Consider the following 55,344-nt stretch of genomic DNA (forward strand, 5'->3'; position numbering starts at 1 on the left):
GCGCAGCCTGAGAAGGCAGCGATCTCCGTCTATGCGCGCAACCGCGACTATCACGATGTGATCAAGGGGCGCCTCAAGGAAGTCGCGACGCGCTTTGCCGCGCGTGCAGGCGAGGACGTGAAGGTCTTCGTCGATACCGCGCCCGTGATGGAAAAGCCGCTCGCGGCGTCAGCCGGCCTCGGCTGGCAGGGCAAACACACCAATCTCGTCAGCCGCGACTTCGGTTCCTGGCTCTTCCTCGGCAGCCTCTTCACCACGGCTGAGCTCGAAGTCGATGAAGCCGAGCGCGACCATTGCGGCTCGTGCCGGGCCTGTCTCGACGCCTGTCCGACCGACGCCTTCCCAGCGCCCTACCAGATCGATGCGCGGCGCTGCATTTCCTATCTGACGATCGAGCACAAGGGGCCGATCGACCGGGCAATACGCCCCGCCTTCGGCAATCGCATCTATGGCTGCGACGACTGTCTGGCGGCCTGTCCCTGGAACAAGTTTGCCGCAGCTGCACGCGAGATGAAGCTTGTCGCCCGCGAGGACCTGAAGGCCCCTGAAATCGCCTTGTTCCTGACGCTGGACGATCCGACCTTCCGCACCTATTTCAGCGGCTCACCGGTCAAGCGGATCGGGCGGGATCGCTTCGTGCGCAACGTGCTGATCGCGGCAGGGAATTCCGGACTGCCCGATCTGGCGCCGGCCTGCGCAGCTCTGCTGACGGACGTTTCCGCCGATGTGCGCGGCATGGCCATCTGGGCGCTGTCGCGGCTTTTGGCCGGAGAAGACTTCATGAGGCTCCGGGCGGAGCATCTGGCGACAGAAACGGACGAGCATGTCCGGCAGGAATGGATGACGGAGAGCTGACGCATGCGGATGATGATTTTCGGAGCGGGATATTCGGGCAAGGCGATCGGCAAGCTCCTCAGCGGTCAGGGCGTATCCGTCGCCGGCACCACGCGCAGCGTTGAAAAAGGCAAGGCGCTTGAAGAGACCGGCATCCGGCCCTTCGTCTTTGATGGCACGAGCCTGTCGGAGCCGCTGCGTGCCGAGCTCGCCGAGACCACGCATCTCGTCCAGTCGATCGCTCCCGGCAGCGAAGGCGATCCGTTGATCCGCCTCTGCGGACAGCCGGGCATCAAGGCCCTCATGCCGAAGCTTGAATGGATCGCCTATCTCTCGACCGTCGGGGTCTATGGCGATCACTACGGCGCCTGGGTGAACGAAGACACCGAATTGAAACCGGTCTCAGTGCGCTCGGTCGAGCGGGTGGAGGCCGAACAAGCCTGGCAGGTCGTGGCAGCACGTGACGACCTGCCGCTTGCGATCCTGCGCCTCTCCGGCATCTACGGCCCCGGGCGCAACACCTTCCTCAACCTCGCGAACGGCACCGCGCGCCGGCTGGTGAAGAAGGACCAGGTGTTCAACCGCATCCGCGTCGAGGATATCGCATTGGCGACCGCCTTCCTCGCCGGCCCGAAGACGGGCGGGATCTTCAACGTCACCGACGACATGCCTTCCCCGCCGCAGGACGTGGTGACGGAGGCGGCCCGGCTGATGGAGATGGACGCCCCCGCCGAACAGCCCTTCGAGACGGCGGAACTGACGCCGATGGCGCGCTCCTTCTACGGAGAAAACAAGCGCGTTTCGAACGCCAAGATCAAGGCGCTGGGTTTCAACTTCCAGTACCCGAATTACCATATGTCCCTGGCCGATCTACTTGGTACGGGCACATGGAACCAAAGGACCTGAAGATGCGTTTTCCGAGGTCAAACTTTGCTTGAAGCGGACGCATAAGCCTGCAAAATATCGGCATGCGCCCCGCCGGAACCACAATTCAGGCAGCAAATATGGCAGGGGCGCAAAATTTTTCTTCTTCGATTCCGTGATCGCCTGAATTCGGACGCAGCCTGGTTTTTCATTCTTGCAAAGCGCATGGATTCAAACGATTTTTCTCCATTCTTCATAAATCGTTAAGGTAAAGACTCCGAACCTTTCGATCACGAATGTTTCCTTGTGAAATGTTTCGTGATCAAATGAGGGCACGTTTTTGCCATTTTTGACCCTGCTTAGCCGTCGGCACGCAAAAAACCGCTCGTGTCAACGACTAGGGACGTAAAACTTGACGATCAACCGACGCTCTATTTTCGCCGCTGCAACTATTGCTGCACTCTGTGCTTTCGCACCCCAAAGTGCAAATGCGAAGTCTTCCTGCGGTGGTGCCTCCTGGTACGCGCTGACATCGAAGACCGCCTCCGGCGAACGTATGAACCCGGCCAAGCTAACGGCAGCCCATAAGAGCCTGCCCTTCGGCACCAAGGTGAAGGTCACCAATGCGCGCAGCGGCAAGAGCGTCGTCGTGCGCATCAATGATCGCGGCCCGTTCATCCGCGGTCGCGTGCTCGACCTCTCCAAGGCTGCGGCCCAGAACATCGGCATGGTCCGCTCCGGCCATGCCAAGGTCTGCTACGAGATCATCGGCTAAGTCGCCCGACATACGGGAGCGGCGATCGGTTCATGGCTATAGACGCTTGCTCTTGCCCGTGATCGCCGTTACCACGCTCTCTTCTTTCAGAGGAGAATGACCATGCGCCTGGGCGGCCGTCTTGCCGGTGCGATCGAAGTCTTGAACGATATCGAGACTCGTCGCCGTCCCGTTGCCGATGCCCTCAAGGATTGGGGTCTTTCGCATCGTTTCGCCGGTTCCGGTGACCGTGCGGCGATCGGCAATATCGTCTATGATGCGCTGCGCATGAAGCTTTCCCATGCCTGGCTGATGGATGACGACAGCGCCCATAGCCTCGGTTGGGCCGTTCTGTTGCGTCAGTGGGGCATGAGCCTTGAGGCGCTCCAGGCGGATCTCGAAGGCGACAATTTCGCCCCCGCCCCCCTCACCGATAGCCAGATCCAGGCCTTTGCCAGCCGCAACCTCTCGGACGCGCCCTTGCATGTGCAGGGTGACATCCCCGACTGGGTGCAGCCCTCGTTCGAACAGGCCTTCGGAGACGACTGGCTGGCTGAGGCACAGGCGCTTGCCACCCGCCCGACGCTCGATCTGCGTGTCAACACGCTGAAGGCCAACAGGGACAAGGTGCTGAAGGCGCTCGATCGCTCCGGCGCCCAGGCCTCGCCGATCGCCCGTTTCGGCATGCGTGTGCCGGCAGGCGAAGGCCCCTCGCGCCTGCCGAACGTCACGGCCGAAGTCAGCTTCCAGAAGGGCTGGTTCGAGGTGCAGGACGAGGGGTCTCAGATCGTCGCCGATCTCGTGACACCGCGCGAAGGCGATCAGGTGCTCGACTTCTGCGCCGGCGGTGGCGGCAAAACGCTCGCGATGGCGGCTGCCATGAACAACAAGGGCCAGGTGCACGCCTATGACGCCGACCGCAAGCGGTTGGCCCCGATCATCGAGCGTCTGAAACGCGCCGGCACCCATAATGTTCAGGTGCATGACAGCACAAAGGGGCTTTCAAGCCTCAAGGAACGCTGCGACCATGTGCTCGTCGATGCGCCCTGCACCGGCACCGGCACATGGCGCCGTCGCCCCGACACCAAGTGGCGCCTGACCGACCGGAACCTGCAGGAGCGTGTGGCGCAGCAGCAGGAGGCCCTGGCCGAGGCCTCGACCTTCGTCAAGCCGAACGGCTCCCTGCTCTATGTCACCTGTTCGGTGCTGCCGGAGGAAAATGACCGCCAGGTCCAGGCCTTCTGCAAGGCCAATCCGAGCTTCGAGATCGTCTCCGTGGTTGAAGACTGGACGCGTCTTTTCGGGGCGTCAGCCCCGAAGCCGCGCTCGGCGGATGGCAAGACCGTGACACTGAGCCCCGCGAGCATGGATACCGACGGGTTCTTCTTCTGTCGCATGCGTCGTCGGCCGACGTGATTTGACCATAGTCAATTCCAACAGTTGTTTCTTATAGTCGACTGTTTGACACCAGTTTCTTTTTGCGCGAAGACATGGCGTCCGTTCAATACGAGGCGCCCATCGGCGCCGAAGGGAGACACCATGATCCGGAAATCCGTCATCGGCGCATCGATCGCGCTGCTCGTCACATCGGCTGCCATCTTCGCTGGTCCGGCACTTGCCGCGCCGGCACCCAAGGACGTGCTGACCCACTACAGCGCGCTGGCTGAAGCCAAGTTCCAGGATGCGCTTTCGACCGCCAAGGCTCTCGATGCGGCCATCGACGCGCTGATCGCCAAGCCGAGCGACGAAACGCTGAAAGCCGCGCGCGCGGCCTGGATCGCCGCCCGCGTTCCCTATCAGCAGACGGAAGTCTATCGCTTCGGCAACCCGATCGTCGACGATTGGGAAGGCAAGGTGAATGCCTGGCCGCTGGATGAGGGCTTGATCGACTATGTCGACGCCGGCTACGGCACCGAGAGCGACGGCAATTCGCTTTACGTGGCGAACGTCATTGCGAACCCGAAGATCAAGATCAACGGCGAAGAGGTCGATGCCTCCAAGATCACGCCGGAGTTCCTCGCCGAGACGCTGCACGAAGCGGGCGAAGTCGAAGCCAATGTCGCGACCGGTTATCACGCCATCGAATTCCTGCTCTGGGGCCAGGACCTGAACGGTACCGGCCCGGGTGCTGGCAACCGCTCCTTTACCGACTATGACACCGCCAATTGCACCAATGGCAATTGCGACCGCCGCGCCGCCTACCTCAAGGCCGCTTCCACGCTGCTGGTCCAGGACCTCGAAGAGATGGTCGCTGCCTGGGCGCCCGAGGGCGAAGCGACGAAGGCCGTTCTCGCCGACGAGCAGAAGGGCATTTCCGCAATCCTCACCGGCATGGGTTCGCTCTCCTACGGCGAACTCGCCGGCGAGCGCATGAAGCTCGGCGTACTGCTGCATGATCCGGAAGAAGAGCATGACTGCTTCTCCGACAACACGCATGCCTCGCATCTGAACGACTCCATCGGCATCGCCTCTGCCTATACCGGCGAATACACCCGCGTCGACGGCACGAAGATGACCGGCCCGTCGCTGTCGGAACTCGTCGCCGCCAAGGATGCCGCACTCGATGCGGAAATGAAGGGCAAGCTCGACAAGACGCTCGCCGCCATGAACACCATGGCCGAGCGCGCTCAGACCAAGGAGGCCTATGACCAGATGATCGGCGAAGGCAATGCCGAGGGCAATGCCACCGTGCAGGCCGCCATCGACGGCCTTATCGACCAGACCCAGACCATCCAGCGCGTCATTGCGTCGCTGGATCTCGGCACGATCGAGCTTGAAGGCTCCGACAGCCTTGATAATCCTGGCGCGGTCTTCCAGTAAGCAGCAAAGGCGGGCCGCCCCTTCAAGGGAGCGGCCCGATCCCCATCATGAGAACTCGCAAGGCCATCCTCGCCGGCCTCGGCATGCTTTTGACGACGGGCCTCACAATCTCGCCCGTTGCCGCAGGAGAGGCTATCGGGCGAACCGATCTGACGCCGAAGGACAAGTCCCGCGTCATCACCGTGACCCGCCCGACGCAGGACTTCGGCAAGGCAGAGAGTTTCGAACTCATGCAAGGCGGGGCCGGCACGTCCCCACGCGGCGTGAGCGCGGACTCCTTTTCCGACTTTTCCGCCAATATCACCTTCGCCGAAGAGCAGGAATTCAAGCTCGGCAATGCGCTGTTCCGCAAGCTCTGGGTCTCCTCCCCCTCCTCCACCCAGGCGTCCGACGGTCTTGGCCCCCTGTTCAACGCGCGGGCCTGTCAGAGCTGTCACCTGAAGGACGGGCGCGGCCATCCGCCGGAAGGCGACCGCGACCATACCTCGATGTTTTTCAGGCTGGCGCGCGCTGCCGCGACAGGTGAAGAGCAGGCCAAGCTTGAGCGGCTCGACATCGCCTCGCTGCCCGATCCCGTCTATGGCGGCCAGCTTCAAGACCAGGCGATCCCCGGCATGGCCGCCGAAGGCCGCATGGTCATCACCTATGCCGAGGAGCCGGTGACGCTATCAGGCGGCGAGACGGTGATGCTGCGCAAACCCAGCTACTCCGTCAGCGATCTGAACTACGGCCCACTCGATCCAAGCACGACGCTTTCGCCGCGCATCGCCAATCCGATGATCGGGCTCGGCCTGATCGAAGCGATCCCCGAAGAAGATATCAGGGCACTTGCCGATCCCGACGACCTCGATGGTGACGGCATTTCCGGACGCGCCGCCCGTGCCCGCGACCACCGGACCGGCGAAATGAAGCTCGGCCGCTTCGGCTGGAAGGCGCAGAATGCTTCGGTGCGCGATCAGAGCGCCAGCGCCTTTGCCGGCGATATCGGGATTTCGACGCCGGATGATCCCAGGCATTTCGGCGATTGCACGGAGAAGCAGACCGCCTGCTTCGGGGCCGCCACCGGTGTCCAGCCGCGGCTCGGCGACACGGAAGCGCCGGATCCCGTGCTCGACCTCGTCACCTTCTACGCCAAGAACCTCGCCGTGCCGAAGCGCCGCGATGTCGATGACGCCGAAGTCTTGCGCGGCAAGGAGATCTTCTACGCCAGCGGCTGCATCGCCTGCCATCGGCCGAAATTTGTCACCAGCCGCAAGGCCGAGAACAAGGCGCAGGCCTTCCAGCTGATCTGGCCCTATTCCGATTTCCTGCTGCACGACATGGGCGAAGGGCTTGCCGATGGCCAGGCCGTGGGTGATGCCACGGGCCGGGAGTGGCGCACGCCGCCGCTCTGGGGTATCGGTCTGACGCAGGTGGTGAGCGGCCATAGCTTCTTCCTGCATGACGGCCGGGCGCGAAGCCTGACCGAGGCCATTCTCTGGCATGGCGGGGAGGCCGAGGCCGCCCGCGATGCCTTTGCCGCAACCAACCCCGAGGACCGCAAGGCCCTGATCACGTTTCTGGAGTCCCTCTGATGCGGTTAATTACGCGCCTTGCTCTTCTCTCCACGATGTTGCTGCCACTGCACGCCCTGGCGCAGGAATCGAGCCCGAGTGTCGGTGTGCTCGATGTCGCCAAGGTGCCGACCGTGATGGCCCGGGCCGTCGACGACTTTATCCGTCCCGGCTACCGCCATTTCACCGAAGAGGCAGCGACCATGGAAGAATCCATGGCCATGCTCTGCGAGGCGCCCTCGACCGACAGCCTGTTGAACGCGCAATCGGCCTTCGGCGATGTCGTTGAAGCCTGGTCCCGCATTGAGATCGTGCGTGTCGGGCCGGTCATTGAGGGCAACCGCTTCGAGCGCATCCTGTTTTTCCCCGATCGCAAGGGCACCGGGTTGAAGCAGGTGCAGGCTGCCCTTGCCAAGCCAGACCCGAGCGTCACTTCGGTCGAGACGTTAAAGGGCAAGAGCGTTGCCATGCAGGGGCTCGGCGCGCTGGAATTCGTGCTCTTCGGCACCGGCTCGGAAACGCTCACGACCACCGAAGGCCATTACCGCTGCCAGTATGGAACGGCGATCGCGGCAAACCTCAAGCGCCTCGGCTCGGAACTATCTGCCGCCTGGGATGCGCCGGATGGTGTCGCGGCGACCTGGAAGACGCCCGGACCCAACAACCCGCTCTACCGCGACGAGGCCGAGGCCGCCAAGGAACTGCTCGGCGTGCTCGTGCATGCGGCCGAGACGATCCGCGACCAGCGGATCGAACAGTTCTACAAGGGCGATCCGAGGAAGGCCCTGCCGCGCCAGGCGATCTACTGGCGTTCGGGCAATACCTTCCGCTCGATCACCGCCAATATCGAAGGCCTGCGCGACTTGCTGGACACATCGGGCATGGCCGAGCTTCTGGCCGAGGACAATCGTTCGGTCGTCTCCTCGACCGATTTCGTCGCCCGTTCGCTGTCACGGGTCTCAGCCGACATCAAGCCGGATGTGGCGAAGGTCTTCGAGGATCCGGCCCAGATCGCCAAGCTCGACTTCCTGCTGCTCAACAGCCGCGACCTGATCCTGAGACTCAACAACGATCTCGGCGGCGGCATCGGCCTTGCCGCCGGCTTCTCCTTCTCCGACGGCGACTGAGATGATCGCAACGCCGCTCATTGATCGCCGTGCCTTCCTGCGCTCCGCTGGCCTCGCTTTTGTCGCGGGGCTTGGCGCCCGGTCGGCCTTTGCGCTTGAGCGCACGGATGCAGTCTATGCCAGTGGCCTCAAACGTCCGGACGGTAGGTTCGCCATCGGGCTGGTCAGCGAGGCCGGCAGCCTGATCGACGAGATCGCGCTGCCGGGCCGCATCCACGGGCTCTGCCACAGCCCCGCAAACGGGCTGTCGGTTGCCTTTGCCCGGCGGCCCGGGACCTTTGCCGTCATCTTCGACGCCAAGAAATCCGTTGAGCCGCGCATCATCGCTGCTGCGGAAGGCCGCCACTATTTCGGCCACGGCGCTTTTTCGCCCGACGGCCGGCTCTTTTATTCGAGCGAAAACGACTTTGACGCCAATGCCGGCGTGATCGGGATCTACGACTGCATCTCCGGCTTCGAGCGGGTGGGCGAGGTTCCGGCCCATGGCATCGGCACGCATGACATCACCGTCACGGCGGACGGGCTTCTGGTCATCGCCAATGGCGGGATCGAGACGCATCCGGATTTCGGGCGCACCAAGCTCAACCTCGACCATATGGAGCCATCGCTGGTTCTGGCCGATGCCAAGACCGGGGCGCTGATCGAGAAGCACACACTGCTTCCGGAGCTGCAGCAGCTTTCCACGCGGCATCTCGACGTGGCCGCCGACGGTCGCATCTGGTTCGCTTGCCAGTATGAAGGCCCGCGCACCGATCGGCCGCCGCTGGTCGGATATTTCTCGAAGGGTGAGCCGGTTTCCTATGTGCAGCTACCGGACGAAACGACTGACCGGCTGGGCAATTATGTCGGCGCCATCGCCGTCAACCGATCGCAAGGTCTCGTCGGCATCGCCTCCCCGAAGAACGGCCTCTGGGCCGTGCTCGATGGCAAGCATGGTCGGCTGATTTCGGAGACGGTGCTGGCGGATGCGGCCGGCATTGCCCCCTCGCGAAAGAGCTTTGCCGTCTCCTCCTATCGCGGCGATTTCCTCGGCCCACAGAGCCCTGTCGCCTGGGACCAGCATATCATTCGCCTCTGAAGGCTGGCAGAACCAGATGTGGAACACTAGATCATCCTCATGTCCAAGATCCTGAGCTACATTCTCTTCATTGGTTTCGTCGTCGCTGCGGGCCTTCTCGCCGGCCTCACCAACATGCCCGGCGAGTGGTACCAGTCGCTCGAAAAGCCGTTCTTCAACCCACCCTCCTGGCTCTTCGGCCCGGTCTGGACCACGCTTTACGTGATGATCGGCGTGGCCGGCGCCCGGATCTGGCAGCGGGCGCCGAAATCGGCGGCCATGCAGCTCTGGTTCGCGCAGATGGCCTTCAACCTGATGTGGTCGCCCGCCTTCTTCGGTCTGCAGAATCCGGAACTGGCGTTGGTGGTCATTGCCGGCATGCTGGCAACGATCATCGCCTTCATGGTGAAGGCAAAGCCGATTGACCGTATCTCCACCCTGCTCTTCGCGCCCTATCTGGCCTGGGTCGCCTTCGCGAGCGTGCTCAATCTGAGCCTTGCCTGGCTGAACTGAATTTCCGTTTCGCTGGCTTGCCTGCCTGGAACGACCGTGCCAATTTCGCCGCCAAAGGGGACAGGGCATGGTGGACTACGATCAGGAAACGGTCGAAACGCGCATTCGGCAGAGTTTCGCGCGTCAGGGGGCAATGGAAACGCTTGGGGCGGAGCTTTCGCGCGTCAGCCCCGGCGTGGTCGAGATCGAACTTTCCTATGACCGCAAGCTCACCCAGCAGCACGGCTTCCTGCATGCCGGCGTGATCTCCGCCGCACTCGACACCGCCTGCAGCTATGCCGCCTATACGGTGACCACACCGGAAGTTTCGCTGCTCACCATCGAATTCAAGGTGAACCTGATGTCGCCGGGGCGCGGCGAGCGCTTCCTGTTTCGCGGCGAAATCACCAAGCCCGGCTCCAACATCATCGTTGCCGATGGTCGCGGCTATGCGCTGACCGACGGACCGGCCAAGCTGATTGCCTCGATGACCAGCACGATGATGGTCATTCGTGGCCGAGAGGGAATTTCCGGATGACCTATGAGATGAAGCCGATCGCCGGCAAGACCGTGCTCTTCGTCATGGCAGCCGATGCGGAATATGGTGTCTTCCTGCGCACCCGCATCTCGCCGCTGATGACCGGCGTCGGACCGGTGGAGGCAGCCGTCGTCCTGACGAAGGAGCTCGCCCGCCTGTCGAGCCATGACGACCTGCCGGATCTCGTGGTGTCGCTCGGCTCGGCCGGATCGGCCACACTCGAACAGGCGGAAATCTACCAGGTCTCGGCCGCCTCTTACCGCGACATGGATGCCTCTGCCTTCGGTTTCGAGAAGGGCAAGACGCCGTTTCTCGATCTTCCCGTCTCCGTCGAGCTACCACTGCGCATTCCGGGCATTCCAACGGCGACGCTCTCGACCGGCGCCAATGTCGTCTCCGGTGCTGCCTACCAGGCGATCGACGCCCAGATGGTCGACATGGAGACCTTCGCCATCCTGCGCGCCTGCCAGAGCTTCAACATTCCGCTGATCGGGTTGCGCGGCATTTCCGATGGCCGCCACGACGTCAACCATATCGACGACTGGACGCAGTATCTGCATGTCATCGACAAGAAACTGGCGCTTGCCGTCGATGGCCTGCAGACAGCGCTGGAAGACGGCGTCTTCTGGTTCTGAGCGGCTGCACAAAAATTCGAGGTTCTCTGGGCGATCTGCCATTGAAACGGGCCGCCTTTTTCTTTAAAGGCTCGCCATGACCCAGACAGCACATCCCGACAGTGTTCTCATCGTCGATTTCGGCAGCCAGGTAACGCAGCTGATCGCCCGCCGCGTTCGTGAATCCGGCGTCTATTGCGAAATCGTCCCCTTCCAGTCCGCCGAAGAAGGCTTCCATCGGTTGAAGCCGAAGGCGATCATCCTGTCGGGAAGCCCCGCTTCCACGCTCGATGAAGGCAGCCCGCGCGCCCCGCAAGTGTTGTTCGACAGCGGTCTTCCGATCTTCGGCATCTGCTATGGCCAGCAGACCATGTGCGCCCAGCTCGGCGGCAAGGTCGAAGGTGGCCATCACCGCGAATTCGGCCGTGCCTTCCTCGAGGTCGAACAGGATTGCGATCTGTTCAGCGGCCTCTGGTCGGTCGGCTCCCGCCACCAGGTCTGGATGTCCCATGGCGACCGCGTCACCGCGATCCCGCCGGGCTTCAAGGTGCTCGCCACCTCCGCCAACGCGCCGTTTGCCTTCATCGCCGACGAGGCGCGCAAGTATTACGCCGTGCAGTTCCACCCTGAGGTCGTGCACACGCCCGATGGCGCGAAGCTCATCCAGAACTTCGTGCAGAACATCGCCGGCGTGAAGGGCGACTGGACCATGCACGCCTATCGCCAGAAGGCGGTCGAGCAGATCCGCGCCCAGGTCGGCGACAAGCGCGTCATCTGCGCGCTGTCCGGTGGCGTCGATAGCTCGGTTGCAGCGCTGCTGATCCACGAGGCCGTTGGCGACCAGCTGACCTGTATCCTCGTCGACCACGGGTTGATGCGCAAGAACGAGGCAGCTGATGTCGTTGCCATGTTCAAGGAACACTACAACCTGCACCTCATCCATGTGGATGCCGTCGACAAGTTCGTCGGCGAGCTGGAAGGTGTTTCCGACCCGGAAACCAAGCGCAAGATCATCGGCCGCCTGTTCATCGAGACCTTCGAGGAAGAAGCCAAGAAGCTCGGCGGCGCCGATTTCCTCGGCCAGGGCACGCTCTATCCCGACGTCATCGAAAGCGTCTCCTTCACCGGCGGCCCATCGGTGACGATCAAGAGCCACCACAATGTCGGCGGCCTGCCCGAGCGCATGAAGATGCAGCTCGTCGAACCCTTGCGCGAACTCTTCAAGGACGAAGTGCGCGTGCTCGGCAAGGAGCTCGGCCTGCCCGATAGCTTCATCGGCCGCCACCCCTTCCCGGGTCCGGGCCTTGCCATCCGCTGCCCGGGCGGCGTGACGCGCGAAAAGCTCGACATCCTGCGCGAAGCCGATGCCATCTATCTCGACGAGATCCGCAAGGCCGGCCTCTACGATGCGATCTGGCAGGCCTTTGCCGTGCTGCTGCCGGTGCAGACCGTCGGCGTCATGGGCGATGGCCGCACCTATGAATTCGTCTGCGCGCTCCGCGCCGTCACCTCAGTCGACGGCATGACCGCCGACTTCTACCACTACGACATGGAATTCCTCGGACGGGCTGCCACCCGCATCATCAACGAGGTCCGCGGCATCAACCGCGTCGTCTACGACGTGACGTCGAAGCCGCCGGGCACGATCGAGTGGGAGTGATCGGATGACAACGGGGCTGCCTTTGGCGGCCCCGTTTTCGTTTGGGCTCGGGTGTGTCAGATGCGCTGCATCGTTTGCTTCAACAGCCGTGCCTCGAGCATTTCCGAACCGAGGCTCGCCAGCAGAGGCGAGGAGTTGAGCATGCGATCCAGAACCTCCTCACGCGCGACGCACTCGGCCAGCGCCGGATGCACCGTCTCGTCGAAAACCAGCAGATCGGCGGAATAGACGACAGAGCGCCTGCGCGTCGCGACGGCTTCGAGTTGCACACGGCCAGCCCAGCCGAAAGCATCGCCGGATGCGAGAAGCCGCAAAGGCCGTTCGGGCGCATTCGAGAGGAAGCGGTCCCGATCCACGCCATCCGGAATGCGTGAAGCGACGGCGTGATAGAGCAGGTAGGGGTCCGAGGTCAGGCTGCCATAGTGATCGGCGAGCATGAAGGCGACGGGTCCGAGGAAGAGGGCCGCCTGGCGGGCAACCAGCCTGGTGTCGTTTGGCGGGATGAGCGGCAACCGGTTCGGACCAAAATCGGCGGCAAGGATAGGCGCCAGCTCTGCATCAAGGTCGATCTCTTGCCGCAATACCTCTTCATGAATACCACCGTCCACGACGAAACCTGCAAGTTCCGGCGGGATGGTTTCACCCGGGCCGAAGCGCAGGAAGCGGCCGAAGCGGGCGATTTCTGCCAGAACCGGCGGGCCGTGCAACGGCCCCTTCTCCGGGGTGTCCCGCCCCTCGCCCGTCATGGGGATCCCCTGACGATCGAAGGCATACCAGAGGGCCGTCAGCACGCGTGAGCCGAGAGATGTGACATCAATCGGCTTGGTCGTGTGGCACCGCAGCGCGTATTGCATGACACGGGTTTCCGGAACTGGCCCCTTGATGACAGCGGAGGGCAGCGGATCGGTGGCCACACCCGGAATGCCGCGATCCAGCACATCCTCGATCACCTTGAATACCCGCATGGGCGGAATGTCGTCGGGAATGAGGAAGGGAATCGTCGCTCTCACCAGCTGACCGCGGCGCACGACTTCCACGGCATCCGTCGCCAGCATGCTGTTGGGCAAGATGACCGAGCTGCCATCCGCCGTGCGCAGGAAGATTGACCGCCATTTCATCGCCACGACCTCGCCCTCGACGGAGCCCTTGCGGATGAAATCCCCTACCCGCAGGGGGCGCTCAAGTTCCAGGGACAGGCCAGAAAACAGGTTGCCGAGCGTGTTCTGCAAGGCAAAGCCCAGCACCAGCGAAACGATTGCCGACGTCGCAAGCAGGTTGGTGATGTCGAATGCCATGCCATAATGCAGCCAGAACAGCATAGCGGCGACATAGATGACGATCGAACTCATCACCTTGACGAGATCGGTGGTCCGGCTGTTGCCGTCGGAATCATCGACAAGGCTGTTGACGAGAACCTCGGCAAAACGTGCAAGGCTCAGCGCCGTCAGGAAATAGGCCGTATCCCTTAGGATCGGCGCCCATTCGCCATGATCGGGTGCCAGCGTGACGAACAGCAGCCAGATGAGGGCCGTGGAGGCAACCAGGAGGGCGGAAAGGAGATAGCTCATGGCTCCCTCTTTTTCCCGGCGAGATCCGGAAAGAGCCGCAGCGCTTCGTTGAGACTGACCTTGAGCCGGGCGATGGACTGTTCGAGATCGTAGAACTGGCCATTCATCGGGACGCGCGGCTCGGCCGTCTGCCACTCAACGCCAAGGCTGGTCTCGATCGTCCGACGGGTGATGACCTCGAGAGGATGGGTGACATACCGGCGCAGCAGGAGCAGAAAGACCGCCAGCGACAGCACGAAGACGCAGGTGAGTGCGCCGATGGTCACCGCGAGGCTCTTGGCAGCCTGCCCGTTCGGGCCCGCAACAGGTACCTCGACCAACTGCATGCCGATCACATCGCCCATCTTCCAGCCGAAACCATTGTTGCCGTATTTCGCGACCATCGAGGCGGGCGCTGCTTCGGGAGTCGAGTGACATTGCAGGCAACCTTCGTTCGGCATGCGCAAGGGACGCGCAAGGAAGAAGCGTCGGTCGGCCCCGTCGCCCACCTCCCCCGACATTTCCTTGAGTTCCAGGTTCTCCTGAAACTCCTGCAGGAGCGTCACCTCCCAGTCGTTTGCCCGATCCGCGATGTTGGTCGGATTGAGCGATGCCTCGCGGTAGCGATAGTCAGGAAACCGCTCGCGCAAGATACCGAGTGTCGCCTGTGCCCCGTAAGACGGCACCATCTGTGGGTGGAACTCCTCATAACCAAGCGACCGTACCAGGGGGGCAATCTGGGTACTGGTGTAGTTGCGCATCGCCAGCCCCATCTCGAGCAGCACGCGCGACTTCTCATTCACTTCGCTGCGGGCCTGCCGGAATTCGAGGGTATAGGAGATGTAGCCCGCAACCAGCAGACCGAAGACGAAGCAGACGGCCAGGATCAGTCCAAGACGAAACTCTATTCGCATAGTGCCTCCGGGGGGTTGGCGGTGTCATGGATATGCGAAGACATGAAGATGATGCGCTGCAGCATAACCCTTGCAGGACAAGTGGCAATCTGTCGCATCGTCCAAAAATGGCTGGTTCTCTGGTTTGGCGCGCCGAGCAAAGCGCTGCTAGGAATCGGCCAAACGCTTTGCTATCTCTCGCCCGGACTCTTGAGGAACGAAAAGAATGACCACCATCTACGGCATCAAGAACTGCGACACGATGAAGAAGGCGCGTACCTGGCTCGAGACCCAAGGCGTGGCGCATGACTTCCACGACTACAAGGCCAGGGGAATCGACGCTCAGACCCTCGACAGCTGGATCGGCAAGGTCGGCTGGGAGGTGCTGCTCAACAAGGCAGGCACCACCTTCAAGAAGCTCGATGACGCGCAGAAGGAAGGGCTCAATGCCGCAAAGGCCAAGGCGCTGATGCTGGCGCAACCGTCGATGATCAAGCGGCCGGTGCTTGATGTGGATGGGGCGCTTGTGGTCGGCTTCAAGCCGGAGACCTATCAGCAGACCTTCAAGGTGTGACGCCATGGCCAAGACCACCCGCGCCACGCAGTTTCTCGACAAGGCCGGGGTGGCCTATACCACGGCGACCTACGACTACGACCCGAATGCCGAGCGCATCGGGCTGCAAGCGGCAGAGGCGATCGGCGAGCATCCCTCGCGGGTGTTGAAGACGCTGATGGCGGAACTCGACGGCAAGCCGGTCTGTGTCGTCGTGCCCTCCGACAGGGAAGTGTCGATGAAGAAGCTGGCGAGCGCCTTCGGCGGCAAGTCGGCAGCGATGATGAAGCCAGCCAATGCCGAAAAGCTCACCGGCTTCGTTGTCGGCGGGATCAGCCCGTTCGGCCAGAAGAAGCAGGTGCCGACAGCGATCGAGATCACAGCGATGGACGAGGCGCTCGTCTACATGAATGGCGGCCAGCGGGGCTTGCAGGTGCGGCTATCGCCCAGGGATGCGTTGTCGGCGCTTGGGGCCATCGCGGCACCGCTGGTAGCCTAGCGAATAGCGGGAGCCCATGTTACGGCTACAACCTTTCAATCGGCCAAGGTTTCAGACATGACTATACTCCTCAAGGCGATCCTGGCGCTTGTCGGCCTCGGCATCGTGTTTCTCGGCGTCAATATCGGTTTCGGCGGCATCCAGACGCTCGGCCTGCAGGGCGACGGGCCATTCATCGAGGTCACCGATGCCTCGCTGTTTTCCACCCGTGACAGCCATGTGCGCTTCATCGGCGGCGTCTGGCTCGGCGTCGGCATCCTGTTTGTCGCGGCAGCGTTCCGCCTCCACCATTTGCGGAATGCCGTTCTTGCCGCGATCGGGATGATCTTTGTCGGTGGTCTTGCGCGGCTTTCCGCATCGGAACTAGGGCCGCTCATGGGTGCAGACCTCCTACCGTCGCTGCTGGCCGAGCTTCTCCTCTTCCCGCTGCTTGCGCTCTGGATTGTCAAGGCCACGGCGCGGCCAGCCGCCTGAGCTTCGAGATCACCTCGGCCCTTCAAATTGCCGCATGCATGCCCTAAGTCGATGATGTCCCGACAACAGGAATACCCCATGACCCTCCCCGATCTCTCCGCCTCCATCGATCCTTCCAAGCTCGACAAACTCGCCGAGGTGGCGATCAAGGTCGGGTTGCAGTTGCAAAAGGGGCAGGACCTGGTGCTGACGGCACCGCTGGTCGCCGTGCCGCTGGTGCGGCTGATCACGGCCCATGCCTACAAGGCTGGCGCGTCGACGGTCACCACCTTCTATTCGGACGAGGAGACAACGCTCGCGCGTTATCGCCACGGTCATGACGAAAGCTTCGACCGCGCGCCCAACTGGCTCTATGACGGCATGGCCAAGGCTTATGAGAACGGGGCAGCGCGCCTCGCCATCGCCGGCGACAATCCGATGCTGCTTGCCGAGCAAGATCCGTCGAAGGTCGGCCGCGCCAACAAGGCAAACTCGATCGCCTATAAGCCGGCGCTGGAGCATATCTCCAATTTCGACATCAACTGGAACATCTGCTCCTATCCGAACCCCTCCTGGGCGAAGCTCGTTTTCCCTGACATGCCGATCGAAGAGGCCGTGCGCAAGCTGGCCGACGCGATCTTTGCCGCTTCCCGCGTCGATCGCGACGATCCGGTCGCGGCCTGGGCCGAGCACAATGGTGAGCTCAAGAAGCGCTCGACCTGGCTGAACGGCGAGCGTTTTGCGGCCCTGCACTTCACCGGCCCCGGCACGGATCTCACCGTCGGCCTGGCCGATGGCCACGAATGGCATGGCGGCGCATCGACGGCGAAGAACGGCGTGACCTGCAATCCGAACATTCCGACCGAGGAAGTCTTCACCACGCCGCATGCGCTGAAGGTGGAAGGCCATGTCTCCTCGACCAAGCCGCTTAGCCACCAGGGCACGCTGATCGACAATATCCAGGTGCGATTCGAAGGCGGCCGGATCGTCGAGGCCAAGGCGTCGAAGGGCGAGGCCGTGCTCAACAAGGTGCTCGACACCGACGAAGGCGCGCGCCGTCTCGGCGAAGTGGCGCTGGTGCCGCATTCCTCGCCGATCTCGGCGTCTGGTATCTTGTTCTACAATACCCTCTTCGACGAAAACGCCTCCTGCCATATCGCGCTCGGCCAGTGCTATTCGAAGTGCTTCCTCAATGGCGCCTCACTCAGCCAGGACCAGATCAAGGCGCAAGGCGGCAATTCCTCGCTCATCCACATCGACTGGATGATCGGATCGGGTCAGGTGGATATCGACGGCATCCGAGCTGATGGCTCGAGAGTGCCTGTCATGCGCCAGGGCGAATGGGCCTGAGGTCAAATTCTCAGATGTCCAGATCAACCCAGAGCGCCGCGTGATCGGAGGCAGCATCCTGTGGCCTTTGCAATTCCGCATAGACTGTCCAGCGCTTCGGCCTTGAGCCCGGCCACATGCCGGTGCGGATCACGCCGCCCTGCGTGACCGTGTCGAAGAGCTTGGGTGACAGCAGCAGATAGTCGATCTTGTTGCCGGGGTTCGACAGGCCGTAGGTGCCGGGAAAACCACCATCGTTGAAGGCTGGGTGAAGGAAGGCATCCTTCATCGGGCTGTCCGCGACCAGTGGTTTCAACGGATCGCTGTCCGGGGTGTCATTCAAGTCACCGACGACCGCGATGAAATCCCAGCCTTCCGCCAGGCGCTCAGCGACGATCTCCGCAACACGCGTTGCCTGGGCCTTGCGGCGGCCGTCGGACTCGGCCTTGCCGCCAAAACCCTTGCTCTTGAAGTGGTTGACCATCACCAGCAGCCTGTTGCCGCTTGCGGTCGTGACTTCGAATTCGGGGCAGTCGCGGGAGAAGGTGATGCGGTCGCTGCCATCGGGCAGCCGATCGTCCACATGGCTGCGCATCCGGCCGATCGGAAATTGCGGTCCGGACATCAGGCCGACATCAATGCCGCGCTCGTCATTGCCGTCGATCAGCATCACATGGCGAAACGGGATCCCCCCGACCGAGGCGATGATCTCGTCGCTGAAGGCCTTCAACACAGGCCGACTTTCGGCCTCGACCACGCCCAGCACGTCCGCCTTCAAATCGCGGATAACGCGCGCCGTGTTGCGCATGGCATGCTCGTTGATGGGTTCATCGCGCAGTTCGAGCGAGCCGACCCAATCGGCACGGCCGGATGCGGTGATCTCGACGCCACCCGTCTTGGGGCGCTTCAGAAGACCGCCCCGATTGCGGCGCAGAATGACAAAGGGACCGGTATCGCTCTTCTCCATGCCGAGCGCGATGATCAGAGCGGCCATTTTCTGGCGCCCGGCGGAGGAATAGGTAACCTCGCCCAAAAGCGCGTTGAGTTCGGCAAACTTCTCGAGGACGGGGCGCCCGTCCTCCCAGGTCTCCAGGTTCATCGCCTTGGCGCGATCAAACAGGTTCTCGACGTTGTAGACCGCAAGGCGCATCACTCCCTCCCAGGCTCTCAGACAGGGAGGGAGTCATATCAGACAATTATGATGCGCGCATGTCGCGAGATTTACGATTGCAGGCGCAACCAAAGAGGGGCCAGCACGCCCTCAGCGGTAGTAGACGATCTTGCCACCGTTGAAGGCCGTCTGCACCCACAGCACGTTGTGTGTGGCAATGCCGCGCACCTCAAGTGCTGCGGACAGGCTCGGATCTTCCGTCACCATGGACTGGGCCAGAGCGAGGCTGTTGCCAGTCGGATAAACGGCCTGCATGGGATAGGTGTTACGCTCTAGGCCGCCACCATCGACACGGATAGCCGTGACATTACCGTTATACTGCTTGCCGAACAGGATTTCGCGGGGTGTCCAGCCGCCGGCTTCGACATAGGTCGCGGCGCTGGCTGGAACGGTGGCGAGGGTTGCTGCAGCCATGGCTGCAGCAAGAACGATTTTCTTCATCATGATCATACTCCATATCGCCGGACGCTTGGGAGCACATCCGGCTTCAGGCGCAGATGTGGTGATGACGACGATAGTTGTCCAGCATAATCACATGAGGTTGATCGGTTGTGTGCAACCGATCTGGCGCCACATTGGCCACCGATGGTCTCGATGGCCAGTCGTCCCGCATCGGCGGGACAGCGACGTCAAAGGCTGGCGATCAGCTCTGGCGTGCCTTGCGGGCGGCGTAGCGACGGTCGCGCTCGGCCTTGCGGGCTGCTTCGTCTTCAACCACGCGGCTAATGCGCGAAGCTTCTGCCTGTTCGCGGGCGTCTTTTTCGGCGTTGGCCTCGGCAATCAGGGCTTCCTCGCGTTCGCGGGCTTCCTGTTCGGCGCGGGCCTTTTCTTCGGCCTTCAGGCGGGTGCGCTCGGCATGGCGCTGCTCACGCTCTTCGGCGCGGGCGACACGCTCTGCCATGCGGGCTTCGCGTTCGGGATCGGCTGCGGCATGGGCCGCCTTATAGGCCTGAAGCAACGCCGCCTTGGCGTCTGTTGCTGTGGTGCGACGTTCGGCCAGGCCATGGTCTCTGCTGAATTTCATCGGTGCTCCGATCTCTTGGACAATAGGGGGTCAGGGGCGGGCGCGCTTGGCGACGAGAGCCGCCGTGGCGCTTTCGCGCGCTTCGCGTTCGCGGGTGAGGCGAGCCTCGCGCAGGCGGATCGTCTTCTCATCGCGCGCCGAGGTGATCGCGTCCTGCTCGTCAATCGCGCGACCGCGCGCGAGAAACTGAGACTGCGTCTTCGCAAAAGCGATCTCGGCGGTCTGGCGCGATTTGGTGAGTTGTTCGGTCATGTCGTCTCCTTTCGGGAGCCCTGCCCTTGCGGGCAATAAAAAAAGGCCAGGCGAGCCGCCTGACCTTCCGTGGGATCGTGCCTTCGACAGTGCCAGTACATCCGTGGTCAAAGGAAAGCGGATCCCGGATCTATCAGGCTGCCTGCAGGTTGCAGGCCGACATCTTGCCCGACTTGTTGTCGCGCTCCATGTCGTAAGCCAGCTTCTGGCCTTCAACGATTTCGCGCATGCCGGAGCGTTCAACTGCCGAGATGTGAACGAATGCGTCCGGGCCGCCGTTGTCAGGCTGAATGAAGCCGAAGCCCTTGGTGGAATTGAACCATTTTACTGTGCCAGTGGTCATGATGAACCCTTTCATAGCGCATAGAGTGCCGCAGCGCGGATGCGCTGTGGAGATAACGATTTTTGAAAGGAAGGTTCGACAGGGCGCAAATGATGCGCGGTAACCAAAGCTCAGCAAGCAAATATCGATGGTCCCTAGATAGAGACGTTTCTAATGAATGTCAACCATCGGTTTTTATTCTGCTTGAAATCTCAATCAAAAGTGCAATTCTACACGATGCAACCGAGGCGCTCTCTGCGTCGCTAAAGGCTCGCAAAGGCGACCCTGATCCTTGCCAGGAAGCTCCGGCGCTTCTCATCCGTCGCGCGATCCATGTCGTGAATGGCGAGCATGCGGAAATCGACGCCCTTGGCACAGAAGGCGGCTACGCCGCGCTTCAGGATGCGTTTGACCGGATTGCCCATGTAGAGATGAACGACCCACCAGGGCGAGCCGGTCGAAGTCACGACCCAGAAGCTGCGGATATTGGTCATCAACGGCACGATGCGCCCGCCGGCCTTGTCGTGGCCGAAGGCGACGCCGGGGACGAAGATGCGGTCGATGAAGCCTTTCATGATGGCCGGCAGGTTGAACCACCATTGCGGAAAGACCAGCACGAGACCATCGGCTGCCTTCAGCCGCTCAACGATGCCGGAGACGTCTGCAGGCGGTTGATAACCGGGCTCCATATAGGCGGCGCGCTCGGCGGCCGAGAGGCGCGGGTCGAAATCCTCGGCATAGAGATCGAGCAGATCGACCGCATGCCCCTTCGCTTCCAGCGTCTCGACCACCGTTTTCGCTGCAGAAGCGGCGAAGCTTTCCGGCAAGGGATGGGCGAGCACGACGAGAAAGCGTCGGGCGACCATCAGAACAGACTGCCCTGCCCAGCGGGCGGCTCGCTCTTGCGCGCCGGCTTGGAGACGGCTGCAGCACGCGCCGGCTGCGGAGCGGATGGCTCCGGCGGTGCTACACCTTCGCCGGCGACGGCAGCGACGCGGCCATCGGCAAATTCGATCGCGATCGTCTGGCCATGCGACAGCCCGTCGGCTCGCGAGACGGGACGGTCGTTCTCGTCGCGGATCACGGCATAACCGCGAGCGAGCACATTCTTGTAAGAGAGCGACTGCAGCACGCGATCCTGCGCCACAAGCGCCTGCCGGGCCCGGCGGAGATCATTCATCACCGCACTGTCGGCACGACGCCCCAGGCTTTCCAGCCGATCCCTGGAACGCGCCGTCATCGCCTTCAGCCGAGCCGGTACCGCCGTCAGCGTCGCATCGAAGCGGCCTAGGCGCGCCTTGTTGCGCTCGATCAGGCGCTCGATGACACGTTCGGCGCGAACGGCGTTTTCGGATAGTTTCTGCTTACGCTCCACCAACTGCCGCGCCAGCATGTCAGGCGAGAGCTTCGCGGCCGCGCGCTCGAAGCTGCGGCGTTTGTTCATCGTGTTGAGCTCAAGACTGCGGCCAAGACCGGCGGCTGCCTCGTCAAAGCGGCGGCGCGGCAAGGCGAGCAACTGGTCGAGCGAGGGCAGCGCCCGCACGAGGCTGCGCAGGTTCTGGCGGCGTGTATCCATCTGTCGGTTCATGGCGCCAGACAGCCGGGCGGAAAGCGTTGCGACCTGCGCTTCGAGATCGGCTTTGACCGGGACCGCCATTTCAGCCGCCCCCGTCGGGGTCGGCGCACGCACATCGGCGGCGTAGTCGATCAGCGTCCAGTCGGTCTCGTGGCCGACGGCGGAGATCAGCGGAATGGTGCTGGCAGCGGCCGCACGCACCACCGCCTCGTCGTTGAAGCTCCAGAGATCCTCAAGGCTGCCACCACCGCGCGCGACGATCAGAACGTCGGGACGCGGAATCGCTCCGCCATGCTCCAGCGCATTGAAGCCCTGGATCGCGTTCGCCACCTCGTCGCCGGAGCCTTCGCCCTGCACCTTGACCGGCCAAACCAGCACATGGACGGGAAAGCGATCGGAGATGCGGTGCAGGATATCGCGGATGACGGCACCGGTGGGCGAGGTCACGACGCCGATCACCTTTGGCAGAAAGGGCAGGAGCTGCTTGCGCGCGGGGTCGAACAGGCCTTCCGCCGTAAAGCGGCGCTTACGCTCCTCGATCAGCGCCATCAGCGCCCCGGCACCCGCAGGCTCCATCTGCTCGATGACGATCTGGTATTTCGACGAACCGGGGAAGGTCGTCACCTTGCCGGTGGCAATAACCTCCATGCCCTCTTCCGGGCGATATTTCAGCTTGGAAAAGGAGCCCTTCCAGATCACTGCATCGATGCGGGCCTTGTCGTCCTTCAGGCTGAAATAGGCATGGCCGGAGGAATGCGGCCCGCGATAGCCGGAGATTTCGCCGCGCACACGAACATGATCGAAGGAGGTTTCGATGGTGCGCTTGATCGAGCCCGAGAGTTCCGAAACGGAGAACTCGGTGAGGTTCGTCGGCGAATCGCTGTCGAAGAAATTGCTCATGGCCATTTCCTAGCGGAAAATCCGAGCTAGATCAGCCCGCCTACGGAGGTGATCCCGCGCTTTCCGTCAGGGCAGTTCGACGCTGTAGATCTGCATGCCCGATGGACCATCGACAGGCACGGGCCGGAGATAGGCGGGCACCTTGCCCTTCATCATGCCCGCATAGAGGCCGTCGGCCTTACTCGCGGCGATATTCTGCGTCTGCGTGGCTTCGGGGCAGAACACCAGGATCGTGGCGCCCGCACCCCGCAGGAAGGCCGCCGCCTCCTCAGGCTTGGCGAGACCGACATGCAGCTCGGTCAACATGCCGCCCTGATTGCGGTGATAGGGGCCCGAAAGGGAACGGTGACGTGTGAAGCGCAGGATTTCCGGACCGAGGTCAGATGCGGCGACAACCGTGCCTGTGGGCAGGCCGTTCAGCGTCGCAAAACCCGCCGGCGCATCGCAGGCCGGCGCGCTTTGGGCCGTGGCCGACGGTGTCTCGGCTAGTCCCTTCATGCGGTTCATCACGCCCGCCGTGCCTTCGACGAAGAGCACGCCAAAGAGCGCCCAGGCGCTCGGAACGGAAAGAAACGCCGACAGCGCAAAGAGCAGTCCGGTTCCCAGCTGCTCGGGCTCCTCGCGGGCCTTGCGGCGGAGTTCGCCGATCAGCAGTGCCAGCGGCGGGATGGCCAGCAGATTGGCGAAGATCGCACCGCGCACCTGCACGAGAGCAATAAGGAAGGAAACGCCAACGAGGGCCAGAAGGATGGCATGAGCACGGGGCCGATCGCCGCCGAGAATACGGAAGACGCAGACGCAGATCGCGAAGAAGCCCACCGCATAGAAACCACCGAAGGCCGAAGGCTCCTTTTCAAGCTGATCGAGGAAGGACTGCGCCTCGATCACGCCGGAGAGCCAGAGCGAGTGGAGCAGCGGATCAAGCTCGTTCAGCGGGTTCTGCAGGCATTGCGGCGCGATGGTCACGGCGCCGGCAAGCACCAGCACGCCGGTGACGCCGATCGCGACGATGCGCAGGCGCTGATCCTGCATGCCCGGCAGCTGGGTCGCGATGAACAGTGACGCTGCACCGATGCCGACGACGGCATAAAAGCCGATGGACAGGCTGTCACAGGTGACGGCGGCATATTGAGCGGGCGGAACCATCGCGAAGAACAGGACGGAAAGGCCGATCAGCAACGACAGCGCGAAGGCTCGCGCCGCTCGTGCATAGGCGGCCCCCTCCAGCGCCCAGAGAATGCCGACGACTGCGCAGGCGGTTGCAACAAGCGGCGTCGTCTCGGCGCCGATCGCGATCGCCAGTGCCGCCGCCACGCCTGCAAACACATGGCTTACCGCGCCCCGCGAAGGATCGAGCAGACCGGCGGCGATCGTCGCCACAAGCACAAGCTGGACATTGTGATGGTCGATGGAGCCGGGCAGGAAGCGATTGCCGGTGATCACGAAGACCGAAGTCAACAACAGCGCGACATGCATGGTGACATTGTCGCCGATCCGGCGTGCGGCCAGGGCAACGGCCAACATCAGGGGCAGGATCAGCACGAAAGGCCAGACCAGCAAGGCAAGCGCTTCGGCCTGCGCCATAGGCACGATCTGGGCGAAAAACTTGATCAGTAGCGCGATCGGCAGATCGATCAAGCGCGACCAGTGCATCAGGGTGCCACCCGCCAGTCCGAGACGGTACTGCGTCAGATCGAACCAGGACTGGCCGGCCAGGAGATCCCGCACCTGGACCAGACGCATGATGTCGTCATTGTCGGCGCCGACATAATCGCTGGCTGCCGGTAGGTTCAGCAGCGCCAGAACCACCATGGTAACCAGGCCATAGACGAGGACCCAGAGGACGAGCGGCCGCGAAGAGGGGCGAAGCGACGCGCCCGGCAAGGTGATGTCGGCCATGGTTCGCAAAACCTCCAAAACCGCATGCGCCAGCCCCGCAAGGGCTTCCGCAACCGGCCATATTTCAAAGACTGATCGTTCCCGAAACCTAGCCTTAACCTTCTCAAGAAATAGTAAAACCAATGGCAGCCCTGAGGCGGCCCGAAGCCAAATGCCCGAACCCCAGCGCTATGAGCAGGTCCCCATGAGCCATTCGGCCACCCCTTCCCTCGACATCGCCGTTCTCCTGCCGTGCTATAACGAGGCCGCCACGATCGGGCAGGTCGTGACCGATTTCCGCGCGGCGCTGCCGGAGGCGAAGATCTATGTCTACGACAATAACTCGACCGACGGCACGGCGCTCAAAGCCATGCTGGCGGGTGCGACCGTCGTGCGCGAGCGCCGCCAGGGCAAGGGCCATGTGGTGCGCCGCATGTTCTGCGACATCGATGCCGACATCTACATCATGGCCGATGGCGACGGGACCTATGGACCCGCCGACGCCGAGGAACTGATCCGCACGCTGATCACCGAGCGTGCCGACATGGTGGTCGGTACACGCCGGGGCGTGCATGACGATGCCGGGCGCCAGGGCCATGCCTTCGGCAACCGCTTGTTCAACCTGCTTTACCGCGTGCTGTTCGGCAATGACTTCACGGATATTCTCTCGGGCTACCGCGCATTTTCGCGCCGCTATGTGAAGAGCTTCCCCGCCGTTTCCGCCGGCTTCGAGATCGAGACGGAAATGTCGGTGCATGCCTCGCGGCTGAAGCTTCCGGTCTGCGAGATCGAGCTCGATTACGGCCGCCGGCCGGAGGGCTCGCATTCGAAGCTCTCGACCTTCAAGGATGGCTTCAAGATCCTCTGGATGTTTGCCATGCTGATGAAGGAAACGCGGCCCTTCGCCTTCTTCGGCCTGATCGCGGCTGGCCTGATGGGCGCCAGCCTCGGCTTCATGGCACCGGTGCTCTTTGAATTCTTCACCACCGGCCTTGTCTCGCGCATGCCGACCTGGATTGCGGCGATGGCACTGACAATGATGTCCTTCCTGTCCTTCACGGCAGCGCTCATCCTGGATTCCGTCGCGCGCTCTCGCGCCGAGCAGCTCAGGATCCACTATCTGACACTGCCCGCCCTCAGCACGGCCAAGGTCCAGGTTGAGCCTGTATCGGCAACCGAAAAGCCGAAGCGTGAGCGTTCGCCCAAGACTGCGGCCAAGGGCGGCTCGTCCCGCGCGGCATGAAGAAGTTTCTGCGCTTCGCCGTCGTCGGCGCCACCGGCTTTCTCGTCGATGCCGGTGTGCTCTGGCTGTTCCTGACCTTCACGCCGATCGGGCCGCTCCCCGCCCGCATCGTGGCAATCGCGGTTGCCATGACGACAACCTGGCTGCTCAACCGCCATTTCACCTTCGGCGCCTCGAAACGCTCTATTGTCAGCGAGGGCTTTCGCTATGGCTTCATTGGCGCCGTGACGTCGCTGATCAATTACGGGGTCTATGCCCTGCTCCTGATCGGCGCGCCGCTGCTTAGCCCCTATGCCGCGCTGGTGTTCGCCTCCATCGCAGCCATGCTGTTCAGTTTCTTCGGCTATTCGCGCTACGTCTTTCGCCGCTAGAGCAAAAGCCGCCGCTTACACCGCTTCCCAGCCATCCTTGTCCGCCGCGCGATAGATAGCGTCGATCAGCTTCTGGTTCGCTTTCGAGCTTTCCAGCGTGACGACCTCACCCTTGGTGCCGGCCACTGCGCGGGCGAAGGCTTCGGCCTCCAGCTTGTATTGACGGCTGTCGGGGAAGCGGAATATCTGCGAAGCGTTGTGGCTGCGGTTGGTGAGCTCGACTTCCTCGGCGCCCCAGCGGTCGGCGTTGAAAGGCGACTTCACCTCGATGAAGCCATCCGTGCCGTGGAAGACCATCAGCTGGCGGTTGGCCATCTGGGTGGCGACGTAGAAGTTCAGTTCGAAGTCACCGAAATCCGCCTTGACGCTTGCATAGATATCCGTGCCGAATTCCGGATCACGCTCGATGGTCGACTGGACGCGGACCGGCTCCTTGCCGGTGACGAAACGGGTGGTGATAGCAGGGTAGACACCGATATCCGGCAGAGCACCACCACCCAGCTCGGGGATGTTGCGCATGTTGCCGGGGTCGCGGTTGAAATAGGTGAAGGAGCCCTGGACCATCTTCAGCGTGCCGATGACGCCCTGGCTCAGGAGTTCGCGGACCTTCAGCCAGACCGGTGCGTAGGTCACCATGTAGGCTTCCGTGATCAGTACCTTGTTGCGCTCGCGGGCCGCGATGATCTCGTCGATTTCTTCGGCCTTCAGCGCGATCGGCTTTTCGCAGAGCACATGCTTGCCGGCATCGGCCGCCTTGATCGCCCATTCGACATGCTGCGAGGTCGGCAGCGGAATGTAGACGGCGTCGATGACGTCGGAGGCGAACATTTCCTCGTAAGACCCAAAAGCATGGGGAACCGAGAAGCGGTCGGCCATCTCGCGGGCTCGGGCCAGATCGCGGCTCGCAACCGCCGTGACGACGGCGTTTTCGGCATCCTGGATCGCCGGCACCACAAGCTCGCGACCGATCTTGGCCGTCGACAGAATTCCGAAACGCAGCATCTTTAGTCCTCCTCAAAATGTCGGGGCGGACATTAGGCGAAGCCTCAGCAGGGCGCAACGAGGTTCGGCGCCCCTCTGCCAGTCTGAAGGCCAAGACCACTGCGACACTGGAAGGCCGCAAAGGCAAGCCAATATCCAGCCATGCGCGGGAGATAGGACAACCCCGCTTCAGAACAGATCAATGCTTTTCAATGGTGCCGTCGACTTACGCTTGATAGCGTCGCCCTGATCCTTCCCTCCCCATCTATCCGAGGCTTCCCATGCAGAAACGTGCTCTCGGCCGCACCGGCCTTTCGATCGCTCCCGTTGTCTTTGGTGGCAATGTCTTCGGCTGGACGGCTGATGAGCAGACGTCGTTCGACCTTCTCGACCGCTTCTTCGAAGCCGGCTTCGACACCATCGACACGGCCGACGTATACTCGTCCTGGGTCGAGGGGCATGTCGGCGGGGAGAGCGAAGCCATCATCGGACAGTGGCTGAAACACGGTTCCGTTTCGCGCGATCGCGTGACGATCGTCAGCAAGGTGGGCTTCGACACGCAGGGTCGAAAGACAGGACTATCGGCGAAATGGATCCAAGAGGCGGTGGACGCGTCTCTCCAGCGGCTGGGAACCGACCATATCGATCTCTATCTCGCGCATAAGCCGGACGAGGACACCCCGATCGAGGAAACGCTGGACGCCTTCGACAGGCTCAAGCGGGATGGCAAGGTCAGGGCGATCGGCTGCTCGAACTATGATGCCGGGCAGTTCAAGCATTCGCTCGACGCCGCAAGGAACGCTGGCCTGCCGCGCTTCGATGTCCTGCAGCCGGAATACAATCTTTACAGCCGCGACCGTTTCGAGGGGCCGATCCGCGACCTCTGTCTGGCTGAAGAGATTGGTGTCATCAGCTACTACGCCCTGGCCGCCGGCTTTCTCACGGGCAAATACCGCAAGCCGGAAGACACGGTGAACTCCTCCCGCGCCTACCGGGTGGGCAGCTATCTGGACGAGAAGGGCCATCGCATCCTCGGCGCCCTCGACCAGGTGGCAGCGGAAACCAGCACCAGCCCTGCTACCGTCGCCATCGCCTGGATCGCCGCCCAGCCCGGCATCACCGCCCCGATTGCGTCCGCGACCAGCCTGCGCCAGTTGGACAGCCTGATTGCCGCCGGTAAGCTTCAGCTGACGAAGGCGCAGATCGACGCGCTCAACGCTGCGGGCGCCTGGCCTCCAGGACACGAGCGTCGACAGGTCGGTGTTCAGCCGGCCTCGGTGCCCCGCCAGCGGAAGAAATCGATGAAGGCCCGCAGTGCCGGGCGCATCTGGCGCCGGCTGGAATAGTAGAGCGAGAAGCCGTCGAAGGGCGGACACCAGTCGTCGAGCACGCGAACGAACCGCCCGTCGCGGATGTCCGTCTCGACGCCGGGGTCGAAGAGATAGGCGAGGCCCGCGCCATCGAGGGCGGCTTGCCGCATCAGGCCCTGATCGGACAGGATCAACGGTCCCCGGACACTGATCGACAGCGCGCGGCCCTGCTTCTCGAATTCCCAGCGATAGATCGTGCCGCTCTGGAAGCGCCTTCGGATGCAGGCGTGTTCGGTCACGTCACGCGGGTCGACGGGGATCGGATGCCTTGCGAAATAATCAGGCGAACCGACGACGGAACCACGCCATGGACCACTCATTCGAACCGCGATCATGTCTGCATCGAGATGTTCGCCGAGCCGCAGGCCCGCATCATAGCCCTTCTCGACAATATCTTCGAAGCGGTCGTCGGTGGTGATCTCCAGCTCGATCTCGGGATAGGCGGCGGCAAAGGCGCCGAGCCGTGGGGCGATCAGGCTTTGCGCCGCCAGCATCGGCATGGTGATGCGGAGCGCACCGGCAGGCCGCCCGGTGCTGTCGGACAGCGCCTCGATCGCGGAGGCAATATCCGCCAGCGCCGGCTGCAACGTCTCCAGGAGCTGGCGTCCCTCTGCCGTCGGCGCCGCACTGCGTGTGGTGCGCGCCATCAGGCGGAGGTTCAGGCTCTCCTCCAGAGACGAAATCGCATGGCTCACCGCCGAGGGCGCGATGCCGAGTTCGGCGGCTGCCTTGCGGAAGCTGCCGTGATGGGCGACGGTGGCGAGAACGGCGAGTTGCGAAAGCTGGGTCCGGTTCATTGTTCTAAATGATAGAACAAGGCGATCGTGTCTGCATGTATTTTCGGAAGAGCGCTTTCGCCCTAGTTTACCCTCACCGTCAACCCAGCATCGCGCCAGACCGGCATCGCAGGAGGCTCCCATGAAGACCCGCACACTCGGCACGCTCACCCCATCGACCATTGGCCTTGGCTGCATGGGCATGAGCCATGCCTATGGCACCAATATCGACGAGGCGACGGCGCACAAGCTGTTCGACCACGCCGTCGAACGTGGCGTCACCTTCTTCGACACGGCGGAGGTCTACGGCCCCTTCACCAACGAGGACCTGGTCGGCAAGGGCCTGAAGCGGCATCGCGACAAGGTGGTGATCGCCACCAAATTCGGCTTCACCATCGGCGACGAGGCCAAGGCCGCGCGGCCCTCCGGTCTCGACAGCCGGCCGGAGCATCTGCGCGCCGTCGCGGAGGCGTCGCTGAAGCGGCTGGGCGTCGAGGTCATCGACCTCTTCTACCAGCACCGCGTCGATCCTGATGTCGCGATCGAGGAGACCGTCGGCGCCATGGCGGACCTCGTGAAGGAAGGAAAAGTCAAAGCGCTGGGCCTCTCGGAGGCGAGTGCTGCAACGCTGCGACGCGCTCATGCCGTGCACCCGATCTCCGCCATCCAGAGCGAATACTCCCTCTGGACCCGCGATCCGGAAACCAACGGCGTGCTCGATACCTGCCGCGAACTCGGCATCGGCTTCGTGCCTTTCTCTCCGCTCGGACGCGGCATGCTGACAGGCGCCCTGAAGGACCTGTCCAAGCTGGGCGAGAACGACTTCCGCCGCGGCTTGCCACGCTTCGACCAGGAGAATTTCGACGCCAATCTGGCGCTGGTCACGGCGCTCGAAACCATGGCGGTCGAGAAGGGTGTCTCGCCCGGCCAACTGGCGCTCGCATGGGTTCTCGCCCAGGGCGATTTCATCGTGCCAATCCCGGGCACGACGAAAATCGCCAATCTCGACAGCAATATCGATGCGACCGGGATCACGCTCTCGAGCGACGATCTCGCTGCGCTGTCAAATGCCGTTTCGCCCGACAAGGTGGCCGGCGCGCGCTACAACGAAGCCATGTCCAAGATGTCGGGACGCTGAGTCGATCGAGTACTTCCGCCAAGAGCCGGAAGTACTCGATCTGCCTTGTTTCGACGCAGTCCGGACGCAAAACCGCTGACGCACTTTTGCTGGACATGCTCTGTCAGGCAAAGCGCCGGCTTGCCGCCACGCAGAGAACAACCAGCAGGGCTGTTGCCAGCATGGGAAGGCTTACCGTCTCATGCAGCAGCCCTGCGGCCAGCACGAAGCTCAGAAACGGCTGCAGCAGCTGCAGCTGTCCGACCGAAGCAATGCCGCCCAAGGCGAGGCCGCGATACCAGAAGATGAAGCCGATCATCATGCTGAACAGCGAAACGTAAGCGAGCGCCAACCAGCCGGATGTCGACACGGCCCCCAGATCGCCGGGCACGGTCCACAGAGCGATCGGCAGCATGACCGGCAGCGACATCACAAGCGCCCAGCTGATGACCTGCCAGCCACCAAGGCGACGCGACAGGCGCGCGCCCTCTGCGTAACCCATTCCACAGGCGATCACTGCGGCGATCATCAGCACGGCACCTTGCACCGCCATGTCCGCCGTCGTCGACAGCGCAAAGCCTGCAACGAGTGCAGCTCCTGCTACGGAGAACATCCAGAAGACCGCCGAGGGGCGTTCGCCCGCGCGCAACACGCCGAACAGCGCCGTGCAGAGCGGCAACAGCCCGACGAAGACGATGGACTGGGCCGAATTGATGCTGGTGAGGGCCAGGGCCGTCAGCAGCGGAAAGCCGACGACGACGCCGAGTGCGACAACCGCCAGCGGTAGCAGATCGTTCCGCTCGGGCTGTTTCTCACGCAGACCGATCAGCAGGGCCGCGCCGAGGAGCGCAGCGATGATCGCCCGGGCCGAGGTCAGAAAGAGCGGAGCAAAATCGGCCAGCCCCACGCGCGTTGCCGGCAGCGAGCCGCTGAAGATCAGCACACCGATGAAACCGCTGGCCCAGGCTTTCCACGAAATCGTCATTCTCGTCTCCATTTGTCTGTCCGCCCTTGTCGCCTGGAGGGGCTGGCGCATCCAGAGACGGAGCGATACAATCTGGCCAAACTGTACTGATGACAAAGGCCATACAGATGAATGAGCGCGTTCAACCACCGGATCCGCCAGCGTCTAGGACGGCGCTTGTCATGACAGAGATTCGCGGGCGCATCGGCGCGGGCCAGCTGGTGCCCAATGACCGGCTGCCATCGATCCGGCGCCTCGCCATCGCGCTCTCGGTCTCGCCCTCCACCGTCGTCGAGGCCTATGACCGGCTCTCCGCCGAGGGGCTGATCCGCCCCCGCCCGGGCTCCGGCTTCTTCGTGACCGAGGCCGGCCGCACGCCCGCACCACTCGTCCGACTGGAGCCGCCGCGTGCGATGGAAGTCGATCCATTCTGGGTGGCGCGCCAGGCGCTGGACGCCGATCCCGGCACGTCCAAGCCCGGCTGTGGTTGGCTGCCGCCGGACTGGATGCCGACCGCACTCCTGCATGCCGGTATGCGAAACGTGCTGCGCCAGGCGACCAGTCTCACCACCGACTACGGCCCCTCGCGCGGCAGCGCAGCTCTGCGTCGTTTCGTCGAGACGCGGCTGCGTCAGCAGTCGATTGCCTTGTCCGAAGATCAGGTCCTGCTTGCGGGCTCCGCCACCCAGGCGCTCGATCTCGTCTGCCGGCTGCTCCTGCGCCCCGGCGACCGCGTCATTGTCGATGATCCCTGCTATTTCAATTTCCAGACGCTGCTGCGCGCCCATCAGGCGATTGCAGTCCCCGTACCCTATACGGAAAACGGCCCAGACATCGCCGCCTTCGAGGCCGCCGTGACACGCCAGGCACCCCGGCTTTATCTCACCAATTCTGGCCTGCACAATCCGACCGGCGCGACGCTCTCGCCGCAGGTCGCCTTCCAGCTGCTCGGCATCATCAGCCGTTCGGATATGCTGGCCGTGGAGGACGACATTTTTGCCGATTTCGAGCCGGAGCCGGCGATCACGCTTGCCACCCTCGACGGGCTTTCCCGAGTCATCCGCATCGGCAGCTTTTCCAAGACGATCTCGGCCTCGCTGCGCACAGGCTTCATCGCCACCGATCCCGAACGCATCCGGCTCTTGACCGACCTGCAGGTCGCCATCCAGTTCGGCGGCCCGAGCCAGGTGGCGACGGAGGCGATCCATGGCGTGCTTGCAAGTGGCGGCTATCGCAAACATCTTGATCAGCTGCATCGCCGCCTCGACACCGAGCGGCGTGCGACGGCAACCCGTCTCGGTGACCTCGGCATCGCACCGGTTCTCACGCCACGCGGCGGCCCCTATCTCTGGTGCCGTATGCCTGAGGGGATCAGCTCGACTGCACTCGCCCAGGCCGCCCTGCCCCAGGGCGTGGTGCTGGCGCCCGGCAATGTCTTCAGCCCCTCGCTCTCGGCAGACGGCTTCATGCGCTTCAACGTCGCGCATATGGGTGATATCAGACCCTTTCGGGTGTTGGAGCGGGCGCTGAAGGCGATGGGATAATCAGCCGCTGACAGCGCGGCGATAGGCCGACGGCGTCGTGCCGGTGACGGCCTTGAACATCCGCGTCAGATGGCTCTGGCTGCTGAATCCGCAGGCCGAGGCGATCTGGGCAATCGGGTCAGTGCCGTCAAGCATGCGCCGGGCGCGATCGATGCGGCGGTTGAGGATGAAGTCATGCGGGGAAACGCCGCAGCTTTGCCGAAACATCCGCTGAAGATGGAATTCGCTCAAGTCCGCCAGCTTCGCCAGATCCTTGAGCGTGATCGTCTGATCGAGGCTCGCCTCGATATGCTCCACCAGCCGCCGCCGCAGGACGGGTGCCAGACCGCCGCGCAACACCGGGCGCCGCTCGCCGCCGTAGCGCGGGTCGGCAAACAGCTGCTCGACCGCCGAGACGATCGCCTGTTCGGCGAGCAGCCGGTTGCCGCTCTGGGTGGCAGTGGCCAGATGCGCCAGCGCCTCTGCCAATCGTGGCGCCTCGTCGAAAGTCGCTTCCGGCAGAAGCATCAGCCGGGCATCGCGGTCGAAGGTCTCCGAGAACAAGCGGCGCAGCTCGTCGTCGGCGACATAGAGATGCACGAATTCGAAGTTGTCGGTGATCTCCCATTCCGACGAGGCCCCCTGCGGCATGATGCAGAGCGCGCCAGGCCAGCCGGCAATGCTGCCGGCATCGATCCGCCGTGTGCCGTCGCCGCCGCGCAGGTAACAGCTGAAGGTATGCCCGTCGGTCCGCTCATAGCGCATGCGATCATGGCTGTTGCGCCAGATCGCACTGGCCCGCCCCTCGCCGAGGTCGAGCGTTTCCCCACGCTCGGCACGGGACGAGGCGGACAGGGAGCCGAAGACGGTGGCGGTGTGCAGCATGGATGGTCCTTGAAAGATCGTCTGCATTCTAGCGCGCTTGATGCGCTGCGCCATCACCAATCGGATAGGCGTAGCCGCCGTAGCGAAGAACACCGCAAGATCATGCAAGAACGGACGGCGTCAGCGGCGTTACCTGCCTTTCGAAAGCGAGGCGCATCCCATGACCAATCTTCTTCTCTTCTCGTCGACCGTGCTGATCTGGGGCACGACCTGGATCGCGATCGCGCTGCAGATCGGGCCGGTGCCCGTGCTGGTCTCGGTCTTTTATCGCTTCGCCCTTGCCGCCCTCGTGCTTGTCGGCGTGCTGGCGCTCACAGGTCGCCTGAAAGTGCCGACGCTGAAGCAGCAGCCTTTCATCCTCGTCCAGGCGCTGTCGCTCTTCTGCTGCAACTTCCTCTGCTTCTATCACGCGGCCAGCTATGTGCCGTCGGGACTGATCTCCGTCGTCTTCTCGCTCGCCACCGTTTACAACGCCGTCAATGCGCGCATCTTCTTCGGCGATCCGATCAAGCCGCGCACGCTGGTCGCCGCCGGTCTCGGCGCCACCGGGCTTGCGCTGCTCTTCGGCCCTGACATTTTCATCGCCGTCAATCCGGACAGCTGGAAGGGCATCGGGCTTTCGGCGCTCGGCACGCTCTTCTTTTCCTTCGGCAACATGGCGTCCCGCCGCAACAGCGCCGAAGGCATTGCGCCCGTGACTGCCAATGCGTGGGGCATGAGCTATGGCTCGATCGCGCTTCTTGCCCTGATCGGCGTGACCGGAACGCCCATCGTGCTGCCACCCAACCAGACCTATCTCGCCGCCCTCGTCTATCTCTCGGTCATCGGCTCCGTCGTCGGCTTTACCACCTATCTGATGCTGGTCTCGCGGATCGGCTCGCAGAAGGCCGCCTATGCCACGGTGCTCTTCCCCGTCGTCGCCCTGACGCTCTCGAGCCTTTACGAGGACTATCACTTCACGCCGCTCGCGATGCTGGGTCTCGCGCTGACGCTCGCCGGCAATGCCGTCATGTTTGCCCGGCTGCCGCGCCGACGTGTCGTGCCAGCCGTCGGCGCGCCTGACCTCAGAGCCTGATTGCCGAGGCTTCGGTCCGGACCGCAGACGGGTACACCGCCACGGAGGCCTGTTCGATTTCACGCGTCAGCGACGACTTTCTGCGCTATGAGAAGCACGACTGCCCGATCTCAACGCTGAAAGTGCCCATGGCTTTACGTCTCACCCCGGCGGTCCGCCCTTGACCGGCCTCCTCGATACCGCCGCGCTCTCGCGGCTCGGCTTCAGCGCCTTCTTCGCCGAGCAGGTGACGGCTGATGAGGCCGATCTCCTGGTGCGCCGGATTTCCTCGGTGCATCGCGACCGCCTGGAGGCGATCGATGCGACCGGGCCGGTGGAGATCGAGCTTCCGCCGAACAGCAATACGGCCGATTTCGCGGTGGGCGACTGGGTTCTCGCCGCGCGTTACACGGACCTCCTCGTGCGCCGCCTGGATCGCCAGACCGTGCTGCAGCGACGCACCGAAGGCGCCTTCGGTCAGCAGCTCGCCGCCGCCAATGTCGATACGCTGTTCATCGTCACCTCCTGCAACGCCGATTTCAACGCCGCGCGGCTCGAACGGTATCTGGTCATGGCCAACCAGGCGGGCACGCGTCCGGTGATCGTGCTGACCAAGGCCGACACGGTCGACGACGCCTCCGTCTACGCCGACGAGGCCCGAGGCCTGCAGCGCGATCTGCCCGTCGTCATCGTCAATGCGCGCTCGCCTGATGCCATCGACCCCTTGATGCCCTGGTGCGGTCCAGGCCAAACAGTGGCGCTCGTCGGTTCCTCCGGCGTCGGCAAGTCGACGCTGGTCAACACGCTCGCCGGTCACGGGGCCGAGACGGCCCAGAAGACCGGTTCGATCCGCGAGCATGATGCCAAGGGGCGGCACACGACGACGGCGCGCTCCCTGCATGCCATGGCCAGCGGTGGCTGGGTGATCGATACGCCCGGCATCCGCACGCTTTACGTCAGCGACATCACCGACGGTATCGACACGCTGTTTGCCGAAATCACCGAGCTTGTCCCGCATTGCAAGTTTCGCGATTGCAGCCATTCGCATGAAAAAGGCTGTGCCGTGCAGGCCGCGATCAAGGACGGTACGCTCGACCCGGACCGTCTCGATCGCTGGCGTCTGCTGCAGGCGGAGAACCGTGACCGCACGCCCGTCTATTCCGGACCGAAGGGCAACAAGACGCTGCGCAAGAAGAAGTATTGAGCTTTCGGCCCTCTACCCCCATATAGGGGTCATGGCGCTGAGATTGCGCGCGACGCCCGCCGATATCAGGCGTGGTTCCCTTCCCCCTCACCCCGATACCAGAGGCTTCGGCACCCTGCCGTCGCAAAGAGACTTGGAGACTTGCATGTCAGACAAGAAGAACACGACCGCACCGGCCCAGGGCTATGAAGCCATTCCCTTCGCCAAGAAGCACCGCATTTCGGTGGAAGACGCCAAGGCAATTCTTGCCAAGCACGGCACCGACCGCAAGTCGGCCGACAAGGAAGGCCGTCGTGTCAGCCTGTAAGGTGTGATGACGAAGCCCGATCTTCCTGACGGTCCATGACCATCGGATCCACATCAAAAAGCCCTTTCCCTGACATGCAGGGAAAGGGCTTTTTCTTTGTCTCATCGCAGACGGACCACGTGGGCCCGTCGCCACAGGATCAGGCGCGCAGCGTGCCGCCCGTCGACTTCTCGACATTGCCGACGATCTTCTTCGTCAGTGCATCGAAATCCTCGTCGGTCAGCGTCTTGTCTGTCGGCTGGATCAGAACCTCGATCGCCACCGACTTCCGGCCCTCGCCGACGGATGCACCCTCGAAGATGTCGAAGACATTGACGCCCGAGATCAGCTTGCGGTCCGCGCTTGTCGCCGCCTTGATGATCGCGCCGGCCTCGACCGTCTTTTCGACGACGAAGGCGAAGTCGCGCTTCACCATCTGGAAGGCCGAAAGCTCCAGCGCCGGCTTGGTGCGGGTCGCCTTCTTCTTCGGCTCGGGCAGGGCGTCGACATAGATTTCGAAGCCGCAGAGCGTGCCTGACACGTCGAGCGCTTCCAGCGTCTTCGGGTGGAATTCACCGAAGGTGCCGAGGATGACCTTGGGGCCGGCCTTGATCGTGCCGGAACGGCCCGGGTGATACCATTCGGGGCCACCCTGCTCGATCTGCACGTTGCTCATCGGGATACCGCAGGCTTCGAGCACGGCGAGCGCATCTGCCTTGGCGTCGAAGACGTCGACCGGCTTGCCACCGCCCTTGGCCCCATTCGACCACATGCGGCCGGCACCAGCGATCGACGCCGTACCACGGCGCACGCCACCGGCGACGCGACGCTGCGTGTCGGGCGTATCGCCTTCATAGGTGCCGGAGACTTCGAAGATGGCCACATCGCCGAAGCCACGGTCGGCATTGCGCTGGGCCGCCGTCAGCAGGCCCGGCAGCAGCGAGGGGCGCATGTCCGACATGTCAGCCGCGATCGGGTTGACCAGCTTCAGCTTCTCGCTGCCGCCGCCGAAGAGCCTGGCGTGCTCGGCCGAAATGAAGGACCAGGTGACGGCTTCCAGCATGCCGCGCGAGGCCAGCGCCCGGCGGGCCGAACGTGTGCGGATCTGCAACGTGGTCAGGATCTTGGCATTGACCGAACCGGTCGGAGGCAGCGGCTCCGGCTTGATGTTGTCGACGCCGTGCATGCGCATGACCTCTTCAACCAGATCCGCCTTGCCATCGACGTCAGGACGCCAGGAGGGAACGGAAACCTTGGCTGAGGTCTCGTCGCCCGACAGGATCTCGAAGCCGAGGGCGGTCAGGATCTGGCGCGACTCGTCGTTCGAAACGGTCAGACCCGTCAGGCGCTTGACTTCCGCATAGGGGAAATCGACGACCTTCTTCTGGTGACCCTTGTAGCCCTCGACCTTCATTTCCGCCGCGACACCGCCGCACATTTCGAGAACCAGTTCGGTGGTGCGCTCCAGACCCGGGACCATGTATTCGGGGTCAACACCGCGTTCGAAACGGTAGCGCGCATCGGTGATGATGCCATGGGCGCGGCCGGTCTTGGCGATGTTGATCGGATCCCAGAGGGCCGACTCGATCAGCACGTTGACGGTGTTCTCGTCACAGCCAGAATGCTCACCGCCCATGATGCCGCCGATGGATTCCGGACCGTTGTCATCGGCGATGACGACGTTGTTCGGGTTCAGCTTGTAGGTGCGAGTGTCGAGCGCGAGGATTTCCTCGCCGTCCTTGGCCCGGCGCACGACCAGCGCGCCCTTGACCTTGTCGGCGTCGAAGACGTGCATCGGACGCCCCTGGTCGAAGGTCATGTAGTTGGTGACGTCGACCAGCGCCGAGATCGGGCGAAGGCCGATCGCCAGCAGACGCTGCTGCATCCACTTCGGGCTCGGGCCGTTCTTCACGCCGCGCACGAGGCGATAGGCGAAGCCGGGGCAGAGATGGTCTTCGAGCTCAAGCTTCACCTCGACCGGTGTCTCGCCCTCGACCTTGAAGGCGGGCGCCTTCGGGGCCTTGAGCGTGCCGAGACCCGAGGCTGCGAGATCGCGGGCAATGCCGAAGACCGAGGTGCAATCCGGACGGTTCGGCGTCAGGTTGATCTCGATGACCGGGTCGTCGAGGCCGGCGTACGATGCGAAGGAGGTACCAACAGGGGCATCCTCGGGCAGGTCGATAATGCCGTTGTGGTCCTCGGAGATGTTGAGCTCCTTTTCAGAGCACATCATGCCATGGCTTTCGACACCACGGATCTTGCCGACGGCGAGCGTCACGTCGATGCCGGGCACATAGGTGCCCGGACGCGCGAGCGCACCCACCATGCCGGCGCGCGCATTCGGCGCGCCGCAGACGATCTGCACAGGCTTGCCGTCGCCGGCATCGACCGAGAGCACCTTCAGGCGATCGGCCTCGGGATGCTTTTCCGCCGTCAGGATCCTGGCAATGACGAAGGGCTTGTAGGCCGCCTTGTCATCGACATCCTCGACCTCGAGGCCGATCGCGGTCAGCCGCTCGCAGATTTCCTCGAGCGAAGCCTCGGTTTCCAGGTGATCCTTCAGCCAGGAGAGTGTGAATTTCATTGTCTCGTTCCCATCTGCATCTTGCCCGAAGCGTCCAGCGATCGCGCGCCTGACGCCTGTCTTCCGAGGAGCATGCTGACCACCGTCACATCGAGATCGATATCGGGCCAGTGAATGCTCGACGGCATGAATTCCACGTTGTTCCGCTCCACCGGCAGCGCCTCCTGAAGGGGCGGGTACCACCAGACCGGGACGCTGACGATCCGACCGTCCGTCAGTTCCACATGCAGCAGGTCGTCATCGCAAAGCAGATCGACCGGGCGCATGTTGTCGAGATGTTCAATCAATTCTCTCTTGCCTTCACATAATCCTCCAGCACGTCGTTGATCCGGCTCTGCCAGCCAGGACCGGTCTGGCGAAAATGCTCGACCACGTCTCTGTTCAATCTCAACCCGACACGCTCCTTAACCGGGGCCTTCTGTGGGCCTCGCTGGCCACGAGTTCTCTCCCAGCGCTCGACCACCTCCGGAACAAGGGCACGTGTCGGTCGAAAAGCGCTGAAGTCTTCCAGCGTCATTTCGCGAACCTCTCCATCCTCATCCGTCAGCGGCAGGTCCTGATCCAAAGACTTGGGCGAAGGCTTTCTGTTCTCGCTCATTGGCTTTCCTCAGTGAGATGATCCGCATTCGTTCGGAGCGCTCGGTCCAGCACATGACATGCAGCCGACCACCGAGTAGACCGTAGGTCACAAAGCGGGTTTCCCCGTAATCAACTCGGTCGTCAACGCGCGTCACGGAAGAAGCAAGGTCGAAGCCATAGGCATCTGCGAAATCCAGCCCCCGCTCACGCAGGTTGCGCTGACGCTTCTCCTCGTCCCATTCCAGCTCCATCTCTACCACATATATTTAATTGTGGCCACGAATAAATCATCAGCTGCTCAAACCACCAAACAACGTCGGCACGTCGAGCGGTCGGAAGCCATAGTGGCTCATCCAGCGGACATCGGCGTTAAAGAAGTCGCGGAGATCAGGCATGCCGTATTTCAGCATGGCGATGCGGTCGAGGCCCATGCCCCAGGCGAAGCCCTGATACTCGTCCGGATCGAGCCCGCCAGCGCGCAGCACGTTCGGGTGAACCATGCCGCAGCCGAGGATTTCCATCCAGTCCTTGCCTTCACCGAACTTGACGATCGGGCCCGAGGAACGATCGCACTGGATGTCGACCTCGAAGCTCGGCTCGGTGAACGGGAAGAAGGACGGGCGGAAGCGCATGGTGACGCTGTCGACCTCGAAGAAGGCCTTGCAGAACTCTTCGAGGATCCAGCGCATGTTGGCGACATTCGCCGTCTTGTCGATGACCAGACCTTCGACCTGGTGGAACATCGGCGAGTGCGTGGCATCCGAGTCCTGGCGATAGGTCTTGCCGGGAATTACGATGCGGATCGGCGGCTTCTGGGCCTCCATGGTGCGAACCTGAACAGGAGACGTATGGGTGCGCAGCACCTTGCGCTCACCGTTTTCATCCGGCTGCAGGAAGAAGGTGTCGTGCATCTCGCGGGCCGGATGTCCCTCGGGGAAGTTCAGAGCCGTGAAGTTATAATAGTCGGTCTCGATGTCAGGACCTTCGGCGATCGAGAAGCCCATATCGGCGAAGATCGCTGTGATCTCGTCGACGATCTGGCTGATCGGGTGGATGCGGCCGCGTTCGGCCGGCGAGGAGCGCACGGGCAGCGACACATCGAGCGTCTCTGCCTTCAGGCGGGCGTTGATCGCCGCGTCCTTCAGCGCCGTCTTGCGGGCTCCGATTTCCTCGGTGATCTCGTTCTTCAGCGCGTTGATCGCGGCGCCACGCGTCTGGCGCTCTTCCGGCGTCATCGTGCCGAGCGTCTTTAAGAGTTCCGAAACGGACCCCTTCTTGCCGAGCGCCGCCACGCGCACCGCCTCGATCGCCTGCTCGTCCGCGGCTGCGGCGATATCGGCCTGGAGCTGTGCCTTCAGTGCGTCTAGTTCAACCATCTTTTCCTGCCTTGGCGCGTCGTGGGCCGTCCACCTCATGTAGCGGGGCCGTCATCAGAAATTCCGTAGCCTTGATAAAGCGTCGCAGATCACTACCCATGTGCAGGCGGCCAATCAACCGGGCGAATGGCAAAATTCGACCGGCGAAGGACGCCAGCGCCAGCAATTCCCGGCGGGCGGCCCCCGGTGCATGGCGAAGCCAGGCGTCAAGCGCGGCCGGACAGGTCACCTCGGCGGATACGGCGAGCGATGTCACGACCAGGAAGTAAAGCAGAACATCGCGGGCCTGTGCCACTTCCAGCGGCATCACGGAGGCGGGATCCTCCTCGAAGTCCATGAATCCGACAGCGCCCGCTGCAAGGAAGAAATCGCGGACATGCGGCCGGCCATGACAAAGGCCCGCCGCGTGTACCCGCCCCAGTGCATCCGCCACCTTGACCAGCAGCGCATCATGGGCGCCGGCATCATTCCGGATCCGGCGCAGACGCTCTGCGATCGTCGGCCCGACATCGGCCATGACCATGGCTGTCGGCGAAGCATAGACGACCTTGGGAACGGGAAAACCCGCCTGCTCGAAGGATCGAAGGCGGCGGATCTCCCGCGCCTGCATGGCCTGCGGCCGAAGCTGCGGAGAGGGCCTGAGGAACGGCAGGCGGAAAACGGTGGCAGCCAGGCCCTGGATGGCGACGAAGACCGGAAGGACCTTGTTCCCCTGTCGCTTGATCCAGACGATGCGCGCCGGCAGTTCAAGCCGCTGCACCCGCAGGTCGCTTTCAACCAGAGCCCGCAGCACACGCAGGACATCCTCGTCGCGCAAATCGGTCAGGTCCTGGACGGGCTCTGCCGCTCTCTCCTGGTTTGCCATGCAACACCTCTCGTCCGCATTCGCGGCAGGATTCCGACCCCAATCACCCCTCATGCCGACCCGATGCGGCTAGCTTATGCGAAAAACCCGCGCCGGTGAGCCAGCGCGGGTTTCCCAATCCATCAGAACTCGAAGGAAAGCGCTAGCTTACTTGACCGCGCTTTCAAACTCGTTGGCCGTGCCGGCATCCTTGAGGTAGACAAGTGCCTTCTTGGAAGCTTCGACGAGCTTCGCGAAAGCAGCCGGCTCATGGATGGCGAGGTCGGACAGGACCTTGCGGTCGACTTCGATGCCAGCCTTGTTCAGGCCGTCGATGAAGCGGCCGTAGGTCAGGCCGAATTCGCGGACTGCAGCGTTGATACGCTGGATCCACAGAGCGCGGAAGTTGCGCTTGTTGTTCTTGCGGTCGCGGTAAGCAAACTGCTTGGAACGATCGACGGCAGCCTTTGCTGCGCGGATCGTGTTCTTGCGGCGGCCGTAGAAGCCCTTGGCCTGCTTGAATACCTTGTTGTGCTTGGCGCGGGAAGTTACGCCACGTTTTACGCGTGCCATGTCATGATCTCCTTAATTGTCCAACAGCGATCGGGTCTCAGAGACCGTTCGGCAGGTAGTTCTTGATGACCTTCTTGCCGTCAGGTTCAGCCAGAACCATCGTGCCGCGGGCATCGCGAATGAACTTGTTGGAACGCTTGATCATGCCGTGGCGCTTGCCAGCAGCGGCGGCGAGAACCTTGCCGGTCGCCGTGATCTTGAACCGCTTTTTCGCGGAGGATTTCGTCTTCATCTTGGGCATTTTGCTACTCCATTGTTCTTGTATCGAAACAGGCTGACGAATGCCCGTTTTCAAGCATAAAGAACGGCCACGGCATGCCCTGCCGGACCGTTCGGACGCGCGCTTATAACCGCAGACCCGAAAAAGCGCAACGGGTGACAGACGGGAATCTTGCTTCACCCGGATCACGCCTCCTCAGCGATGGGCCGGAAGCCAGAGCGTCACGCCGAGCCCACCGAGCACAGACCGCGAGAAAGCAATGGATCCACCATAGGCTGCGAGCACATCCTCACTGATGGCAAGGCCCAGCCCGGTCCCCTCGTCGTCGTCGAGATGCACGCCACGGCGGGCGATGCCCGACAGGTCCTCATCCTTGACGCCCGGGCCGTCATCCTCGACATGAAGCCGGATGCCGTCCCGCTGCCGTTCCGCGCTGACGCGGATCTCCGATTTCGCGAAGCGGGTGGCGTTGTCGAGGACATTTCCAAGGGCCTCGGCCAGGTCTGCCGGATCCATATCGACGGTCAACTGCTCATCCAGGTCGACATGCCAGGTGACATCGCGGGCGGCGGTAACCGGGGTGAGAACCGAGATGAGCTTGCCGGTCAGCGAGGCAAGGCCGGTCTGGGCCATCTGTTCGACACCGAGTCTCGCCGACTGCAATTGCCGGTCGGCGCGCTGGCGGATCAGGTCGACCTGCTGCCGGATCATGATGCGCTCGCGATCGGGCAGATTGTCGGCGAGTTGCAGCAGAACCGTCAGAGGTGTCTTCAGCCCGTGCGCCAGGTCGCTCGCCCTGGCGCGAGCGCGTCCGATCGCCGTCTCGCGCTCCTTCAACAAGCCGTTCAACTCGGTGACCAGTGGATGCAGTTCCGTCGGCCCCTCCCCCGTCAGCTGGTCCGTGGCGCCCGACCGCACGCGTGCCAGCCCCTCCTGCAAGCGTGAGAGGGGGGCAAGGCCGATGCCGATCTGCAGGAAGGCGGCCGCCAGGAGAACTGCAGCCGTCAGCACCAGCATGATCGTCATGGCACCGTGGTATTCGGAGATCGTGTCATCGACGATCTTGCGATCGAAGGCGGCGAGCAACGTCAGGGAGCGGGTTCCGCCTGATGTCTCGAAGTCAATGGTGCGCCTCTGCACCAGCAGCGGCGCACCATCCGGCCCTTCGGCCACATCAAACCCGTAGGATCCGGTGAGAAGGGTGCGAGGAGCGAGCTCGATGTCCCAGAGCGAGCGCGAGCGGAAAATGAGGCCATCCTGCCCGATGACCTGCCAGTACAGCCCGCTGCCCGGCAGCTCGAAACGGGGGTCTCCCGGCTCATCGGTCAGCTTGACCTTGCCGCCGCCGAACTCGACGTTGGCGGCGAGCTGGTCGATGATCGCCGACATGTCGGCACGGTAGCGATCGGCGACGTAGTTGGAGAAGACACGGCTGAGGCCCGATGCGACCAGCAGGAGAATGAAGGCTATGGCCAGAACCGAGCCAACCAGCAGGCGCAGACGCAAGGACTGGATCATGCCCCCTCGCCGGCGATCGTATAGCCGAAGCCGCGACGCGTCTCGATGGCCGTGGCATGCGTCTTGCGGCGGATACGGGCGATCATCGCCTCGACCGCATTCTTGCCCGCGTCGTCATCGCGACCCTGGACCTGCCTGGCGATTTCCAGAGGGTCGAAGACCCGATCCGGCTCGGCAATGAGCAAGGCGAGGAGACGGAATTCGAGCGGGGTGAGATCGATCGGGCGGTCATCATAGGTGATGCGGCGCGCGACCTCGTCGAGCACGAAGCCACCCGCAGAGGCTCGTGTCTTGGCCCGACCGCCGGCGCGGCGCAGAAGCGCTTTCAGGCGCGCGATCAATTCCTCGCTGCGAAAGGGCTTGGGCAGGTAGTCGTCGGCACCGGCATCGAAGCCATCGACGCGCTCCATCCAGGACCCCCGCGCCGTCAGCACCAGGATCGGCGTCTCCACGCCGGAGGCGCGCCAGCGCTTGAGGATCGACAGGCCATCCATGCCAGGCAGGCCGAGGTCGAGAATGATCGCCGCGTAGTCACCCGTCTCCCCTTCCGCCCAGACGTCCGGCCCCGTGGCGCGATGTTCGACGACAAAGCCCTCCATCTCGAGCTTGCCGCGTGTGTGGTCGGCTATGGTCTGATCGTCCTCCGCGAGCAGAATGCGCATGGGTCACCATCCGAAGAGATTGAGCTTGCGGCCGGTCGCAGCGTCCAGCTTCAGGGTTCTGACGCGGGAGCCACTTTCCACCTTCAAAGTATAATAGGGAGCGCGAGCCTTCAGATTGAGATCCACCGAAATCACCCTGCCGCCACCCAGGCCGTCGACTCGCTTCAGGATCTCGCGGAGCGGAAGGATACGCCCCTTGTCCACAGCGTCGCGGGCCCGATTGTGGTCCCGGGAGCTGCCTGACTTTCCGGAGCCACTGCTGTCGTCCCGGTCGTCGTCGTCCTTGTCCTGATCGCTATCGTCGTCATCACGATCACGGTCGCGATCACTGCTGTCATCATCGTCATCGGAATCGGAATCGGAATCGTCGCCATCATCCGAATCGTCGGAGCCACCGCCGCCGCTGTCGTCATCATCATCATCGTCATCGTCGCCTCCGTCCTTGGCAAAAGCGCTCCCGGCCGGCGACAGACCAGCGGCGACAAGGCTAAGCAGTGCGAACAGAAAAAGACGACGGTCCATCATGGCTCGATCAGGGTTTGAACGACACTAGCGCGGCTCGGGTCGCCCGCCAACAAGAGAAAAGCCATCCCCGCCCGGTGGGGGCCGGGCGGGGCGAAACGGCATGAATGTCACCCGCGGCGGCTCGGGTTTCGCCGTTCCGGTTCGGTCAGGGTGTGGGGATAACGGTTACGCCGGTCAGCGTGCCCTTCGGTGCACGAAGCTTGATCTCGGTGTTGCCGTGCTCCCGTTCGATTTCGAATCTCAGGCGCTTGCCGTTCTGGTCAACCGGCACCATGGAACCGTTGAGGAGCCCCTGGAGCTGGTTGTCGTTGACGATCAGGCGAATCTCGTCGCGGTCACCGCCCCGTCCACGGCGGCTGCCGTCATCATCATCGTCAACAGAGTCATCATCGACCGAATCGTCGTCGTCATCATCATCGTCGCTGCTGCGGTCGTCGTCATCGTCATCGCTGTCGTCGTCCCGGTCGCGATCCCGGCCGGAACTGTCGTCGTCGCTGTCATCGCGATCACTGTCGCTGTCGCGGCCGCTGTCGTCGCTGTCATCACTGTCATCACTGTCATCACTGTCGTCGCTGTCGTTGTCATCGTCGTCGTCACCGCCCCGCGCGTGGGCTTCGCTCGCGATGAGAGCAGACAACGGGCCAGGAACGAGGGTGCCCAACGTCGGAACAAAGGTGATCGCCATGAGCGCCGTGCTCGAAATAAGCAGGGTGCGGCGAAGAAGCTTGGTCATGAGATGTCCTCCAGAAGCGGTTCAATGCATTTGCGATGGGAGGATCATGCATCACACGCGCTGACAGGGCGGTCCGCGATTCTGTCAGTGTTCTGTCAGGGGCAGTCGATGGCGCGCGCGGTGACGGCAACCATGAAAAAAGCCGCCCCGAAGAGCGGCTTTTTCAACATGCAACGGATCACCTGCTCACTTCGGAGCAAGCACCATCATCATCTGGCGGCCTTCGAGCTTCGGCTCGGCCTCAACCTTGGCGATGCCCACAGTGTCTTCCTTGACCTGCAGCAGAAGCTTCATGCCGAGTTCCTGGTGGGCCATTTCACGACCACGGAACTTCAAGGTCACCTTGACCTTGTCACCTTCTTCGAAGAAGCGGTTCATCGCCTTCATCTTCACCTCATAATCATGGGTGTCGATGTTGGGGCGCATCTTGATTTCCTTGACCTCGACGATCTTCTGCTTCTTGCGCGCTTCAGCCGCCTTCTTCTGGTTGGCGTATTTCAGCTTGCCGAGATCGAGGATCTTGCAGACCGGCGGCTCGGCATTCGGCGAAATCTCGACCAGATCCAGTCCGGCTTCTTCCGCCATGCGCAGCGCCTGATCCGTCGCGATGACACCGAGGTTCACGCCCTCTTCATTGATCAGCTGGACTTTCGGAATGCGGATTTCACGGTTGGAGCGCGGCCCGTCCTTCACGGGGGCATCGGTCTTGAACGGTCTGCGAATGGTCGTATTCTCCTCAAACAATTTCGGAATGTCGCAGCGTTTCCCCGCGCGCATCCGCGTCAAAGGGCTATGTGATATCTGCGACGGCAGTGTCAATAGCATGCTTCCGAAAGAAAATCACCTGTTGTCGGTGACTTCCCGAATGTGTTTTACAACCTTCGACAAAAGGAGCACGCAATGACCGACAGGGCCAACATCCTCAGACAGACCACGATCACCGTCGGAGCCGCCGAGATGGCGCGCGACATCGCGGTGATCACCCGTCTCGGCACGGATGCGGATCGTCCGGCTCTCGTCTGGCTCGGCGGCTATCGCTCCGACATGTCGGGCACCAAAGCGATCGAGATGGACGCACTTGCCGCAGAGCAGGGCATAACGGCCATTCGCTTCGATTATTCCGGCCATGGCGTGTCGGGCGGGGATTTCGCCAAAGGCACCATTTCGCGCTGGACCGAGGAGGCGCTCGCCGTCATCGCTGCATCAGGCGTCAGCAAGGTCGTTCTGATCGGCTCGTCCATGGGTGGCTGGATTGCCTTGCGTGTCATTCAGGAGGCGCGCCGCCTCAACCTGCCCTTTACGGTCGACGGCCTGGTGCTGATCGCGCCGGCGCCGGACTTCACGTCCGAACTCATTGAACCCAGCCTGACGGAGGCCGAACGGCAGTCGCTTGCCGAACGTGGCTATTTCGAGGAGCCTTCCGAATACAGCCCCGAGCCAAACATCTTCACCCGCGAACTCATGGAAGACGGCGCGAAGAACCGTGTTCTCATGGGGCTGATCGAGACGGGTTGCCCGGTGCATATCCTGCAGGGCATGAAGGACCCGGATGTGCCCTATCAGCACGCGCTGAAACTCATGGAGTTCCTGCCGCTGGACGACGTCGTGCTGACCCTGATTCGTGACGGAGACCACCGGCTGTCGCGCCCGGAGGACATCGCGAAGATGAAATCCGCGATCCTCTCCATGATCTGAATATCTCGGATTTTCGGTATCTCGTCATCCCCTGGGAACCTCTTCCCGTTCCGGGGGGGCGAACTGTCGCATTTTAACCATAGCGTATGAATTGCTTGGGCGGCCTGCCCCTGCGCCGTTGACTCATGCCCCCCTGCAATCTTAACGTTTTGTTAAGAATTCAGGGGACGTGTTCATGACGAACGGCTCGCGCGCCATCAAGGCGCTCATCATTGCAGCTGCGGTTCTCGCACCTGCTCATGCGGGCTTCTCTGCGCCGCAGTCGCTTCGCTCGATGATCACCGGCAGTGTGACGTCTCAGCCGATCGGCCATTACGAATTCTGCAAGGCCCAGCCGCAGGAATGTGCAGTGCGTGCCCGTCCGTCGACGCCGCCGAAGGTCACCGACCACGGCTGGAGCGTGATCCGTGACGTTAATGCGAGCGTCAACCATGCCATCGTGCCGATGACCGACGAGGAGATCTACGGCCGCGAGGAAGTCTGGGCCTATCCGGTCGATCTCGGCGATTGCGAGGATTTCGTCCTTCTGAAGCGCAAGAAGCTGCTGGAGGCGGGCTTCTCTGCCGGCGACCTGCTGATGACAGTCGTGCGCAAGCCCGACGGTGAGGGCCATGCGGTTCTCACCGTGCGGACCCAGTCCGGCGATTTCGTGCTCGACAATCTCAACGACGACGTCAAGCTCTGGACCGAGACGCGCTATTCGTTTCTCAAGCGGCAGTCCTCGACGGATACCGGCCGCTGGGTCACCATCGAGAACGGCACGTCCGACGTGCTGGTCGGCGCTCTCCGGTAATGCCTGTTCTCATCGCCGGGTGAGCACCAGCGTCGCGACAACAGCGACGCCCGATACCGCGATGAGCGCGCCAAGCGCGGCCGGCGGTCCCAGCGCCTCGTTCAGCCAGATCACCGAGACCGGCGCGATCGCCGAGGCGATGATCCTTGCGGATGCAAGCGAACCCATGGTCCGCCCATAACCGGCTGTGCCGAAGTAATGCAACGGCAGCACGCCGCGGACGATCGACGTCAATCCCTGACCCGCACCGTAGAAGATCGCAAAGGCGATGGCGAAGCCGGCGAGCGGCGCCCAGAGCGCACCGGCCAGCAAAACCATGCCGAGTGCCATGGCTAAGGCTGCGATAACAGCGGTCAGCGGCGGGGCAAAAAGGTTGCGCCTCGCATATTCAACCAGCCGGGCCGTCACCTGGCTCGGCCCGATGAGGCTGCCGGCCAGTGTCGCGATCGCAGTCGCATAACCGAGATCGCGCATCAGGACGAGAAGCGTGGCACCGACCGCAGACATGACAAATCCCCCCGCCGCAAAGGCCGTCGCCATCAGCACCATCCGGCGCCTGCGATCACCGTCGAGGGGCACATCGACGGCCGGCTCCGGGGTGTTTTCGATCCCGGCTTCGCGGATCCGCGCACGCGGCAAAGCAAGATGAATGGGCAGGGCAATCATGAGGTTCATGGCCGCCAGGACGAGATAGACGTCACGCCAGGTCATCCAGGTCAGCAGCCATTGCAGAAGCGGCCAGAAGATCGTCGAGGCGAAACCCGCGATCAGCGTCACCAAGGTGATATGCGCCCGTGCCTGCCGGCCATGGGTCTGGGCGAGGGCCGCAAAGCCCGCGTCATACTGGACGGCGAGCGCGACAAACTCGGCGAAAAGCGTGATCGCGGCAAACTGCCAGGCATTCTGCATGACGGCAAACATGACGAGGGAGACGGTGGCCGCGATCGAGCCGAGGCAGAGGATCAAGCGCGCGCCGTATCGATCGACAAGCCGCCCAAGCACGGGCGCCGCAATCGCACCCGCAAGCAGCCCGAAGGAGAAAACGCCGAAGACGAAGCTCTGCCCCCAACCGAATTCGCGGGCGATCTCGGGGGCCAGAACAGAGAAGGAGTAATAGAGCGTCCCGTAACCGATGGTCATGGTGACGCCCAGACCGATGGTCGCGGGAGAGGCTTTCATGAATGCGCCATAAAGACGGATGATTGCAGATGTGTGACTGTCATCCTGGCGCAAGGGATCGGCCTCGCCAATCGGTACCCAACAGGCTTGTCGCGTTCGCTGCCGTCTGCCACCATTCCTTCGGATGGGGGGACAGGTGCAGAGCAGACAGTTCAAACAGCTTCTCAACGAAGCGAGACGCCATACCCGACGCGCGGAAGAGGCAGAGGATCTCCTTCAGGATGCCTTTGTCGCGGCGCTCGCGGCAGGGCGAGCCGACCTTTCACAACCGGAAAACATGCGCTGGATGCGGGGCGTGTTGCGCCATCGGAGCACCTTCATCGCCCGTTCGGCCGTGCGTCGACGACAGCGCGAGAGCGTCTTTCTCTCCCAGCAGCCGACGGCGAGCGAGCCTGTGGCGCCACACGATATCGCCCGCCAGGTGGAACTGCTGCCGCCTGCGCTGCGCACAACATTTCTGCTCGCCGTCAATGGCCAGACCCATGGCGAGATCCGGCATCTCCTTTCTGTGAGCGAGGTGGCCTTGCGGCAACGGATCTGCGAGATCCGCAAGCGCCTGCGGGCCGCCGAACTGTCCGGCACGGCACCCGAACGCCTCTCGCCGCAGCTGTCCTTCGGCGCGATCCGGCGGTCGCTGCGTCCGCTGGTCTTGCGCCTCGGCGCACGGCTCGCGACCCACGACCCGGATGGTCACCTCATTTGTTTCGGCCACGACCTCACGAAATTGCGGTTGGCGGCAACAACAAGGCGTTAGCGTTCCAACACGGGAGTTCTCCATGCTGAAAACCAAGAAGCTCAACAATATCTGCTATTATGTGACCGATATCGAACGGACCGCCCGCTTCTACGGCGAGACACTCGGGCTGCCCCTGCAGCGGATGGAAAACGAACCGGGAGAGCCGGACTGGCTGATCGCCTCGACAGCGAACGGGATCGATCTCCTCTTCTTCCAGGTCGAGTCGAAGCCGGGCAACTCGCCGATCGTCGTCTTCGACCTCGAAGATGGCGGCATCGACGACATGGTCGAAGGTCTTGCCGAACAGGGCGTCACGATCGTGACACCCGTCAGCCATTCGCCGGGCGGCTGGTCGGCAGAATTTGCCGACCCCGACGGGCACACCCTGTCGATGTATCAGACGGCGGAAATGCCTCGGCAGCTGAAGGCCATGGCCTGAGGCCGACCGCTCCTGGCAGGGGTCTCGCTACCCCTGCCCGATCAGCACCCCGGCGGCCAGCACCAGCGAGCCGCCGAGCACCACCTGCATGGCGGCGCGCCAGAAGGGCGTCTCCATGTAGCGGTTCTGGATGAAGGCTATCGCCCAGAGCTCGAAGAAGACAATGACGATGGCGGTGATCGTTGCCGTCCAGAAATGCGGGATGAGATAGGGCAGCGCGTGACCGAGACCGCCGACCGTCGTCATGATGCCGGAGGCAAGGCCCCGCTTCAGCGGTGAGCCGCGGCCAGAGAGCTTGCCGTCGTCGTGGGCTGCCTCGGTGAAGCCCATCGAGATGCCCGCGCCGACCGAGGCCGAGAGGCCGATCAGAAAGGTCGACCAGGTATCGCCTGTCGCGAAGGCAGCGGCGAAGATCGGGGCGAGCGTCGAGACAGAGCCGTCCATCAGTCCGGCCAGCCCTGGCTGCACATAGGTCAGGATGAACTGACGCTTCTTGGTCTCGTCCTCCGCCGCCACCGCGTCGTCCGGCAGGTGTTTTTCGCCGAGCATGGTGGCGATTTCCTCGTGACCTTGTTCGGCCATGGCAAGATCGCCGAGAAGCTTGCGGGTCGCCGCATCCGAGGTCCGCTGGGCAGCCTCGTGATAGAAGCGATAGGCGCCATCCTCCATGCGCATGGCTTCGTCGCGGATCTGGTCGAGCGTCAGGTTCTGGCGCAACCAATCGGGCTTGCGGTCGTAAAAGCCGCGCACATGCTCGCGGCGGATCAATGGAATGCGTTCGCCGAACCTGTCCCGATGCCTCTCGATCAACATGTTGCGGTGGGTATGCTCGACCTCGGCCATGTCTTCGAAGACCTTGGCCGATTGCGGATACTCCCCGCGCAACTGATCGGCATAGGCGAGGTAGATGCGGGCGTCGTCCTCCTCCGAGGAAATCGCCAGAGCGAGGATTTCCTGCTCGGAAAGGGTGTCGAAGGCGCGCTTGCTGCCACTTAGAGAGATGCTGAACATGACGATTGTCACCTAGATTAGAATTGTTCTAAACTTAGTCCCGATTGCGGCTTGGATCAAGATGCGGCATGAACCATCTGCATGGCAGGGCGCATCAGGATTGCGACAGCCAGGAAGCGAGACGAAGTCATGACCACCGAACTTTCGGGCCGCGCCGCCCACCGTGCCGAGATCACCCAGCGTGCCGCAGCCGAAATGGCGTCGATCGGCGTCGATGACGCCTTCATCGACCGGCTGGTGGATACGTTCTATGGCAATATTCGCCAACATGCAGACCTCGGCCCTGTCTTCGAGGGCCGGCTTGCAGGGCGCTGGCCGGAGCACATGGTCAAGATGAAGGCCTTCTGGGGCTCCGTCGCCTTCAAGACCGGTGCTTATGGCGGCAAGCCGGTCCAGGCCCATCAAGGCGTCGACGGCATGGCCGAACATCTCTTCCTACAATGGCTGCAACTATTCTCCGACACACTCACCGCCATCGGAGCATCGGAAGAGGCGCATCGCTGGTTCATGGCGAGTGCCGAACGGATCGCCAAGAGCCTCGTGCTCTCCCTCTTCTACAATCCGGCTTTCGACGACCCGCGCATGCGCGGCGCGCCCTGACCGTTCCTTGCGCGGACCATCAAGCTTGGGAAACAAAACGCAAATTTGGTCCGGCCGCCCGACAAGATTGTGACTTTTCGCCCTTGCACTGCCCGACCACCCCGACTAGACCCGCCGCGGGAGCTGGAGGAGTGCGTATCAACGAAGGCAAGAGATCATGAACCGCCGTCAATTCTTCAAGCAGGCCGGCGTCGCCGGCGTCGGGGCAGCAGCCCTTGCAGCCCCTGCCATCGCCCAGGAAAACCCGAAGATCACCTGGCGCCTCGCCTCGTCCTTCCCGAAGAGCCTGGACATCATCTATGGTGCAGCAACCGACATCGCCGAGAGCGTGTCGAAGGCGACCGACGGGCAGTTCCAGATCCAGGTCTACGCCGCCGGCGAAATCCTGCCGCCGCTGGAAGTCGCCGATGCCATCGCCGATGACACCGTCGAGATGGGCCATACCTGCTGCTATTACTACATCGGCAAGGATCCGGCTTTCGCGCTGGGCACCGCCATCCCCTTCGGCCTCAATGCCCGCATGACCAATGCCTGGTTCACCGCTGGTGGCGGCAATGAGCTCCTCAACGAGTTCCTCGCCCCTTACAAGATCTACGCCCTTCCGGCTGGCAATACCGGCGCGCAGATGGGCGGCTGGTATCGCAAGGAGATCAAGACGATCGACGACCTCAAGGGGTTGAAGATGCGGATTGCCGGTCTTGCCGGGGAAATCATGACCAAGGTTGGCGTCACTCCGCAGCAGATCGCCGGCTCCGACGTCTATCCGGCGCTCGAAAAGGGCGCCATCGACGCCACCGAATTCGTCGGCCCCTATGACGATCTGCAGCTCGGCTTCTACAAGGTCGCGCCCTACTACTATTACCCGGCCTGGTGGGAAGGCGGCCCGACGGTTCACGCCTTCTTCAACCTCGAAAAGTTCAACGCGCTGCCCGAAAGCTACAAGCGTATCCTGACGGATGCGTGTGCGGCCGCCAATGCCCGCATGCTCGCCCGCTATGATGCGTCCAACCCCCAGGCGCTTCGCGAACTCGTCGCCGGCGGCGCACAGCTGCGCGCCTTCACCACAGACATCCTCGACACCTGCCACAAGGCCGCGAAAGAGACCTATGCGGATCTCTCGGCGAAGAACGAGTGGTTCAAGAAGCTCTATGACAGCCAGCAGGCCTTCAAGCAGGACGCCTATCTCTGGACGCAGATCGCCGAATACAGCTTCGACACCTACCAGATGATCCAGCAGCGCCAGGGTACGCTCTAAGCGCTTCCATCATCCGAAACGGCAGGAGGGCCGAGAAAAATCTCGGTCCCAAGACGGCTGGACGTGGGCTTGGGGGCTAGATATCGTCATGCTCGGGCTTGTCCCGAGCATCTGCAGCCTATTGATTTTATTCGACCTTAGCAGATCCTCGGCACAAGGCCGAGGATGACGTCGGGTTCGGAGACACGCTTGTCATTGAACTAAGGCCCGGGCATCCACCCGGGCCTCTTCTGTTTTCAGCCTCCACCTCAGTGGCAGCAACCGCTCTTCGCCTCATCCTTCGGCGCACAGCAATCCGCCTCGCGGTTGTCGCGGCTGTGGCCGTTCTTGTCGGCCGGCAAGTCCATCGCGATATTGGCGTCGAAGAAGCCGTTCGGCTTCAGGGTGAAGCCCGCATATTCGACCGGCATGATTGGAAAGTCTTCCGGTTTGCAGACATGGGTGTGGCCGAACGAGTGCCAGAGAACCAGGTCGGCATTGTCGATATTGCGGTTCTGGGCGACATATTTCGGCAGGCCGTCGCCACCAGCATGGACGTTGGGATAGTCGCCGGAGGCATATTTCTCCGCCGGGTCGAAAGCCGTCACCCAGATGTGCTTCCTGGCAAAGCCGCCGCGCTGGGCCACCGTCGAACCCTCTTGCGCCAGCATCAGCGGGCTCGGCATGACCACCATCTTGTAGCCTGGCGCCTTGCCGACGGAGTTCTTGACGTTGGGGTTCTGCACCTTCCAATAGCGCCCGGTCTCGCCATTGGCGATGGCGGGTGAATCCAGTTCGCGCTTCAGCACCTTGGTCTTGGTGTCGAAGACATTGCCGTAAGGGTTGTCGTCGCCCCAGGGACGCGGCACGAACTCATGCTCGGTCACGGTATTGCCGCCGCCATCGACATCCATGTGCAGGCGGGCGTTGAAGAAGTGCTGGTGGGTCGGGCCGCCGAGATTGTCGTCGACCATGCCGCCCCATGGATAGGTCTCGCCGGGAGCGACGGCTGCCGTCTGGATGATGCCGGTGAGCTTCGCTTCCAGCTGGATCGTGCCGTCCTGGTAGAGATACCAGTAGAAGCCGTAGTCGTAATTGCCGACGGTGGCAAAGAACGAGATGACGAGACGGCGTGAGCGGCGGACTTCGAAGATGCCGTTGCGGAATTCATAGTGCTTCCAGAGGATGCCGTAATCCTCCTCATGCATGCAGATCGCGTTTTTCATCACCATCGGCTGGCCGAAATCATCGGCCGAAGGCACGTCAAAATAGTGGATGTGGCCGAGGCAATCGCAGCCGAGTTCCAGACAGTTGGCGAGCCGGCCGAGACCGTATTCGCCGGCATCGAAGGCGCTCTTCCAGAAGTGGTTGGCGGTCGGGTCGGCATAGGGCACGACCATTTCCGTCACCGAGGCGCGGAAGACGATCGGGCGGATCTTGCCGCCATCCTTGATGCCGAGTTCATGCAGCACAAGCCCTTCGCGCGGGGTGAAGCCGACGCGGAAGGACCAGTTCTGCCAGTCGACCTTCCAACCGTCGACGGTAAAGCTCGGCCCCTC

General features: G+C 62.8%; 60 protein-coding genes (2 of these 60 only partly in view). 30 read left to right on the forward strand and 30 right to left on the reverse strand.

The window, feature by feature from the left end; genetic code table 11:
* From queG to guaA, 12 genes are all read left to right on the forward strand, one after another.
* On the forward strand, positions 1–855 hold the 3' portion of the coding sequence (gene queG / locus J2045_RS05700) for a tRNA epoxyqueuosine(34) reductase QueG (RefSeq protein ID WP_307370345.1). 300 nt of this gene lie to the left of the window's left edge; the window shows 855 of its 1,155 coding nt (coding positions 301–1,155); its start codon lies beyond the left edge, outside the window; it ends in the stop codon at positions 853–855.
* A gap of 3 nt (positions 856–858) precedes the next feature.
* Entirely contained in the window at positions 859–1,740 is an 882-nt protein-coding gene (locus J2045_RS05705; RefSeq protein WP_307370347.1) for an SDR family oxidoreductase, read from the forward strand.
* A gap of 370 nt (positions 1,741–2,110) precedes the next feature.
* Complete coding sequence (locus tag J2045_RS05710) at positions 2,111–2,473, forward strand: septal ring lytic transglycosylase RlpA family protein (RefSeq protein WP_307370349.1); 363 nt, start codon at positions 2,111–2,113, stop codon at positions 2,471–2,473.
* 102 nt (positions 2,474–2,575) lie between these two features.
* Positions 2,576–3,868, forward strand: a complete 1,293-nt coding sequence (locus tag J2045_RS05715; protein WP_307370351.1) for an RsmB/NOP family class I SAM-dependent RNA methyltransferase — start codon at positions 2,576–2,578, stop codon at positions 3,866–3,868.
* 123 nt (positions 3,869–3,991) lie between these two features.
* Entirely contained in the window at positions 3,992–5,272 is a 1,281-nt protein-coding gene (locus J2045_RS05720) for an imelysin family protein (protein ID WP_307370353.1), read from the forward strand.
* Between the two features lie 47 nt (positions 5,273–5,319).
* Positions 5,320–6,846, forward strand: coding sequence for a di-heme oxidoreductase family protein (locus J2045_RS05725; protein WP_370872996.1), 1,527 nt, complete (start codon positions 5,320–5,322; stop codon positions 6,844–6,846).
* Positions 6,846–7,952 (forward strand): imelysin family protein, encoded by a 1,107-nt coding sequence (locus tag J2045_RS05730; protein ID WP_307370354.1) that lies wholly within the window; start codon positions 6,846–6,848, stop codon positions 7,950–7,952. Before J2045_RS05725 ends, J2045_RS05730 begins: the two co-directional genes overlap by 1 nt.
* A gap of 1 nt (position 7,953) precedes the next feature.
* Positions 7,954–9,030 (forward strand): DUF1513 domain-containing protein, encoded by a 1,077-nt coding sequence (locus J2045_RS05735; protein WP_307370358.1) that lies wholly within the window; start codon positions 7,954–7,956, stop codon positions 9,028–9,030.
* Positions 9,031–9,069: 39 nt separating this feature from the next.
* The gene (locus J2045_RS05740; RefSeq protein ID WP_307370361.1) at positions 9,070–9,522 is read left to right on the forward strand and encodes a TspO/MBR family protein; all 453 of its coding nucleotides are present in this window, start codon (positions 9,070–9,072) and stop codon (positions 9,520–9,522) included.
* A 67-nt stretch (positions 9,523–9,589) separates the two neighbouring features.
* On the forward strand, positions 9,590–10,039 hold the full coding sequence (locus tag J2045_RS05745; RefSeq protein WP_307370364.1) for a PaaI family thioesterase: 450 nt from the start codon (positions 9,590–9,592) through the stop codon (positions 10,037–10,039).
* Positions 10,036–10,674 carry a 5'-methylthioadenosine/S-adenosylhomocysteine nucleosidase gene (locus J2045_RS05750; protein WP_307370366.1) on the forward strand — a complete coding sequence of 213 codons (639 nt, stop codon included), beginning with the start codon at positions 10,036–10,038 and terminating at the stop codon, positions 10,672–10,674. Before J2045_RS05745 ends, J2045_RS05750 begins: the two co-directional genes overlap by 4 nt.
* A 76-nt stretch (positions 10,675–10,750) precedes the next feature.
* On the forward strand, positions 10,751–12,313 hold the full coding sequence (gene guaA, locus J2045_RS05755) for a glutamine-hydrolyzing GMP synthase (protein ID WP_307370368.1): 1,563 nt from the start codon (positions 10,751–10,753) through the stop codon (positions 12,311–12,313).
* Positions 12,314–12,369: 56 nt separating this feature from the next.
* Here the strand turns inward: guaA and J2045_RS05760 are convergent, their stop codons facing one another.
* On the reverse strand, positions 12,370–13,881 hold the full coding sequence (locus tag J2045_RS05760; RefSeq protein ID WP_307370370.1) for a mechanosensitive ion channel family protein: 1,512 nt from the start codon (positions 13,879–13,881) through the stop codon (positions 12,370–12,372).
* On the reverse strand, positions 13,878–14,774 hold the full coding sequence (locus J2045_RS05765) for a Tll0287-like domain-containing protein (protein ID WP_166599981.1): 897 nt from the start codon (positions 14,772–14,774) through the stop codon (positions 13,878–13,880). The genes J2045_RS05760 and J2045_RS05765 overlap by 4 nt, the downstream gene beginning before the upstream one ends.
* Before the next feature lie 205 nt (positions 14,775–14,979).
* Here J2045_RS05765 and J2045_RS05770 point away from each other — a divergent pair, with 205 nt between their 5' ends.
* The 4 genes from J2045_RS05770 to J2045_RS05785 all read left to right on the forward strand — a co-directional run bounded on the left by J2045_RS05770 (position 14,980) and on the right by J2045_RS05785 (position 17,608).
* Complete coding sequence (locus J2045_RS05770) at positions 14,980–15,327, forward strand: ArsC family reductase (RefSeq protein ID WP_307370373.1); 348 nt, start codon at positions 14,980–14,982, stop codon at positions 15,325–15,327.
* Positions 15,328–15,331: 4 nt separating this feature from the next.
* Positions 15,332–15,805, forward strand: coding sequence for a Cys-tRNA(Pro) deacylase (gene ybaK, locus J2045_RS05775; protein WP_307370375.1), 474 nt, complete (start codon positions 15,332–15,334; stop codon positions 15,803–15,805).
* 57 nt (positions 15,806–15,862) lie between these two features.
* Positions 15,863–16,279 (forward strand): DUF4345 domain-containing protein, encoded by a 417-nt coding sequence (locus J2045_RS05780; protein ID WP_307370377.1) that lies wholly within the window; start codon positions 15,863–15,865, stop codon positions 16,277–16,279.
* Positions 16,280–16,357: 78 nt separating this feature from the next.
* On the forward strand, positions 16,358–17,608 hold the full coding sequence (locus J2045_RS05785) for an aminopeptidase (protein ID WP_307370379.1): 1,251 nt from the start codon (positions 16,358–16,360) through the stop codon (positions 17,606–17,608).
* A 10-nt stretch (positions 17,609–17,618) separates the two neighbouring features.
* Here J2045_RS05785 and J2045_RS05790 read toward each other — a convergent pair whose 3' ends face one another.
* The 8 genes from J2045_RS05790 to J2045_RS05825 all read right to left on the reverse strand — a co-directional run bounded on the left by J2045_RS05790 (position 17,619) and on the right by J2045_RS05825 (position 24,731).
* Positions 17,619–18,737: an endonuclease/exonuclease/phosphatase family protein gene (locus J2045_RS05790; RefSeq protein ID WP_307370381.1), complete on the reverse strand. Its 1,119-nt coding sequence runs from the start codon at positions 18,735–18,737 to the stop codon at positions 17,619–17,621.
* Between the two features lie 111 nt (positions 18,738–18,848).
* Positions 18,849–19,202, reverse strand: coding sequence for a hypothetical protein (locus J2045_RS05795; RefSeq protein WP_166599987.1), 354 nt, complete (start codon positions 19,200–19,202; stop codon positions 18,849–18,851).
* Between the two features lie 199 nt (positions 19,203–19,401).
* Entirely contained in the window at positions 19,402–19,782 is a 381-nt protein-coding gene (locus tag J2045_RS05800) for a DUF6481 family protein (protein WP_166599988.1), read from the reverse strand.
* A 30-nt stretch (positions 19,783–19,812) separates the two neighbouring features.
* On the reverse strand, positions 19,813–20,034 hold the full coding sequence (locus tag J2045_RS05805; protein WP_307370384.1) for a hypothetical protein: 222 nt from the start codon (positions 20,032–20,034) through the stop codon (positions 19,813–19,815).
* Positions 20,035–20,167: 133 nt separating this feature from the next.
* Positions 20,168–20,377, reverse strand: a complete 210-nt coding sequence (locus J2045_RS05810) for a cold-shock protein (RefSeq protein WP_006725042.1) — start codon at positions 20,375–20,377, stop codon at positions 20,168–20,170.
* A gap of 242 nt (positions 20,378–20,619) precedes the next feature.
* Complete coding sequence (locus J2045_RS05815; RefSeq protein WP_307370389.1) at positions 20,620–21,222, reverse strand: NAD(P)H-dependent oxidoreductase; 603 nt, start codon at positions 21,220–21,222, stop codon at positions 20,620–20,622.
* On the reverse strand, positions 21,222–22,832 hold the full coding sequence (xseA, locus tag J2045_RS05820; RefSeq protein WP_307370392.1) for an exodeoxyribonuclease VII large subunit: 1,611 nt from the start codon (positions 22,830–22,832) through the stop codon (positions 21,222–21,224). Before xseA ends, J2045_RS05815 begins: the two co-directional genes overlap by 1 nt.
* 66 nt (positions 22,833–22,898) lie before the next feature.
* Complete coding sequence (locus J2045_RS05825) at positions 22,899–24,731, reverse strand: hypothetical protein (protein WP_307370396.1); 1,833 nt, start codon at positions 24,729–24,731, stop codon at positions 22,899–22,901.
* 184 nt (positions 24,732–24,915) lie between these two features.
* On the opposite strand from J2045_RS05825, the gene J2045_RS05830 reads away from it, so the two are divergent.
* Together J2045_RS05830 and J2045_RS05835 are read left to right on the forward strand one after the other, a co-directional pair.
* Positions 24,916–25,953 carry a glycosyltransferase gene (locus tag J2045_RS05830; RefSeq protein ID WP_307370400.1) on the forward strand — a complete coding sequence of 346 codons (1,038 nt, stop codon included), beginning with the start codon at positions 24,916–24,918 and terminating at the stop codon, positions 25,951–25,953.
* Positions 25,950–26,324, forward strand: coding sequence for a GtrA family protein (locus J2045_RS05835; RefSeq protein ID WP_307370402.1), 375 nt, complete (start codon positions 25,950–25,952; stop codon positions 26,322–26,324). Before J2045_RS05830 ends, J2045_RS05835 begins: the two co-directional genes overlap by 4 nt.
* Before the next feature lie 15 nt (positions 26,325–26,339).
* Here the strand turns inward: J2045_RS05835 and J2045_RS05840 are convergent, their stop codons facing one another.
* Entirely contained in the window at positions 26,340–27,326 is a 987-nt protein-coding gene (locus J2045_RS05840; protein WP_307370405.1) for a Gfo/Idh/MocA family protein, read from the reverse strand.
* Positions 27,327–27,586: 260 nt separating this feature from the next.
* On the opposite strand from J2045_RS05840, the gene J2045_RS05845 reads away from it, so the two are divergent.
* The gene (locus J2045_RS05845) at positions 27,587–28,651 is read left to right on the forward strand and encodes an aldo/keto reductase (RefSeq protein ID WP_307370408.1); all 1,065 of its coding nucleotides are present in this window, start codon (positions 27,587–27,589) and stop codon (positions 28,649–28,651) included.
* Here the strand turns inward: J2045_RS05845 and J2045_RS05850 are convergent.
* On the reverse strand, positions 28,570–29,472 hold the full coding sequence (locus tag J2045_RS05850) for a LysR family transcriptional regulator (protein WP_307370411.1): 903 nt from the start codon (positions 29,470–29,472) through the stop codon (positions 28,570–28,572). The two genes, J2045_RS05845 and J2045_RS05850, sit on opposite strands and share 82 nt — an antisense overlap.
* A gap of 121 nt (positions 29,473–29,593) precedes the next feature.
* On the opposite strand from J2045_RS05850, the gene J2045_RS05855 reads away from it, so the two are divergent.
* Complete coding sequence (locus J2045_RS05855) at positions 29,594–30,589, forward strand: aldo/keto reductase (RefSeq protein WP_307370414.1); 996 nt, start codon at positions 29,594–29,596, stop codon at positions 30,587–30,589.
* Positions 30,590–30,692: 103 nt separating this feature from the next.
* On the opposite strand, the gene J2045_RS05860 is transcribed toward J2045_RS05855, so the two are convergent.
* A complete protein-coding gene (locus J2045_RS05860; RefSeq protein ID WP_307370417.1) occupies positions 30,693–31,553 on the reverse strand; it encodes a DMT family transporter in 861 nt (286 codons plus the stop codon).
* A gap of 161 nt (positions 31,554–31,714) precedes the next feature.
* Between J2045_RS05860 and J2045_RS05865 the strand changes: the two genes are divergently transcribed.
* Positions 31,715–33,076: an aminotransferase-like domain-containing protein gene (locus J2045_RS05865; RefSeq protein ID WP_307370419.1), complete on the forward strand. Its 1,362-nt coding sequence runs from the start codon at positions 31,715–31,717 to the stop codon at positions 33,074–33,076.
* On the opposite strand, the gene J2045_RS05870 is transcribed toward J2045_RS05865, so the two are convergent.
* Positions 33,077–33,940 (reverse strand): helix-turn-helix domain-containing protein, encoded by an 864-nt coding sequence (locus J2045_RS05870; protein WP_503128838.1) that lies wholly within the window; start codon positions 33,938–33,940, stop codon positions 33,077–33,079.
* A 160-nt stretch (positions 33,941–34,100) separates the two neighbouring features.
* On the opposite strand from J2045_RS05870, the gene J2045_RS05875 reads away from it, so the two are divergent.
* The 3 genes from J2045_RS05875 (at position 34,101) to J2045_RS05885 (ending at position 36,505) form a co-directional block, all read left to right on the forward strand.
* On the forward strand, positions 34,101–35,015 hold the full coding sequence (locus J2045_RS05875) for a DMT family transporter (RefSeq protein WP_307370422.1): 915 nt from the start codon (positions 34,101–34,103) through the stop codon (positions 35,013–35,015).
* Between the two features lie 358 nt (positions 35,016–35,373).
* Positions 35,374–36,198, forward strand: coding sequence for a ribosome small subunit-dependent GTPase A (gene rsgA, locus J2045_RS05880; RefSeq protein ID WP_442417749.1), 825 nt, complete (start codon positions 35,374–35,376; stop codon positions 36,196–36,198).
* 145 nt (positions 36,199–36,343) lie between these two features.
* Entirely contained in the window at positions 36,344–36,505 is a 162-nt protein-coding gene (locus J2045_RS05885; RefSeq protein ID WP_307370429.1) for a hypothetical protein, read from the forward strand.
* 139 nt (positions 36,506–36,644) lie between these two features.
* Here the strand turns inward: J2045_RS05885 and pheT are convergent, their stop codons facing one another.
* From pheT to infC, 13 genes are all read right to left on the reverse strand, one after another.
* Complete coding sequence (gene pheT, locus J2045_RS05890; protein WP_307370431.1) at positions 36,645–39,068, reverse strand: phenylalanine--tRNA ligase subunit beta; 2,424 nt, start codon at positions 39,066–39,068, stop codon at positions 36,645–36,647.
* Positions 39,065–39,355, reverse strand: coding sequence for a DUF2442 domain-containing protein (locus J2045_RS05895; RefSeq protein WP_307370433.1), 291 nt, complete (start codon positions 39,353–39,355; stop codon positions 39,065–39,067). Before J2045_RS05895 ends, pheT begins: the two co-directional genes overlap by 4 nt.
* The gene (locus J2045_RS05900; protein ID WP_307370435.1) at positions 39,352–39,666 is read right to left on the reverse strand and encodes a BrnA antitoxin family protein; all 315 of its coding nucleotides are present in this window, start codon (positions 39,664–39,666) and stop codon (positions 39,352–39,354) included. The genes J2045_RS05895 and J2045_RS05900 overlap by 4 nt, the downstream gene beginning before the upstream one ends.
* Positions 39,605–39,898, reverse strand: a complete 294-nt coding sequence (locus J2045_RS05905; RefSeq protein ID WP_307370438.1) for a BrnT family toxin — start codon at positions 39,896–39,898, stop codon at positions 39,605–39,607. The genes J2045_RS05900 and J2045_RS05905 overlap by 62 nt, the downstream gene beginning before the upstream one ends.
* A gap of 39 nt (positions 39,899–39,937) precedes the next feature.
* Positions 39,938–41,023: a phenylalanine--tRNA ligase subunit alpha gene (gene pheS, locus J2045_RS05910; RefSeq protein ID WP_307370441.1), complete on the reverse strand. Its 1,086-nt coding sequence runs from the start codon at positions 41,021–41,023 to the stop codon at positions 39,938–39,940.
* Complete coding sequence (locus J2045_RS05915; protein WP_166600010.1) at positions 41,016–41,888, reverse strand: lipopolysaccharide kinase InaA family protein; 873 nt, start codon at positions 41,886–41,888, stop codon at positions 41,016–41,018. Before J2045_RS05915 ends, pheS begins: the two co-directional genes overlap by 8 nt.
* Positions 41,889–42,035: 147 nt before the next feature.
* Positions 42,036–42,440, reverse strand: a complete 405-nt coding sequence (gene rplT, locus J2045_RS05920) for a 50S ribosomal protein L20 (protein ID WP_166600011.1) — start codon at positions 42,438–42,440, stop codon at positions 42,036–42,038.
* Positions 42,441–42,477: 37 nt separating this feature from the next.
* Complete coding sequence (rpmI, locus tag J2045_RS05925) at positions 42,478–42,681, reverse strand: 50S ribosomal protein L35 (RefSeq protein ID WP_307370447.1); 204 nt, start codon at positions 42,679–42,681, stop codon at positions 42,478–42,480.
* A gap of 174 nt (positions 42,682–42,855) precedes the next feature.
* Positions 42,856–44,178 carry a sensor histidine kinase gene (locus J2045_RS05930; RefSeq protein WP_307370450.1) on the reverse strand — a complete coding sequence of 441 codons (1,323 nt, stop codon included), beginning with the start codon at positions 44,176–44,178 and terminating at the stop codon, positions 42,856–42,858.
* A complete protein-coding gene (locus J2045_RS05935; protein WP_307370453.1) occupies positions 44,175–44,840 on the reverse strand; it encodes a response regulator transcription factor in 666 nt (221 codons plus the stop codon). The genes J2045_RS05930 and J2045_RS05935 overlap by 4 nt, the downstream gene beginning before the upstream one ends.
* A 3-nt stretch (positions 44,841–44,843) precedes the next feature.
* Entirely contained in the window at positions 44,844–45,365 is a 522-nt protein-coding gene (locus J2045_RS05940) for a PepSY domain-containing protein (RefSeq protein WP_307370455.1), read from the reverse strand.
* Positions 45,366–45,510: 145 nt separating this feature from the next.
* Positions 45,511–46,098, reverse strand: coding sequence for a hypothetical protein (locus J2045_RS05945; RefSeq protein ID WP_307370459.1), 588 nt, complete (start codon positions 46,096–46,098; stop codon positions 45,511–45,513).
* A gap of 186 nt (positions 46,099–46,284) precedes the next feature.
* Positions 46,285–46,821, reverse strand: coding sequence for a translation initiation factor IF-3 (gene infC / locus J2045_RS05950; RefSeq protein ID WP_307371133.1), 537 nt, complete (start codon positions 46,819–46,821; stop codon positions 46,285–46,287).
* Between the two features lie 177 nt (positions 46,822–46,998).
* Here infC and J2045_RS05955 point away from each other — a divergent pair, with 177 nt between their 5' ends.
* Both J2045_RS05955 and J2045_RS05960 read left to right on the forward strand, forming a co-directional pair.
* On the forward strand, positions 46,999–47,793 hold the full coding sequence (locus tag J2045_RS05955; protein ID WP_307370461.1) for an alpha/beta hydrolase: 795 nt from the start codon (positions 46,999–47,001) through the stop codon (positions 47,791–47,793).
* Between the two features lie 175 nt (positions 47,794–47,968).
* A complete protein-coding gene (locus tag J2045_RS05960) occupies positions 47,969–48,586 on the forward strand; it encodes a transglutaminase-like cysteine peptidase (RefSeq protein ID WP_307370464.1) in 618 nt (205 codons plus the stop codon).
* A gap of 9 nt (positions 48,587–48,595) precedes the next feature.
* On the opposite strand, the gene J2045_RS05965 is transcribed toward J2045_RS05960, so the two are convergent.
* Positions 48,596–49,765, reverse strand: a complete 1,170-nt coding sequence (locus tag J2045_RS05965; RefSeq protein WP_307370467.1) for an MFS transporter — start codon at positions 49,763–49,765, stop codon at positions 48,596–48,598.
* Positions 49,766–49,901: 136 nt separating this feature from the next.
* On the opposite strand from J2045_RS05965, the gene J2045_RS05970 reads away from it, so the two are divergent.
* The gene (locus J2045_RS05970; protein ID WP_307370469.1) at positions 49,902–50,519 is read left to right on the forward strand and encodes an RNA polymerase sigma factor; all 618 of its coding nucleotides are present in this window, start codon (positions 49,902–49,904) and stop codon (positions 50,517–50,519) included.
* Positions 50,520–50,541: 22 nt separating this feature from the next.
* The gene (locus J2045_RS05975) at positions 50,542–50,940 is read left to right on the forward strand and encodes a VOC family protein (protein WP_307370472.1); all 399 of its coding nucleotides are present in this window, start codon (positions 50,542–50,544) and stop codon (positions 50,938–50,940) included.
* Between the two features lie 27 nt (positions 50,941–50,967).
* On the opposite strand, the gene mbfA is transcribed toward J2045_RS05975, so the two are convergent.
* Positions 50,968–51,951, reverse strand: a complete 984-nt coding sequence (mbfA, locus tag J2045_RS05980) for an iron exporter MbfA (protein WP_307370475.1) — start codon at positions 51,949–51,951, stop codon at positions 50,968–50,970.
* Positions 51,952–52,080: 129 nt separating this feature from the next.
* Between mbfA and J2045_RS05985 the strand changes: the two genes are divergently transcribed.
* The gene (locus J2045_RS05985; protein ID WP_307370477.1) at positions 52,081–52,551 is read left to right on the forward strand and encodes a group III truncated hemoglobin; all 471 of its coding nucleotides are present in this window, start codon (positions 52,081–52,083) and stop codon (positions 52,549–52,551) included.
* Positions 52,552–52,708: 157 nt separating this feature from the next.
* Positions 52,709–53,806: a TRAP transporter substrate-binding protein gene (locus J2045_RS05990; protein ID WP_166600022.1), complete on the forward strand. Its 1,098-nt coding sequence runs from the start codon at positions 52,709–52,711 to the stop codon at positions 53,804–53,806.
* Positions 53,807–54,054: 248 nt separating this feature from the next.
* On the opposite strand, the gene J2045_RS05995 is transcribed toward J2045_RS05990, so the two are convergent.
* On the reverse strand, positions 54,055–55,344 hold the 3' portion of the coding sequence (locus J2045_RS05995) for a primary-amine oxidase (protein ID WP_307370480.1). It continues 705 nt past the right edge of the window; 1,290 of the gene's 1,995 nt are visible here — the last part of the coding sequence; its start codon lies off the right edge, out of view; it ends in the stop codon at positions 54,055–54,057.

Origin of the sequence: Peteryoungia aggregata LMG 23059 (assembly GCF_030814435.1) — a bacterium.
GTDB lineage: Bacteria > Pseudomonadota > Alphaproteobacteria > Rhizobiales > Rhizobiaceae > Allorhizobium > Allorhizobium aggregatum.

Excerpts from the sequence above, each read along its gene's own strand:
- J2045_RS05705 (WP_307370347.1), top strand. The coding sequence starts at position 859 with ATGCGGATGATGATTTTCGGAGCGGGATATTCGGGCAAGGCGATCGGC.
- J2045_RS05715 (WP_307370351.1), top strand. The coding sequence starts at position 2,576 with ATGCGCCTGGGCGGCCGTCTTGCCGGTGCGATCGAAGTCTTGAACGAT.
- J2045_RS05720 (WP_307370353.1), top strand. The coding sequence starts at position 3,992 with ATGATCCGGAAATCCGTCATCGGCGCATCGATCGCGCTGCTCGTCACA.
- J2045_RS05725 (WP_370872996.1), top strand. The coding sequence starts at position 5,320 with ATGAGAACTCGCAAGGCCATCCTCGCCGGCCTCGGCATGCTTTTGACG.
- J2045_RS05730 (WP_307370354.1), top strand. The coding sequence starts at position 6,846 with ATGCGGTTAATTACGCGCCTTGCTCTTCTCTCCACGATGTTGCTGCCA.
- J2045_RS05735 (WP_307370358.1), top strand. The coding sequence starts at position 7,954 with ATGATCGCAACGCCGCTCATTGATCGCCGTGCCTTCCTGCGCTCCGCT.
- J2045_RS05740 (WP_307370361.1), top strand. The coding sequence starts at position 9,070 with ATGTCCAAGATCCTGAGCTACATTCTCTTCATTGGTTTCGTCGTCGCT.
- J2045_RS05745 (WP_307370364.1), top strand. The coding sequence starts at position 9,590 with ATGGTGGACTACGATCAGGAAACGGTCGAAACGCGCATTCGGCAGAGT.
- J2045_RS05750 (WP_307370366.1), top strand. The coding sequence starts at position 10,036 with ATGACCTATGAGATGAAGCCGATCGCCGGCAAGACCGTGCTCTTCGTC.
- guaA (WP_307370368.1), top strand. The coding sequence starts at position 10,751 with ATGACCCAGACAGCACATCCCGACAGTGTTCTCATCGTCGATTTCGGC.
- J2045_RS05760 (WP_307370370.1), bottom strand. The coding sequence starts at position 13,881 with ATGAGCTATCTCCTTTCCGCCCTCCTGGTTGCCTCCACGGCCCTCATC.
- J2045_RS05765 (WP_166599981.1), bottom strand. The coding sequence starts at position 14,774 with ATGCGAATAGAGTTTCGTCTTGGACTGATCCTGGCCGTCTGCTTCGTC.
- J2045_RS05770 (WP_307370373.1), top strand. The coding sequence starts at position 14,980 with ATGACCACCATCTACGGCATCAAGAACTGCGACACGATGAAGAAGGCG.
- ybaK (WP_307370375.1), top strand. The coding sequence starts at position 15,332 with ATGGCCAAGACCACCCGCGCCACGCAGTTTCTCGACAAGGCCGGGGTG.
- J2045_RS05780 (WP_307370377.1), top strand. The coding sequence starts at position 15,863 with ATGACTATACTCCTCAAGGCGATCCTGGCGCTTGTCGGCCTCGGCATC.
- J2045_RS05785 (WP_307370379.1), top strand. The coding sequence starts at position 16,358 with ATGACCCTCCCCGATCTCTCCGCCTCCATCGATCCTTCCAAGCTCGAC.
- J2045_RS05790 (WP_307370381.1), bottom strand. The coding sequence starts at position 18,737 with ATGCGCCTTGCGGTCTACAACGTCGAGAACCTGTTTGATCGCGCCAAG.
- J2045_RS05795 (WP_166599987.1), bottom strand. The coding sequence starts at position 19,202 with ATGATGAAGAAAATCGTTCTTGCTGCAGCCATGGCTGCAGCAACCCTC.
- J2045_RS05800 (WP_166599988.1), bottom strand. The coding sequence starts at position 19,782 with ATGAAATTCAGCAGAGACCATGGCCTGGCCGAACGTCGCACCACAGCA.
- J2045_RS05805 (WP_307370384.1), bottom strand. The coding sequence starts at position 20,034 with ATGACCGAACAACTCACCAAATCGCGCCAGACCGCCGAGATCGCTTTT.
- J2045_RS05810 (WP_006725042.1), bottom strand. The coding sequence starts at position 20,377 with ATGACCACTGGCACAGTAAAATGGTTCAATTCCACCAAGGGCTTCGGC.
- J2045_RS05815 (WP_307370389.1), bottom strand. The coding sequence starts at position 21,222 with ATGGTCGCCCGACGCTTTCTCGTCGTGCTCGCCCATCCCTTGCCGGAA.
- xseA (WP_307370392.1), bottom strand. The coding sequence starts at position 22,832 with ATGAGCAATTTCTTCGACAGCGATTCGCCGACGAACCTCACCGAGTTC.
- J2045_RS05825 (WP_307370396.1), bottom strand. The coding sequence starts at position 24,731 with ATGGCCGACATCACCTTGCCGGGCGCGTCGCTTCGCCCCTCTTCGCGG.
- J2045_RS05830 (WP_307370400.1), top strand. The coding sequence starts at position 24,916 with ATGAGCCATTCGGCCACCCCTTCCCTCGACATCGCCGTTCTCCTGCCG.
- J2045_RS05835 (WP_307370402.1), top strand. The coding sequence starts at position 25,950 with ATGAAGAAGTTTCTGCGCTTCGCCGTCGTCGGCGCCACCGGCTTTCTC.
- J2045_RS05840 (WP_307370405.1), bottom strand. The coding sequence starts at position 27,326 with ATGCTGCGTTTCGGAATTCTGTCGACGGCCAAGATCGGTCGCGAGCTT.
- J2045_RS05845 (WP_307370408.1), top strand. The coding sequence starts at position 27,587 with ATGCAGAAACGTGCTCTCGGCCGCACCGGCCTTTCGATCGCTCCCGTT.
- J2045_RS05850 (WP_307370411.1), bottom strand. The coding sequence starts at position 29,472 with ATGAACCGGACCCAGCTTTCGCAACTCGCCGTTCTCGCCACCGTCGCC.
- J2045_RS05855 (WP_307370414.1), top strand. The coding sequence starts at position 29,594 with ATGAAGACCCGCACACTCGGCACGCTCACCCCATCGACCATTGGCCTT.
- J2045_RS05860 (WP_307370417.1), bottom strand. The coding sequence starts at position 31,553 with ATGACGATTTCGTGGAAAGCCTGGGCCAGCGGTTTCATCGGTGTGCTG.
- J2045_RS05865 (WP_307370419.1), top strand. The coding sequence starts at position 31,715 with ATGACAGAGATTCGCGGGCGCATCGGCGCGGGCCAGCTGGTGCCCAAT.
- J2045_RS05870 (WP_503128838.1), bottom strand. The coding sequence starts at position 33,940 with ATGCTGCACACCGCCACCGTCTTCGGCTCCCTGTCCGCCTCGTCCCGT.
- J2045_RS05875 (WP_307370422.1), top strand. The coding sequence starts at position 34,101 with ATGACCAATCTTCTTCTCTTCTCGTCGACCGTGCTGATCTGGGGCACG.
- J2045_RS05885 (WP_307370429.1), top strand. The coding sequence starts at position 36,344 with ATGTCAGACAAGAAGAACACGACCGCACCGGCCCAGGGCTATGAAGCC.
- pheT (WP_307370431.1), bottom strand. The coding sequence starts at position 39,068 with ATGAAATTCACACTCTCCTGGCTGAAGGATCACCTGGAAACCGAGGCT.
- J2045_RS05900 (WP_307370435.1), bottom strand. The coding sequence starts at position 39,666 with ATGAGCGAGAACAGAAAGCCTTCGCCCAAGTCTTTGGATCAGGACCTG.
- J2045_RS05905 (WP_307370438.1), bottom strand. The coding sequence starts at position 39,898 with ATGGAGCTGGAATGGGACGAGGAGAAGCGTCAGCGCAACCTGCGTGAG.
- pheS (WP_307370441.1), bottom strand. The coding sequence starts at position 41,023 with ATGGTTGAACTAGACGCACTGAAGGCACAGCTCCAGGCCGATATCGCC.
- J2045_RS05915 (WP_166600010.1), bottom strand. The coding sequence starts at position 41,888 with ATGGCAAACCAGGAGAGAGCGGCAGAGCCCGTCCAGGACCTGACCGAT.
- rplT (WP_166600011.1), bottom strand. The coding sequence starts at position 42,440 with ATGGCACGCGTAAAACGTGGCGTAACTTCCCGCGCCAAGCACAACAAG.
- rpmI (WP_307370447.1), bottom strand. The coding sequence starts at position 42,681 with ATGCCCAAGATGAAGACGAAATCCTCCGCGAAAAAGCGGTTCAAGATC.
- J2045_RS05930 (WP_307370450.1), bottom strand. The coding sequence starts at position 44,178 with ATGATCCAGTCCTTGCGTCTGCGCCTGCTGGTTGGCTCGGTTCTGGCC.
- J2045_RS05935 (WP_307370453.1), bottom strand. The coding sequence starts at position 44,840 with ATGCGCATTCTGCTCGCGGAGGACGATCAGACCATAGCCGACCACACA.
- J2045_RS05940 (WP_307370455.1), bottom strand. The coding sequence starts at position 45,365 with ATGATGGACCGTCGTCTTTTTCTGTTCGCACTGCTTAGCCTTGTCGCC.
- J2045_RS05945 (WP_307370459.1), bottom strand. The coding sequence starts at position 46,098 with ATGACCAAGCTTCTTCGCCGCACCCTGCTTATTTCGAGCACGGCGCTC.
- J2045_RS05955 (WP_307370461.1), top strand. The coding sequence starts at position 46,999 with ATGACCGACAGGGCCAACATCCTCAGACAGACCACGATCACCGTCGGA.
- J2045_RS05960 (WP_307370464.1), top strand. The coding sequence starts at position 47,969 with ATGACGAACGGCTCGCGCGCCATCAAGGCGCTCATCATTGCAGCTGCG.
- J2045_RS05965 (WP_307370467.1), bottom strand. The coding sequence starts at position 49,765 with ATGAAAGCCTCTCCCGCGACCATCGGTCTGGGCGTCACCATGACCATC.
- J2045_RS05975 (WP_307370472.1), top strand. The coding sequence starts at position 50,542 with ATGCTGAAAACCAAGAAGCTCAACAATATCTGCTATTATGTGACCGAT.
- mbfA (WP_307370475.1), bottom strand. The coding sequence starts at position 51,951 with ATGTTCAGCATCTCTCTAAGTGGCAGCAAGCGCGCCTTCGACACCCTT.
- J2045_RS05985 (WP_307370477.1), top strand. The coding sequence starts at position 52,081 with ATGACCACCGAACTTTCGGGCCGCGCCGCCCACCGTGCCGAGATCACC.
- J2045_RS05990 (WP_166600022.1), top strand. The coding sequence starts at position 52,709 with ATGAACCGCCGTCAATTCTTCAAGCAGGCCGGCGTCGCCGGCGTCGGG.